Below are 57,671 nucleotides of genomic sequence, written 5' to 3'. Positions count from 1 at the left end.
TTCAAATCCTGGTGCTTCTGCAGTGAATACACCCTTGTCATCGACTGGAGATAACGCTTCTAAGCCATATTGTTTCCCAACATAGAAGTCATCTTCCCCGTGTCCTGGAGCCGTATGAACACAGCCTGTTCCAGCATCGGTTGTAACGTGATTTCCAAGCATTACAATAGAATCTCGGTCATAGAACGGATGCTTCGCTACCACTCTATCGGCTTTTTGACCTTTAAATGATTTAACGACTTCATAATTTTCCCAACCTAGTTCAGCCGCAACAGTTTCTAGGAGTTCATGAGCTACTACGAAGTTATCTTCTCCCACTCTTGCAACATCATAATCTAGATCTGGATGTAAACTAATTCCTAAGTTTGCTGGAATGGTCCATGGGGTTGTTGTCCAGATTACGATTTTATCTCCTTGCTCTAATACACCTTTACCATCTTTTACTTCAAACGCAACATAAATCGATGCAGATCGTTTGTCATAGTATTCGATTTCCGCTTCTGCTAAGGCAGATTCAGAGGTTGGAGACCAATATACAGGCTTTAATCCTTTGTATATATACCCTTTCTTCGCCATTTCTCCAAACACTTGAATTTGAGCTGCTTCGAAATCTTTTGTTAAAGTTATATAAGGATTATTCCAATCCCCTCTTACACCGAGCTGCTTGAATTGTTCACGTTGTCCGTCAACTTGACTTAATGCATACTCTGCACATTTTTGCCTAAATTCTGCAATACTCATTTTCTTACGGTCAATTTTCTTCTTAGCTAAAGCCGTTTCAATCGGTAAACCATGTGTATCCCAACCAGGAACATAAGGAGCATGATAGCCTGCCATAGATTTATGACGGACAATTATATCTTTTAAAATTTTATTTAACGCATGACCAATATGAAGATCACCATTTGCAAATGGAGGCCCATCATGTAAAACAAAAAGTGGTCTTCCTTTTGTGCGTTCTTGTACCTTTTCATAAATATTTTCATTATCCCATTGTTCTTGTCTTATTGGCTCTTTATTTGGCAGATTTCCACGCATTTTAAACTTTGTATCTGGCATTAATAACGTGTCTTTGTAGTCCATACAGCTTCCTCCTTCAATTTCATATACTAAAAAAGCCTCCGCATCCCAAAAGGGACGAGAAGACTTGCTCGCGGTACCACCCTTATAAATTTAAATTAAAATTTAAATTCACTCGAATCCGTAACGGGGATGAACCGTCCACTACTACTTCATTCGTAATGGATACTGGGGAGTGATATTCTAAAAGTTGTACTGACCAGGCTTACACCAGCCCCTGGCTCGCTATACAGTAACTCTCCTTTTATACTGTCTCCGTCAACGTATTTATCCAATGATATTTACCTTTGTGTAAAAAATTATATGTAAATATTTAGTTTTCGTCAAGATTTAGGATTTATTTTCGAGAAGTTCTAGGCCTTCTTCTACATCTTCTTCAAATAAATCGTCCCAATCATCTGTCTTAATCATTTCCAATTGGGCTTCCACTAACATTTTAAGGCGTGTTCGGAATACTTTCGCTTGTTTCTTTAACTCTTCCACTTCAATAGAGATTTGTCTTGATTTGGTTAGTGCTTCATTAATGATACGATCTGCATTCTTCTCTGCTTCTTTTATGATAAGCTTAGATTCCTTAGATGCACTTCCTTTAAGTTCCTCTGCTGTTTCCTGAGCTACTAAGATAGATTTATTAAGTGTATTTTCAATATCCGTAAAATGACCAAGCCTCTCAGTGAGCTGGGTTACTTGTTCCTGCAAGTCCTTTTTATCACGAATTACCATTTCATAATCTTTAATTACTTGGTCTAAAAATTCATTGACCTCATCTTCATCATATCCACGAAAACTTTTTGTAAACTCTTTATTGTGAATATCTAGTGGTGTTAATGGCACACGGGCCACCTCCTTAGGGAATTAATTCTGTTATATATTTTGTTATAATTCGACATGAAATTTATAAATCCTGCCAAATAAAAAAATTACTTAAGTGAAGCTACTACTATTCGCCATTTTTCTTTCTTTGTTTGCCCATTAATCTGTTTTAATTTGCATCGGCCTTTCCCTCTGAGAGAAACCATGTCACCCACTTGAAGGGTATAACTAATATCTTCGACAACCTTGTAATTTACTTTTACAAGCTGTTTCTTAATAAATACAGAAGCATCCCCCCGCGAAATGCGATACATCTCCTTCATTACCGCATCCAATCTCAAGGAAGATACCGTATGTTCTGCTTCTACCCAATTTTCATCTTTTTGTTTTAAGTGAGAAAATGGCTTCTCTTCAAAGAAGACACTTGTTTTTTTTATAGAATTTAGATTCGTTTTGATATAAAGAGCAATATCGTTTGTAGTAACAATTTGTATGATTCCATCCGCCACATAAATATCGCCTAGCTTTTGACGTTTTATGCCTAAGGATAAAAAAGCGCCCATAACATCACGATGTTCTAAAGATATAAATTTATCATGATATGTAGCTTCTAAGAGCGTTAATTGGAACAACTCAATTGGAACCTCTTCATAAAAAGGAGCGATAATGGCTCGTTTTCTTTCTGCTGCTTCATTTCCACCATTCATTACAAGTTTTATATCTTCCTTATTAGTTCCAATAATTAAATCTAATATTTGTTGTTCTCTTGGATCTACGAAATCCGTTAGCTTAGGAACAAAAGACCTCTCCACTTGATCTTTCCATGATAATACCTTATCGATAAAGGGTTGTTCATCTTTTCTAAAGTGTTGATAGATATCCATGATAAACTCCTCTTAGAATAAAAACATGTTAAAGAACTGCAGCAGGCCATTTCTTGCTAAATGTAATACAAAGATTGCAATGATTGGTGAGAAATCAATCATTCCAAGTGGTGGAATGAATTTACGGAACATTTCTAAATATGGTTCAGTAATTTTTCCTAATATCTCCCCGAATGTAGATTCTCTTGCGCCAGGAAACCAAGACATAAAAATATATATAATAATTCCCCAACTGTAAATATTTAAAGCTAAATCAAGCACTTGCCATAATTGAAACATACCTGCTACCATCCTTTGTTAAAATCATCTTCGTTCGTCAAACTGCTTGTTATTGTCCCTGAGACATCAATATTCTCTGGTGTGCATAAAAATGTTTCCGCACCCAACTTCTGGATATCACCACTTAATGCGTATACCGTTCCACTTAGAAAATCAATAATACGCACTGCTTGATGATGATCTACTCGCTGTAAGTTAACAACGACTGCTCGTTTGCTCATAATATTATCAGCTATCTCTTGAGCTTCATTATAGGTTCTAGGTTCACACAGCACTACTTTTGAATTCGGCTGCTGTAAAGAGGTTAAACTTACGACATTTTGTTTGTTTTTCTTCGATTGTTCAGGCTTTATTTCTGGCAATTGTTCTTCCTCTACATATTCATATTCGTATTCTTCATCGACAAAAAAGTTTTTGATTTTTGATTTAATACTCATTGCCTCACCTCATTCTACCTAAAATTAAGTCGCACTATCCTACAAGACTTGTCCCAATACGTATATGAGTAGCACCTTCTTCAATTGCAATCTCAAAGTCATTACTCATTCCCATTGACAAGAAAGTACAGGGTGCGTGTTTGAAATTTTTATCTTTAATTATATCTCTTAGATTCGCCAATTTTCTGAAATATCCTCTAATTTTTTCAGAATCATCAATATGTGGGGCCATTGTCATTAATCCTACTATATGAATATTTTCATATACTCTTAGGTTCTCAATAAATGGAAGCACTTCTTCAGGCTCCATTCCATGCTTTGATTCCTCACCACTTACATTAACCTGCACGAAGCAGTTAACAGGTGCAGTTGCACGCTTGTTGACTTCCTTTGCAAGTGATTCTCTGTCAAGCGAGTGAAGATAGTCAATGTTATCTATAATATCTTTGACTTTTCTGGTTTGGAGGCTACCGATAAAATGCCATGTTGCTTTGTTTGTAAGTTTATTATATTTCTCTAAGAAGCCTTCATTTCTATTTTCGCCAAGATTCGTTATCCCTGCCTCAATTGCTTCTTCGGCTCGTTCTATTGTAACATACTTCGTCACTCCAATAATGGTAATATCCTCTATATTGCGATTACTTTTTTCACATGCTTGTCCTATTTTATCTTTGATCTTTTGTAAGTTCGTTTGTACATCCATTACTAATTCTCCTCTCACAGTTGTTAAGAGTCTATGTAGCCTAGGAAACCCAGCATTCTCCCTGTTCTGCCTTTGTCCCTACGGTGCGAAAAAAATATGTCCTTATCATTGTAGGTGCAATAGTTTGTCACATCTATATTATGACGTAATATACCCGTTTGTAAAAGAATTTCTACGTTTAATTGTTTTAAATTTAGCAAATAGCGATTGTTATCTTTTTCTATAAGCACTTTTCCTCTTAATTTGTAATCAATATGAGAAGCTACTACTTCATCAACTTCATACTGTTCCATAGAGATACAAGGACCAATCGTTACCAGTAAATCAGAAATATTGACTCCTAATGCCTGAAATCTGGCAACCATTTTTTCTGCCATTCGATTAACCGAACCCTTCCACCCTGCATGAGCAATTCCAATGTATGATGTAACTGGATCATAAAAAAATAAGGGGACACAATCCGCAAAAAATGCAGTACAGAGGACCCCTTTTTTATTTGTAATTAGTCCATCTATTCCTTTTAGTGCATCAAGATTGGTTAGGGAACCTTTTCCCCTATCTCTATCATCTATTACCTTTATTTCAGTATGATGGACTTGCTCTCCAGTTACCCAATCCTTAAGTGGAATTTCTAGCTTCTGTGCTAAAATCTTTCTGTTTTCTAGAACATCCGCAGCCAAATCATCTACATGAAATCCAAAATTCAATGAATGGTAAGGAGATTTACTTATACCCCCTTTTCTCGTTGTAAAACCGGCTTTTAAACTGGGATTGATTTTTTGCCACTTTTCTATATGTAAAAAGGATTCATTAGAATATTGAAATGGTTCGTTCAATTAGAAATCCCCCTGACTTTAGTTTGTTGGTCTTATTTTATCATATTTCACCCGATGATTTCATCCATTCTTGTGTCCATTCGTTAATAGTAGTGGGCTTTTTTCATCTCTAACTAGAATAACGTCTGATCCGATCCGTACGATTTGATTCCAGTCAATGACTATTTCATCAGCTTTACTAAAGAAGTTCCCTTTCTTCTCTCTTACCATCAATATAATAGACTCAATTTTTCCTGTTACTGGGTTAATTTCCAGATCTGATATGTTCCCTAACCTTCTGCCATCTTCAATTAATATAACATCCTTTAATTGTAATTCTGATAATGTCACCAAAATTATCACCCCACTTATAGTAATTATATGCAGAAGTGCTTAATAATTCCTTTTATCTATAGATATTCACCAAAATACTTTGTTAGTCGCTTAGATTTCAGCGATGCCCTTTTCTTCTTGGTTGTTTTCAAGATGATATTGTTTGTTAAGCAATATAGATAGACTTCTGATTAGTTTAATTCAGTATAGTGCATAAAAACCGCTCCGGAAATACACTGCGCTTTCCACGGGCGGCTGCTGAGCCTCCTCGAGACTGTCGTCTCTGCGGGGTCTCACCTAGGCCTGTCCTCCCGTAGGAGTCTCCGTGTATTTCCTCCGCTAGATTGTGCTTTTAAACCTCATGGATGGAGAAAGCTCCCCTTAACAGGAAGTGATTGGAGCGGAGGGCAGTCGACTCCTGCGGGAAAAGCAACAGCCGAAGACCCCGCAGGAAGCGGTTTTCTTCCGAGGAGGCTGAGGCGTTGCCCGCGGAAAGCGTACTGCCCGCAGCGGAAATTACGAGCGCATATTTTCAGGTCATTCCCAGAGCGCCATTATGCATTACTTTGAATTCAATTAATCAACATTTTCTATCTACTTCGAAGGATTAAAACAACATATAAAGCTTCGGCTTTACAAATAAAGAAAAGGGAAAAGGCTATCACCCTTTCCCTTTTTCCACTATTAGGTAAATAATGCTATAAATACCATTTTATCCTTCAAACATTTGTCTGTTCATTTGGCTGATTGCTGCTTTTTCTAATCTAGACACCTGTGCTTGAGAAATACCAATTTCATCAGCAACCTCCATTTGTGTCTTACCTTGGAAAAATCGTTTGTTTAAAATCATTTTTTCTCTTTCATTAAGCTTGTACATTCCTTCTTTTAACGAGATTTTATCTACCCAGGATGAATCTTTATCTTTTTCATCACTTATTTGATCTACTACAAAGATTGGATCCCCTCCGTCATTATATATCGGCTCAAATAAAGAAACAGGATCTTGGATGGCATCCATTGCAAAAACAATATCTTGATGGGGTATTCCCATTTCTTCAGCAATTTCAGCAGGAGTTGGTTCCTTAGAAGATTTATTAATAAGCTTTTCTCTTACTTGTAATGCTTTGTAAGCAATATCCCGCAAAGAGCGAGATACTCTAATCGGATTATTATCCCTTAAATATCTTCTTATCTCTCCAATAATCATAGGAACAGCATACGTCGAAAATCTGACATTATGTCCTAAATCAAAATTATCAATTGATTTCATCAATCCGATACAACCTACTTGAAAAAGATCATCAACATATTCCCCACGATTATTAAATCGCTGGATTACACTAAGCACTAATCGTAAATTTCCATTTACTAGTTCTTCACGTGCTGATAAGTCATCTTCCTGTTGCACACGAATGAACAACGCTCTCATTTCTTCATTGGTGAGTACTGGTAGTTTCGATGTATCAACGCCACATATTTCTACTTTATGTCTAGTCATTATGTTTACCCTCCCAGATGTTGATGCTGTTCAAGGACAGTATCTCCTCCTGGAAGGGTTTTTATGCAGTCTCATACTTTTGTAAAAAATGGTACTAAATTCTTTTCCTTATACCATCTTGTTAAATTCCTTTTTTAATCGGCGGATAATTTTCTTTTCCAGACGGGAAATATAGGACTGAGAAATTCCCAACATATCTGCTACATCTTTTTGTGTCTTCTCATCCTCGCCTATCAGACCAAATCTTAATTCCATAATTTGTTTCTCTCGATCATTTAATTTAGATAAAGCATCCTTAAGGAGACTTTTATCAACATCAGATTCAAGGGCTTTTGTAATAATATCATCATCTGTCCCAAGAACGTCTGATAACAGCAATTCATTTCCATCCCAATCTATATTTAACGGTTCATCAAAAGATACTTCCGACTTTAACTTATTATTTCTTCGCAAGTACATAAGTATCTCATTTTCGATACACCTTGATGCATAGGTCGCCAATTTTATCTTTTTCTCCGGATTAAATGTGTTAACAGCTTTAATTAAGCCAATCGTTCCAATACTTATTAAATCCTCAATATTAATACCTGTATTCTCAAACTTCCTTGCAATATAAACTACTAACCGCAGATTACGTTCTATTAGTACTGCTCTGGCTGTTTTATCACCTTTAGGAAGCAATATAAGCAGCTCCTGTTCTTCTTCTTTTGATAAAGGCGGAGGTAGTGCCTCACTTCCTCCTATGTAATAAATTTCATCACGCTTAATTCCTAACTTTCTTAGAAATTTATACCACTTTAATTGAAGACGTAATTTCCACAATTTCACCAATCATCTCTCCTCTTAAGCTGAATGAATAGCAGCTAACTGTATTATTTGTGGATGTAGTAGACAATGGTAGCGATTGTCTTTAACAAGCTCGGCGAACTGAATCCCTATTAATACTTTCTTTGTCATGATTTGTTGCTCCCCATAAGTAACGATAAGTTTCTCTGGTCTAATCGTAAATAAAAACATGTTATTACCCTGAACTCCCTGGTATGGAACAATTTGGATCAGGTGTTGCCATTCATTTGGTATTTCATCTATGTTCAATGTATCATGCGCTAGTTTTACCTTGGACCATTCCTCCTCTGTGAACCAATTACTCAGAAAAGACTGATCACATATGATGACCGGTTTTTTGGTCAGTGGGTCGAGTAACTGATTCCCGCTATCAATATAGCCATTCGTAGAGTAACTATTATCCTTTATTTGAATCGTAACGGAACAAAGCTGGTCATAACGGATTTTTTCGGATACGTGCTTGTCCATACGGGCTTTTGTAAACATCCAAACAATAGGAAATCCTATAATTACAAATAACCAACTGACAGGGTCTCCATATCCACTATTAAAAGTAACCAAACCATTGGTTCTCACCGAAATTGGACTAGAGAATAGAAAATGAAGCGCAATTAATCCACCTCCAGTAGTAAAGGTTACAAAATAAAAAAGAAGTAAAAGCTTAGAAAATCTATATTTTGTTATAAAACCAAAAGAACAAAATATAATAAAAACAGAAAATAGAATTTTACCTATTACACTTGTAAAAACAGAATCAGGGAAATAAATAGTGATAGGGACCATCGTGGAAGCAACAAAAGCCCCAAAAACTACTCTTAATTTTCTAGTACTGTCTCTTGCAAGTATTTGAGTTAACAAGAGGAGCATTAAATCCAGGAAAAAGTTTAACGCCCAAACAGCATCAAGATAGATTGTCAATAGTAAACTTCCTCTCTTCTACCTTTAAGAACTGTTTCTATTCCTTTTTTTTCTTTCATTATCTTATCTTTTTTTAAAAGTATATCTAAAATGACAAGCAAAGTCTGTCAATTCTTGTATGCAAAATTGAGCTTATTTTAACTACTTATTGATAAGAATGTCGGAGGTAAATCAGCTTTCTCTAAGAATAGTTTTCTAGTGGAAGTATGCAACGTGGAGATAAAGTGAAACCTCACTCAGTGGGATTACTTTCTCCTCCACTGAGCGTAGTACCATAAGGAGAGACCCGCAGGCCTTTGAACGAATCGGGCGTTTGACTAGCTGTTAGTTCCCTAATTACAATTCTTGTTTTCTAAATCTCCTTTTCATTAACAGCCAGTTAACCTGCGAAAAAAAATAGCTATGCAGCATAAAACTGCATAGCTATTTACTATGTGACCTGAAAATATCCGGCTAAATGTGAATTCAATAAGAGTATTTTGACGGGCAGGAAAAATAAATACCAAGGTATCGAAAAACTCTTGAACTCACTTTATTATCTTCTATTTCTATTCCGGTTTCTTAAGAATGTTGGAATATCAAGCTCGTCCTCTTCTTGTCTTGGACGTTGGATTTGTTCTCTAGGTGCCTGCTGTTCTCTAGATGATTGCTCTCTTTCTCGTGGAGCTTGCTCTCTTGGTGCCTGTTCTCTTTGTATTGTTTCTTCATTTGTGGCAGCATGCTGTTTATAATTAACCACTGGACGTTGTTGTCTGTGACTGTGTTCAGGTTTCTTCGTAATTTCATCAAAACCTGTTGCGATAACTGTTACAACAATTTCGTCCGATAAGTTCTCATTGATTACAGAACCAAAGATTACATTCACTTCTTTATCAGCAGCAGAAGTTACTAGATCGGCAGCTTCCTGTACTTCATAAAGGCTTAGGTTCGTACCACCAGTAATATTCATTAAAATGCCATGTGCACCATCAATGGACGTTTCAAGTAATGGGGAGGAAATAGCCTTTTTCGCAGCCTCTGTTGCTCTTGTTTCCCCAGTTGCAATCCCAATACCCATTAAAGCAGAGCCTTTATCATGCATAATGGTTTTCACGTCAGCAAAGTCCACATTGATAAGGCCTGGTTTTGCAATCAAATCGGAAATACCTTGAACACCTTGTCTTAATACGTTATCAGCTTCACGGAAAGCCTCTAGCATAGGAGTATTCTTATCTACTATTTCAAGTAATCGATCATTAGGAATAACAATCAATGTATCTACTGCTTCTTTTAAAGAATCGATACCGGAAATTGCCTGCGTAGAGCGTCTTCTTCCTTCAAAAGAGAAAGGTCTTGTTACAACACCTACCGTCAAAGCACCTAAATCTTTGGCTACTTGAGCGATAACCGGAGCAGCACCAGTTCCAGTACCACCACCCATTCCGGCAGTAACAAATACCATATCCGCACCTTGCAGTACTTCTTCAATTTGTTCTTTACTTTCTTCAGCTGCTTTTTTTCCAACTTCAGGATTAGCACCCGCTCCTAATCCACGTGTCAATTTCCCGCCTATTTGAATTTTAATTTCAGCTTTTGAAAGATTCAGTGCTTGTGCATCTGTGTTGACAGCAATAAATTCCACACCTTCAACACCATGTTCTATCATTCGGTTTACAGCATTATTTCCGCCTCCACCAACGCCGATTACTTTTATATTTGCTAGTTCCTCCATATTTGTATCAAACTCTAACATTTTTGGTTCCTCCTAAACTATATGCAAAATCAACCTATTGAAATTTTATTGCTCAATCAAAGAAATATTTAAATAGATTTGCTACTTTTCCAGATTCTTTCTTTTTCTTCTCTTTTGGTTCATGATTTTTTACTTGATTAGAATTTGAATGACGTTTTGGTTTTACTGGTTCATGTGTCTCAGATACCACAGCAGGGAAGAACTCTTTGCCTTGAATTTTTGCATTTTGATAAGCAAATTGCAGTATACCAACCCCCGCGGTAAATTGAGGCTCTCTGACTCCAATATAATCGGGAATAGCTATACGTACGTTAGAATGGAATAAATCTTGTGCCAATTCTAATACACCAGGCATAGCCATTGTACCACCAGTCAATACATATCCACCAGGAAGTTCGTTAAACCCGGCTTTCCTAATTTCTCTTTCGGCAAAGGCATAAATTTCTTCAAGTCTCGCTTCAATCATATCGGCAATTTCCAGCTGATTATAAGTCTGTTTCTGATTACTTCCAATTACAGAGACATCGAAAGTTTCATCTTCCTGTGCATCATCATAAAATGCATGTCCGTAATTCAGCTTTGCATCTTCTGCTTCTTCTGTAGTGGTCCTTAACCCTATCGATAAATCTTTGGTAATATTGTTACCACCTAAACTTAAGACACTTGTAGCTTGCAGCCCATCGCTCTCGAAGACAGATACAGTTGTACAGCCTGCACCAACCTCAATAAGTGCTACTCCCATATTTTTTTCATCAGGAGATAAAGCTATTGTACCTGCAGCAAGGGGCTGTAGACAAATGTCAGCTACTTGCAGATTGGCTCTTTCAACACATTTTAGAATATTATGTAAGACGGTTTTAGAACAAGTAATGATCGTTCCTTCCATTTCTAAACGGACACCAATCATCCCTCTTGGGTCCGTAATCTCATCTAAACCATCTACAATAAATTGTTTAGGAATAACATCAATAATCTCACGCTCAGGAGGGACAGATACCACTTGTGCGCCATCAATCACTCTTTTTATATCTTCATCCCCTATTTCACGGTTCTCGCTTTGTACCGCTACAACACCATGACAAGGTTGAAGACCTATATGACTGCCATTAATTCCAACTACAACACTTTCTATATGCATTCCAACCATTCTTTCTGCTTGCTCAACAGCATTTCGAATGGATTGAACCGTTTGATCTATATCTACGATGGTACCTTTTTTCATGCCTTTTGATTTTGCAGTACCAACACCAATAATATTAAGGGAATCATTTAATACTTCCCCAATAATTACTTTAATTTTAGATGTTCCAATATCAAGACTTACTATTATTTCACTGTTATTCAAAGAAGGCACCTCCAAATTCAGCATACACCTTAGACTTTTGTTAATGTATGCTCAACTACCAATTATTTCTTGAAATAATTACAGCTTTAAAAAGGATTAATACTCTAGTTATTTCAACAAATTAAAGGTATATTCCTTTAATTTTTTTAGAAAACTTGGCATTCGGTCAAGCTCTTGAGCGAATGCCTAGTTACACTAATACCGACAGGAAAGTTTATTCCTTATATCAGCCAATAGAATTCACTTATAAACATTTCGTAATAGATTTCATGAGTATGACCATCAAAAGTAATTATTCTTCCGCTGATTCGTCATCCTCATTAGGAACCTCTTCTGTTTCTGTGCTCTCATTATCAGAGGGAGCGACTTCCTCGAAGGATTCAAAATAGACGCCAACTCCAATATGTATAATCCCTTCCACTTCCGGGTCCAATTGAGACACGATAGATGGATAAACTTCCATCTTTTCCGCAAAGTCACGCATTGTGCCTTCAACAATGTAGCCGTCATTCATGTAAAGGTAAATCCGGTTATTATTGTCCTCTGTAGGACTCCAATGGACCTCAGAAATAAGTTTGGAGATGCTAGATGGCAATTGGTTCAGTTCTGTTGCCATTTTATGTAGATAATCTTCTTCTGTAAAACCTATTAATATAGGTGAACTTCCATTATAAGTGGGATTACCCAACTCTTTTAGAACATGTCCATTCCCTAAAATAGGATAATAATCTCTTTCTACTTTATTGTATCCAACAAGTTCATGCTCCGTTACTTGGATATCTATCGTCCAGGGCAAAGACCTTTTAACCTCAACCTGGTCAATTATAGGGTTCTTCTTAATCGCGCTCTGAATCCCTTCTAAATCCACCATCCACATATTACTATCTGTTGTTATTTTACTCTCATTGATAATAATGTCATCAGCCACATGTATATTTCCAGTTACATTAATCGTTCTTACATGACTTAATGGTGATTGTAAATATACAATAATAGATATTAATAGAAAGAAGATTGATAGATAAAAAACTAATCTGCGGTTTGCTTTTTTCTTACGGGCTTGTTTCAATTTTGGAATTCGATCCTCAATCGAAACAATGTTTTTATTACTCATCCCCATTTCTTCCTTTTTCAAGAATTAAAAGAACAAACGGCAAATGTATGCCGTTTAAATTCAGTTATTTGAATTATATCATAAAACATGATAAAACATATAGTCTCCAATCATTTGTTTAACAAGATTTTTCATAAAAATTCACAACAGTTTTTTCCAATTCATAATCCTACATTTTTGAATAGATACTAATGTTTAATAATATACCCACTGAACAAAGAGTTAAAGTTAATGATGATCCCCCATAACTTAAGAATGGCAAGGTAATGCCTGTAACAGGAATTAATCCAATAACTACACTTATATTGATCATCGCTTGAATAGCAAGCATTGAAACGATGCCTAAGCCAAGTAATCTTCCGAATAAATCAGGTGCTTCCAGCGATATTTTAATTCCTCTCCATAATAATAACAAAAATAAAAATAATACAAGGGAACCTCCAATAAATCCCAATTCTTCCGCTACAATTGCAAAAATAAAGTCATTTTGTGGCTCTGGTAAATAAAAATATTTCTGTAAGCTTTTCCCTAGACCTAGTCCCATTAAACCACCTGGCCCAATTGCGTAAAGAGATTGAATAATTTGGAAGCCATCACCCAGTGGGTCTTCCCAAGGGTTTAAAAAAGCTGTAATTCTATCAATCCGGTACGGGGCAGAAGCAATTAAACCAACTAAGCCAAGAACGCCTAATAAGGCTAGTCCAATAAAATGAGATAATCTGGCTCCACAAACAAATATCATAACCATACAAGATAACACGAGTACCATACCTGTACCTAAATCTGGTTGTAACATAATTAATCCAAACGCCGTAAAAACAAGTAACAAAGAAGGAACAAACCCTTTTCTGAAGGAGGTAATATATTTTTGTTTACTTGATAGAATGCTAGCTAAAAAGATAATAAGCCCTAGTTTCATAAATTCAGAAGGCTGAATACTAAAGGCACCTACTCCAATCCAGCTTTGTGCTCCCCCTCTAACTAAGCCGATACCTGGTATGAGAACAATAATTAGTAATATAAAACAAGTGATTAAGATCAACTTCGAGTATCTTTTCCAAGTACTATAGGGAATAAACATAACAATTAACATAGAGACCACACCAGCACCAGCAAATAATAATTGTCTCTTTAGGAAATAAAAGGCATCATTAAATTTATACTCTGCCCATATATAGGAGGAACTGTATACCATCACTACTCCGATTGTTAATAAGGCGATAATGACGATTAATAACATATAATCAGGTTTACTCTGGTCATTTAAGCGTTTCTTAAACAAAAAAACACCCCTTTATCCAACAAGATAGATAGGGGCAAAATATTTTAAAGATCGTTCAGATATTTCCCAAGCATTTTGAACTATCACATGTTTACAAGCCCCTACTACATTAGTCTATGCACGGCTTGGACAAACATGTCACCTCTTTCTTCGAATGTCCGATACTGATCCCAGCTGGCACAAGCGGGGGACAGTAAGATAACATCTCCTTCATCAGAAACTTGATAAGCCTTTTCTACTGCTTCTTCTACATTTTCTACTATATTAATAGAAGGAATTTCCAATTTTTGGCCTAATGCTTTCAATTTTTCCTTTGTTTCCCCAAACAGTACCATTGCTTTTACATGATTTAAATAGGGTTCAAGTTCATTAAACTCATTTCCCCGATCTAAACCACCAGCCAATAAAATAACTGGTTTTTCAAAAGAGGAAAGTGCCTTCTGTGTAGCAAGAACATTCGTTGCTTTAGAATCATTATAGAATTGACGCCCATTCATATTTGTAACAAATTGAAGCCTATGCTTAACACCAGTAAACGTAGTTAATACTTGCTGAATACTGCTATTATCCACGCCTTGTAATTTTGCAGCAGCAATTGCTGCTAAGACATTCTCTAAATTATGTTCTCCTACTAGAACAATCTTGTCGCGGTCCATTATTTTCTCGCCCTTAAAATAAACCGTGTTTCCTTCCACATAAGCACCGTTCTCTACCTTTTTAGACACAGAGAACGGAACTAAGATAGCTTTTGCATTCTTAACTTCACGCTCTAATATAGGGTCATCCGCATTGTAAACCAAATAATCAGTTTCCTTCTGGTTAGAGAATATATTACATTTAGACATAATGTAATTTTCAAGGGTTTTATGATAATCAAGATGCGCTTCAAATATATTTAGTAACACTGCAATTTTAGGTCTAAAATCGATAATTCCTTGTAACTGGAAAGACGATAATTCTAATACAAGAGTTTCATTTTCCTGTAGATTCTGCGCTATTTCTGTTGCTACAATTCCTATATTACCTGCAACCTTAACTCCTTGCCCATCCTCATTTAAAATGTCTGAAATAAGGGTAGTTGTTGTTGTCTTTCCGTTTGAACCAGTAATACCGACAATTGGGCTTTCTGTTAGACGATAAGCTAACTCAATCTCCGTTATGATTGGAATATTCCTTTTCATTGCTTCTTTAACAATAGGATTATCATAGGGAATACCTGGATTCTTAACCAGGAGATCCATCCCATTTAAAACTTCAAGAGGATGAGAGCCAACAACAGCCTCAGCCCCCATCTTGATAAGCTCCTGAACGACCTCATCTTCTTTATTTGCTTTCATATCATTAACTCGTACATATATTCCGTTTTGTAATAATGCCTTTGCAGCAGCAGATCCGCTTTTAGCTAAGCCTAATACCAGTGCACTATGATACGGAAAATTATTTAGTGTTTTCAAGATAAGCCCACCTCAATATAGATTCCAAGTGCTGCAAATAAAAGTCCAACCAACCAAAATGTAGTCACTACTCTCCATTCTGACCATCCGACTAATTCATAATGATGATGTAACGGACTCATTTTAAACACTCTTTTACCGGTTGTTTTAAAGGATATAACCTGAATAATAACGGATAATGTTTCAATAACAAAAACCCCGCCAATAATAACAAGTAAAATTTCTGTTTTTGTCAGGATAGCAGTGGCAGCAATTGCTCCTCCTAATGCCAATGAACCTGTATCCCCCATAAATACCTTCGCAGGATGTGCATTAAAGACTAGGAATCCAAGAAGCGCACCAACGACTCCTAATGAGAATATTGCAACTTCTGTATGATTTCCAATATAGAGAGAAATAATAGCATAGGCACCAAAAGCAATAGCTGCTGTACCAGCAAGCAAACCATCAAGTCCATCCGTTAAATTTACAGCATTAGAGGAGCCTACTAACATAATTAGAATTAAAATTGCATAGAACCATCCAAAATCAAATTGCAGGTCTGTACCTGGAATTTGAATATATGTAGAAAATCCTTCTGCTCTTAAAATAAAGTAAAAGATAAGTGCAATGACAATTTGCCCTAACATCTTCTGACCTGAAGTTAAGCCTAAATTACGCTTCATTGCTACTTTTATAAAGTCATCTAAGAAGCCTAATAGCCCATAGCCAAGCAAGACAAATATTAGCAGCCAGAACTCATAACCAATATTCTGGCCCAATACTTTAAATCCCATAATTAAGGAAGTAATGACGATGCTTAGAACAATCATAATACCTCCCATCGTTGGGGTACCGGTTTTACTAATATGTGATTTCGGACCTTCTTCTCTGATACTTTGTCCAAATTTCAGCCTTCTTAATAAAGGAATAAAGACTGGAGATATCAGGACAGTTATTAAAAATGAAATTGCAATAGTTATTAGGATAATTGTTGAATTCATTCTTTCCCTCCTCGTACTCTACCGTCATGTATAAAAAATACTATTGTAAGATTTTATTTATGATGGATTCAAATTTTAATCCTCTTGATGCTTTAAATAATAATAAACAATCTTCTCTTAGATACGGTTTAAGTGCATCTACTAACTCTTCCCTGGAATGAAAATGCTTAGCAAGGATAGAGTGATTTGTCTTACTTATTATCTCTGAGATCACGTGGGTATATTCGCCAAGCGTAAACACCGCTGAAACTGGTGCAGTAATTACATCTGCTACAGAGCGATGTAACCGTTCTGCATGTTCACCTAATTCCAGCACATCTCCGAGAATGACAACTCTATCCTTAAACCCGTCCATTTGTTTAACCACTTCAATCGCCGCTTTCATAGATGTTGGAGAGGCATTATAGGCATCATTAATAATAGATACTTGATTCTTCCCTTTTAATAATTCGAATCGCATAGACGTTAATTCCACATTCAAGAGCGCTTTTTTTCTATTTTCAAGATCTACATTTAATTTTCTACCGAGTATTATCGCATATGCCGCATTTTTGGAATGATGCTTCCCGAGAAGTGGGATGGTATACTCTTCGTCGTTTATACGAAACGCGGTTCCTTTTGACGAGATAGAAACGTCCTGGATAATGACGTCATTAAAAGTCCCAAAACCACAAGTTACTACATTTGCTTCATTGTGATGGGTCCTAAGCAGCTCTTCATCTCCATCAATAATTAAAAGCCCACCTTCTTTCAAGCCACTTCTTATTTCAAGTTTTGCTTTAGCAATGCCTTCTCTAGAACCCAAAAATTCTATATGAGATTCCCCAATATTGGTAATGATAGCGTAATCCGGCTTTGCGATTCTTGAAAGTAACTCAATCTCTCCAAAATTACTCATCCCCATCTCCAATACTAATACTTCTGTGTCTCGTTTCATTGCGAGGATAGTCAAGGGTAAACCAATTTGGTTGTTGAAATTTCCGATTGTATGATGTGTTACATACTTTGTTTTAACCATCGATGCAACTAAATCTTTCGTCGTTGTTTTCCCATTTGAGCCCGTAATCCCGATTACAATCGGATTAATAGAATCGCGAAAATGAGAGGCAAGCTGCTGCAGCCCCTCAGTTGTATCATCCACAAAATAAAAAACAGTCTGCTCAGGTACCGATGCCGGTAATTCTCTTGATTTATCCCAGAGTACTGCGACTGCTCCGTTACGTATTGCCTGCTCAGCAAATTGATGTCCGTCAAAATTCTCTCCTACAATAGGGACAAATATAGATTCTTCCACCTTAATTCTGCTGTCTGTATTCACTTCTTCTATTTTAACTTCATTACTAACCGGGCCTTTAAAGTTCGTAAAAAACTTTGATAATTCTTCTGTAGTAAATAGCATATTTATTACTCCCTTGATTTTATTGCTTGCTTTGCAACTTCTCTGTCATCGAAATAATGTTTCGTCAAACCGATTTGCTGATATGTTTCATGTCCCTTACCAGCAATAAGGACGACGTCTCCTTGCTCTGCTTGATGAATTGCTTTATATATTGCCTCTTTTCTATCAAGTATAACTTCATATGCAGTTTGCTTTTTTAATCCATCTACCATTTCCTCAAGAATCCGATAAGGTTCCTCAGTTCGTGGGTTATCTGATGTAAAAAAGGCATAATCTGCATAGCTCACAGCAATATTTGCCATTAGTGGTCGCTTTGTACGGTCACGGTCTCCTCCACAGCCAACTACTACATAAATTTTATTCTCACTAAATTCTTTAATAGTTTGAAGGACATTCTCTAAAGAATCCGGTGTATGTGCGTAATCTACAATCACCGTATAAGGAAGCTCTTCTTCAACTACCTCAAACCTGCCACTTACACCCTCCATACTCTCCAAAGCTAATTTTATATTAGATAAGGATATGTTGGAAGCAATCGCGCACGCTGCAGCAGCTAACATATTATAAACATTAAACATGCCTCTTAATTTGCTGTTTATATCAATATCCCCAATTGGTGTCACTAAAAGAAAAGATGTTCCGCTGGCACCAATATGAATATTCTTTGCTTCCACATCTGCTTTATTCTTACAACCATAGGTTAAAACTGGCTGTGCAGTTACTTTCTTTAATAGGGTTGTTGCTTTATCATCTTGATTTACAATTGCATATCGAGGCTTTCCTTTATTATAGCTATTTCCCAACTGACTGAACAACAGACTTTTTGCCTGCAAATAATCTTCTAATGTAGAATGATAATCTAAATGATCCTGTGATAAATTAGTAAAGACGGCTATGTCATAGTCAGTCCCATAAACTCTTCCCAAATCTAAAGCATGGGACGAGACTTCCATTAAAACATGTTCCACCTTTTCATCAACCATTTTCCTTAAAGACTTTTGTAACTCAAGTGCATTGGGGGTAGTATTCTCAACAGGATAAGTGTCCTCTCCTATCTTCATTTGAATCGTACCAATAACCCCAGTCTTTTTCTTCGCTATCTGAAATATCCTTTCCAGTAAATAAGTAACCGTTGTTTTACCATTTGTTCCCGTTACTCCGATTAGGGTAACTTCGTTGCTTGGATATTGATAAAACTTGGAAGCCAGCATAGCAAGCGCTCTATTCGTATCATTTACAATAATAACTGGTATGTTTGCTGTTACTTTCTTCTGCGAAATAATAGCTGCTGCCCCATTTAATTCGGCGTCTTGTATATAATTATGTCCGTCTGTAGTAAATCCTTCAATGCATACAAATATGTTGCCATCTCTTACTAGACGAGAATCCACTTCAATTCCAGTTACAACTGTATCACTAAGTAGTGCAGTTGTTTGATGGAATGGAATGCTTTTTAATAGTTCTTGTATTTTCATGTTAAACATCCTTTATGCCTTGATGTTTAACATATTATGTAAGTGGCCCATTTTTGGATACTATCCGGCAGTCTTCAAATATAGTTATCTCCAATTACTGACTGGCCAACTTATTAGAAGTACCCTGTATGGAGGTTTCGTCATTATCTGCTGACTTACACTAACAGGGTATGATATTGTACAAATTCGAAAAACATTACCCCAGTAAAAACCTTATAAATTCATCTACTTGGAGTATCACAAGTTGGGAATATTGAACCGGTTTATGCCCCATTCATTATATCAGAAAATCATTCTGTGTCATTACTGATATCATCTCCCAAATAAATTCTTACTGTAGAGCCTTGTTCTAGCTTTGTGCCGGCAGATGGAGCTTGGTCAATAATATATTCTCCTGAACCACTTGTCTCAACGGATAGATTGATTAACATTTCGTTTAACTCACTCGTTGTTTTCCCTATTAAATCAGGAATTTCTACGGCTGGTTGTTCTGGCCATTGGTATTCTTTATCCATTCCGCCCTCTCTTGGCTCGACTTCCATTGCTCTTAAACTATCACCGATAATCGCACCAACTATTGGCGCTGCAACTACTCCACCAAATTGGATGGTATTTTTTGGATTGTCTACAGCAACATAAACAACAATTTCTGGATCATCTGCAGGAGCGAACCCTATAAAGGATACTACATAATTATTTTCAAGATAGCCTCCATGCGGCCCTACTTTTTGGGCTGTTCCTGTTTTTCCGCCAACTCGGTACCCTTCAACATAAGCTGATCTACCTGACCCTTGTGCAACCACGCTTTCTAAAGCATAACGAACTTCCTTAGATGTGGATTCAGAGATGACTCTTTCTTTTAGCTTTGGCTCCCTTTTCTCCACTATCTGTTCTGTTTGTGGATCAAGCCACTCTTCAGCTATATATGGTTCATACAGATATCCACCATTAACTGCTGCTGATACCGCCATTACTTGTTGAATAGGCGTAACAGAAACGCCTTGACCAAAGGCGGTAGTTGCTAATTCAACTGGACCTACATTCTCTGGGCGAAAAAGAATCCCACTTGCTTCTCCCTGAAGGTCAATCCCTGTTTGCTCTCCAAAACCAAATGCATCGATATATGAAAATAATTTTTCAGTTCCAAGCTTCTGACCTAAATTAACAAAACCTGGGTTGCATGAGTTTTGCACGACTTCCAAATAGGTTTGATGCCCATGCCCACCACTTTTCCAGCAATGAATGGTAGCACCCTCTACCTTAATTGAACCACCGTCATGAAATTCATCCTCTCGCAAATCCACCATATCTTCCTCTAGCGCAGCAGCGAGGGTAATGATTTTAAATGTTGAACCCGGTTCATACGTACTCCATATAGGTAAATTACGATTAAAGACAGATTGATCTACTTCTTGATAATTTTCTGGATTAAAATTAGGTCTGGAAGACATCCCCAGGATACCACCGGTTTTGGGGTTGACAGCAATCGCCAAAGCAGAATCGGGATTATATTTTGAGGCAGCCAAATCTAATTCTCTCTCGATAATCGTTTGCACCTTTGAATCAATGGTGGTTTTTAAATGAAGTCCATCTTTTGGGGGATAATAGACATCTGCTAGGGTTTCCAATCTTCTCCCCTTTGCATCCGAATAAAAGGACAAGCTCCCTTTTTCCCCACTTAACATATCGTCATAGAATAGCTCTAGTCCCATCAACCCCTGATTATCTATCCCAGCAAAGCCTAGAACATGGGAAAGGTCATCTCCAAATGGATAATGTCTTCTTGAGTCTTTAGATAGATAAACTCCTTCCATATTTAAAGTCCGGATAGCAGATTCTTGATATGGGGATATTTTAATTCCTTCTGGCCTAATATTCACACTGGATTTACTTTGTGTAATAATTCCCTTCATTTCTTCAACGGACATTTCTAACACTTTTGCTAATTTCTCTGCAGTTTCATCTGGGTTTGTAATTTGTCTTGGAACGACAACAATAGATGGAGCAGTTACATTTTCAGCAAGTGCCTCCCCATTTGCATCCAAAATCAGGCCACGTTCTGGCTCAAAAACAATATCCCTAGTCCATAAATCAGTAGCTTGTCCAACCAATTTATCCCCTAAGAAAAATTGGACATATCCTAATCGTATATCAATAATTACGAAGATAAGGATTGCAAAAAGAAAAACAGTGACGATTCGTTTTCTAACAGTTACAGCTGATACACGCTTCATTTTCATCCCCTTTTCATAGGTAGGCTTGTATCAACTATATGTTGTTAAGAAAAAGAATAGAACACTGCTTCTTATAGAAGGGAAATTGCTCAAGATTCTTGTTCCGTTCCTTCTTCGGTTTCAGTATCTTGATCGTTCGAATTCGGCGGCTGTAGTTCCACCCCTAAATAATCCCCTTCTTGAAGATTCGCACCTTCTTGTACACTTTGTGTAGTGACATATCCATTACCAAACGTTTCAATTTGCAGATTCATTAGATCGGCTAATTGCATGACCTCTCTCATCGACCAACCTAATATATTCGGCATAGAAGGCTTATCAGTAATCAATATAATTCTCTCTTGAGATAGAATTTCTTCACCTGCTTGAATATTAGATGCTGTAATCTTCTCCCCATTTCCTATTAAGGTTACTTTTGCACCATTCTTTATTAACTCTTCCTGAGTAGATATTGCATTCTTACCGATCAATTCAGGTACTTTTAACAAATTGGTTTCCTCTTTAGGCTCTTTATCAGGATTAATATTTAAATAATGCAAGCTATTCTCCATTACATTCTTAAATATAAATGAGACTGGATCCGAACCTACTTGACTACTTTCTAATTCTGGCTGTTTAACTGCTACATACATAATTAGTTGTGGATCTTCAATCGGAGCCATACCCAAAAATGAGAAAACATAATTCTCTCTTCCTGTAAGGTATCCACCCCCATTAGGATTTGGGATTTCAGCTGTACCAGATTTCCCGCCAGCAGTATAATCTTCTAGTTTGAACTTCTTACCAGAACCTACCTCACTATTAACCACTGAATCTAGCAGTTTTAACATATGATCAGCAGTTTCTTTAGATATTGGTTGACCTACTTCTTCTGGTTTATTTTCTTCTATGACTTTCCCAGTAGAAGAATCTACTATCTTATCAATTACATATGGCTTTACCATCTTACCGTCATTTGCTACTGCAGTAGCAGCCTTTACTAACTGAATAGGCGTAAAAGTAGAACCTTGACCAAATGAGGTCGTAATTTTTTCTAAAGGCCAATTGTATAATATCTGTCCTGCTACTTCTCCAGGCAGATCAATACCTGTTTTTTTATCTAAGTCAAATGCTTGTAAATACTCAAGGAATTTCTCTGTTCCTAATTTTTCCCAGACAAGCTTGGCCGACGCAACATTAGAAGATCTAGCAAATCCCTCATCGTAAGAGATGACACCAAAACCGCGTCCGCTATTATAGTCACGAACGGGATTAATAGCTTCGTTTGCTTGGTAAGTTCCGGACTGGTATTTTTCGTTACCATTATATACCCCTTCTTCTATAGCTGCTGCCCAGGTAATCATTTTGACAGTGGAACCTAATTCAAAAGGACTAGAAATGACATCATTATACCAATTCTCTACGTTTTCAGGATTATTCGGGTTATAGCTTGGTCGATTCCCCATCGCTAATACCTCACCTGTTTTGGGGTTCATTACGACTGCAGTCAATCGCTTAGGATTATATTCCTTTTGTACCTGAGTAAGAACATCTTCTACTAGCGTTTGGATCTTTTGATCAATAGTTAAATAAACATCATCCCCGTCCTGTGGCTCTCTTACCACTTCATTGGGATCTAGCAGTCGGTTATTATACTTATCTCGTTGATAGGAAATATAGCCGTTCTGACCTTTAAGAATCTCATTCATTTCTTTTTCAATTCCAGCTATGCCGTTAATTTCCCTGACTATTTCTCCTTCTACCTCTGTTTCTGTCTCTTGAGCAAAGCCAATGATTTGAGAAGCAAACATTGCATTTGGGTAATATCTTAAGGAGTCTTCTTCAAAATTAATTCCTGGAAGATTCAATTCGAGGATTTCATCCCGGGTTTGTTTCGATAGATCTTTTCCCGCATTTCCAAATTCAACTTGGAATCTCCCCTCAGCAATTCCACTTTCAAGTTTATCTTGTATTTCATTCGCTTCCAATCCAAGATACGGGGCTAATGCTTCAGCAGTAGCGTTCGGATCTACTACATGCTTAGGTTCATCAAGTCCTTCAGAATATGCCTCGTCGACTATTGCATAAATACGATAGACGGGCATGTCGTACGCTAAAGTCATTCCATTATTATCGTAGATTTTTCCTCTTTCTGATTCTAAAGAATACGCAGCAGTACGTTTTTGGTCAGCGAATTCCTCTAATGATACTCCTTGCACTTCTCCTGTTGCTTGAATATACATAAATCGGCCTGCAAGAATGACGAAGAGGACAGAGAAAAGAATAATGAGAACACCCGCCATAAAGTGGGTGTTTTTGTTTTTCCTCATAATGACCACTCCTGAACTAGTTGTTAAAAGTTTGTGCTTGTTTCACTTCTGCCTGTTGTATTTTCAGCCCGTTTTGCTTTGCAATTTCGATGATTCGTTCAGGACGACTTAATTCCTTTTTCTCAAAGATAAGACCTTCATTCACTACAACCTGTGTTTTAACATTTTCCTCCAATGATTGCAGTTCTCGGTTTAAAGAGTCATTTAAGGAGGAATATGACACGATAAATATGCCTGCAACGATCATAGCAGCGAATGTGAATGAATAAATTACTTTTTCTCCCTTAGTAATCCATCCAGTTTTTCGCGATTTTTTAACCGCATGCTGCTGTTCCTTTTTTGGAGATTGTTTTGGATTTAATTGCTGCCAGTTGCGAGCATAATCTGCACTCATCATTTATTCCACCCTTCTTGATATATAAATTCTTCATTCCACGGTTTAACCTTTTCTACAATTCGTAATTTAGCTGAACGGGAACGGCGGTTTTCTTCTAGTTCTTCATTCCCTGCAACTATCGGCTTTCTTGTTACCAGATGAAACGGAGCTTCGAACCCTTCAGGAATTATCGGTAGATTCTTTGGTGTTTCTTTATTAGTACTCCATTTTTTAAATGCTTGCTTACAAATTCGATCTTCAAGCGAATGAAACGTGATTACTGCTATTCTTCCATCCACATCAACAACCCTACCTGCCTGATGTAGTGCATCATTGAAAGCTTCTAGTTCATCATTAACGGCTATTCGAATTGCTTGAAAGATGCGCTTTGCGGGGTGTCCCCCTTTTCTTCTAGCAGGGGCAGGAATAGCTTCTTTTATAATTTCTACTAATTCTTGAGTTGTAAGTATTTCCTTCGTCTCTCTGTACTTTTCAATATTCCTTGCAATTTGCTTCGAGAATTTTTCTTCTCCATATTTAAAAAAGATAGAAACCAGTTGATTGTATGACCAGGTATTTACAATTTCAAATGCAGTTAGATCGCTTGTTTGATCCATTCTCATATCCAGCTTTGCCTCTTGATGATAACTAAAACCCCTTTCCCCTCTATCTAACTGCGGGGAAGAGACACCTAGATCAAACACAATCCCATCCACTTTCTTTATATTGTGTTCCGCAAGTTTTTTCTCTAAATTTCTAAAATTAGAATGGATAAAGAGAATCTCCTTGTCATATGAGGACAATCTTTCTTTAGCAGCTTCTAATGCATCTAGATCTTGATCAAACGCAATTAACAAACCGTCGTTACCTAATCTGGAAACAATCTCCTCTGAGTGGCCGCCAGCCCCTAAAGTACAATCTATGTACGTACCATTCGGCTTAATATGAAGTCCTTCAATTGTTTCTTCTTTTAATACACTGTAATGTTCAAACATGATAGACACCCACTTTTATTATTCTAGAGCGAACCATTAGATATCAAAATCCATTAGATTCTCAGCTATTTCAGCAAATGATTCTTCAGATTCATCAACATATGTTTGCCAGCTCTCATTTGCCCAAATTTCAATACGATCGGATACACCAATGACTACACATTCCTTTTCTAAATTAGCATAGGTTCTAAGCGCTTGTGGTATATTTATTCTTCCCTGCTTGTCCACTTCGCATTCTACTGCTCCAGAAAAGAAAAAACGTGTAAATGCTCTAGCATCCTTTTTTGTTAGTGGGAGCTTTTTCATCTTTCCTTCCAATACTTTCCATTCTTCCATTGGATACGCAAACAAGCATTTATCTAATCCACGGGTGACAACAAAAGATTCTCCAAGTTCTTCGCGGAACTTCGATGGAACAATCATTCTGCCCTTCGTATCAATATTGTGATTGAATTCCCCCATGAACATCGATTATGCGCCCCACTTTCATGATTTTATATTACCACATCCCCCCACAATTCACCACCTGAATAACAAAAAAATTTTTCTAATGAGATTAAGTCCATATTTTAAACACAAAAAAAGCCGCCAATCCAACGATTGACAGCTCTCCTACTTCAGGTGGTGGAAAGTGGTGGGAAAAGTTAAACTTCATTCAGTGGGGGGCATTTCTTCCTCCTCACTGAATGAAGTTTAACGAATCGGGCGTTTACTTTCTTTTATTCTTCTCTACTTCTCGAAGGGGCTTACTTCCAGCTAAGGAATATTTTAAATATGAACCACATAGTGATCCTCCATAAATGAACATGGTGCATGTATCGTTTGATGAACAAATGCTACCCCATATTGATTGATGAGTGGAAGAGGATTCCATATTCTCTCCTGTAAACCAGCAGGTCGTAAAGCAAGCTGTATGCCTTTTAGGTCATTTAATTCTTTTGCATATTTTTCTTCAACCGCCTTGTTCATCCTTTTTTCTAGAAATTCCACATCTCGCATTAAATAGGTTAAATTCTTTTCACTCAAATCTCTAATATCCGAACGTATATCACTAGCTACTTTGCGTAGAGGAGCATGAGCTTTCTCAATTGCTTTTTTCAAATCGGCAGCTAAGTCTTCAATTGGTGGATTGCTTTTACTTTTAATCCACTCTTCTTTGAATTCATTCAACCCTTCGTTTATTGCTTCGTCTACTGTTATCTTATATTTTTCCAATCCTTTATTAGTAGTACTATCTAAAAATGTGAAGGATAACCTAGGAACAACAGGAGGCATCTTTACTCCAAGAGTATGAAAAGCAGTTTTCAAGCCAGCCCAATAACTAATCTCACCCGGCCCACCAATAAATGCTAAAGTTGGAAAGATTAATTCTTGCATAAGAGGGCGTGTAACAACATTATTACTTAGTTGTTCTGGGTGATCTTTGGCGATTTGAATGATTTCCTCAGTAGTAAATTTAACCTCTTGTTGTTTTCCGACCCAGTCACCATTCTCATCTCTCATAAGCAGTATTCGTTCCTGCCCCTTATGATAAAACAAATTCGCCGCATTTTCCTCTACATCTAAAGGTACTGTATACGATTTTTCACCCAATCGCTTTAATGTCGATCGTACCTCATTTGTAATTTTTTGCTGATTTTCAATCATCTGCAAAAAGAAGGATGATTCTAAATTCCTTATAAGCGGATGAGCTGAGTCCACTAATACCAGTCCGTATTCATCAAATAATCTAAATATTAAACGAGCAAAAAATTCTGTATATGTATTGGATTGACTCAAACAAGCCTCTGTTACTTCATGTAATTCTTTCGTATATGCTGTTTCTTGAAGTTCGATGAATATCCTGTTTAACCAGTTCTTCACTTCCTCTTTATCCATTTCTATATGGGAAACAGAACTCTTTTGTTCATTTTGCTGTGACACTTTCCATTTTTTCATTTCATTAGAGTTACGCAAATATATATGGTTGATTTCATCAAAATCATGATCCTCACCAGCAATCCAGAAAACAGGTATGACAGGAATATTCAGTTCTTCCTCCTGTTGTTTAGACAACTGAATGATAGATATCACTTTGTTAATGGTATAGAGAGGACCAGTTAACAATCCAGCTTGTTGCCCGCCCACTACAACTACACTATTACTCTCTTTTAGTCGGTTGATGTTTTCCAAGGTTGAAGCAGGAGCACTCCACTCTTTATTTATTTGATACAACACATCGGCTAATTCAGTTCGTTGAAATGATTGCTTATATAAATCATTGACCCTTTCTTCAAAACCATCAAAAGGTAGGTAGTCAAAAAAATCCTTTATATCTTTATTATTACTTCGATAATCACTTATTAACTTACTTTGATTCGTTAACCTTACAGGGTCAATTCGCATCATATTCATGCTCCTTTATCCATTTCTCATTTACCAGTTAGTATTGTACCTAAATTTCTGCTATATTTCATGTTATCTGTTTATGATGGTAGATTGATTATACAATATGCTGTACAACCCCTATCAATAACAGCACAAAGTAAAGAAAAAAATACAGCAGAAAATGCATTCTCCATGCTATTTTTAAGGTTTTTCTTAATTGAACCTCCATCTTCCACTTCCACCCGGCAGTAATAATTAAGGCAGATACAAGCAGAAAGAATAATAACATAAAGCTTAGGAAGCTTTTTCCAAATATAATCATACATTCAATAGCGACCGCTAAGATATACAAGATGGTTGTCCAGTTGACAGCAGAATGAACCGCTCTTCTACTCGTACGATATATTTTCCGCGAAATAATATAGACAGTCATTGTTGCCACAACCGGTACCGTTATAAAAAAAGCGGTAATATAAACAATAAAATCAAACATAACTTCTCTCTTCCCATCATATCATCTTTATGTATTGCGGATTCAAATTTTGAGTGAACAGTGTCTAAACATTTACTTTCAAAATGTATATATTACAGAACCTTTGGAATTCCGTTATATTCACTTTTGTTTAAAAATTTCCATTTTTATATTATAATAGAGTAAGGAAATCGTTTCTATTAATAATATACTGTTTCCTTCTATTTGTGTATAGAGTATTAATTAAACACCAATGGGGAGGTATAACATGATTAAAGTAGAAAGGCTATTAATCAATTATAAGACCTTAGAAATGTTTAAACGCTTTAAAGAATACGGACATCAAGAATTGTCCATGCTGGAAGATTTACAGAATAAGATTGTAGAAAATAACAGTGAGTCTCCTTTTTATGGCATTTATTATGGTAACAATTTAATAGCTAGAATGAGTTTATATGAGATTAATAAAAAATATGATTATTATTTTGAACCGCAACAGGATTATCTTACTCTCTGGAAATTAGAAGTCTTGCCTGATTACCAAGGAAGAGGCTATGGTAAAAGATTAGTTGAGTTTGCAAAGGAATTTCGTTTGCCGATAAAAACCAATCCACGTATTAATTCTCATGGTTTTTGGGAGAAGATGGGATTTCAGAAAGCTCATTATGAAATGGAAAGAGACTTAGGTGAGAATCCATTAATTTGGTTACCAGAGGGAGTACAGGAAAAAGAAATCATAAAATAAAGGGGAACCTCACTGATGGAGAGAGTTCTCCATCCCCTACTAAGTGTTAGTACACAAGGATATGAGTATGCGTCCCTTAAGCGAATCGGGCATTTGACTTGCCTTAGTCCTTCACTTATTAATCTTGTATTTTTTTCACCTCTTACGACTAACAAACCATCCATACGCAATCTTTCCTAGCAAAAATGCTTATTATGATACAGGACAAGTGTTTCCGACAGCCAATTAAAAGAGAAAGCAGAGCTTTATAAAACCTAAAATACTTATACTGAGAAAACACAAAAGACATGAATGCCAAACTATCATTCATGTCTTTCCCTTTCAATCTATTCTAGTAGACTTGACCCATCCCCATAACTTCCCCATTTCTTCCCACGCATGGTCGTAGCGTTTCAATTCTTCCTTAAGTTTCTTATTTTCTTCCTTCAGTACATGGACTATTGCATCGTGCTCTTCCTTTGTCAAACTATTCTCATATTGAAACTTCGCTTTCATTTTTTCTAATAAGACGATTGCAGATTCGATCGTATCCTTTTCTTCATAACCCGTTTTAACAAGTTTCCAAACATCTTTTCTCGAGCCTTGCTTCCTTTCCTCTTTGGCAAGCTGGATAGCTTCCTGGTATTGTTTTCGTATTGTAGCATTCCAGCGGAAACCACAAGCAGCTGGGGTACGTGACAGCTCAACTGCTACTTCTTTAAATGCTTCTAGTTGCGTTTTACCTTCTCTAATATAGCGAAGAACGGTTTCAGCCAAAATAACATCTTCATCTTTAGTCCAAGCATCTTGACGTGTTTCGTTCATAACACCCCTCCTAATATCTTTGCTATCAATGTATGCTTTAAATAGGAGTGCTAGAATAACAGTTTACTTATTTACGCTTTAAAAATTTCCGGACTGCTTGCTTATGACTTGGAGAATCCCATAAAGATGCAGAGTTTTTTACTTCACTTTCATTCTTTCTAATAGCATTTCTAACTGTAATTTATCCATATATTGCTTTTTTAATAGTCGCATTTAATCATAGCTTTTATTTAAATAGGGTTTCAGTATTTCTTGTAACTTCCATTCATCTTCGTAAATCTGGTGAATTTAGCACAGCATATTTAATTTCTTTCTCCATACTACCCCACTTACAATTCTTATATTCTACTTGAATTCTTGTTAAGGAGCTTACAGGTAGTTAACCTACGATAAATGCATCGCAATTAATTAAATATTCATTTATCTATATGTAATAAAAAAACAGACCACATAGATGTGACCTGTTTGTTACACGTTTGATTAGTTGTTGACAACTTCTTTACCATCATAATGTCCGCAAGATTTGCAAACGTGATGTGGTTTAGCTAATTCTCCACAATTTGAGCATTCTACCATGCCAGGTACGTGTAATTTTTTATGAGTACGACGTTGGTTTTTCACTTTTTTAGACGTTCTTCTTTTAGGTACTGCCATGACTTACACCTCCTTCAAATGAAAGCAACAATTAATTGTCTTTCTTCTTTTTATCAAGTAATGATTCCAATTTTTGAAGACGTGGATCCACCTTACTTTTCTCCTCTTCCTCAGAAAGAAATTTCCATCCTTCTCCATCTTCAGGACCTTGCTCTTTTGCTTCCTCAGAAAATACTCGATAAGGCTTTTCTAAAAGAATGTTTTCCTTTATGTATGGAGTTAGATCGATGACTTCACCATCAATCGGATGAATTTCATCTTCCTCTTCTTCATCGAAGTAAGATGATGTGGTAAATACCTCATTCGCTTTTATCTGAAAAGGATAGGGTACATCCACTAATGTACGTGCACAAGGTAGTATCATTTCACCTTTAATCTGGAAAGAAAAGACAATCTGATTTCCTCTAAAAGTACAATGTCCAGAAACCTGAACAGGCTTAATGTCACGTATATCGTTATTCATCGTTTTCAGTTCGGAAACATCCACATAATCATCAAATGTGTATGGTTCATTATTAGCGTGTTTTCTAATTTGGCCCAATGTAAATTTCATTTTTTCACCTCAAGGCAACAAGAGTTATTGTAAAAGAAAAATAGATATTTGTCAATATGTTTTCTTTACACCTAATATTATCCCCTTTCACTTCATTCATAAACGATTCCTAATCATTTTAACATATTTCCTTATTACCTTTCAGCTATGTACAGTTACGTGCTACTATTACTGATTTTTGATACAATAGTTATTAAATTAAATTAGGAGTTGAGCCTATGAATGCATGTGGCTTAATTGTCGAGTATAACCCTTTTCATCTTGGTCATTTATACCATATTAATCAAGCCAGACTCGCTTCCAATGCAGACTGCATGATTGCAGTAATGAGTGGCTCTTTTTTGCAGCGAGGAGAACCAGCTATTATAGATAAATACCATCGCACCAAAGCCGCACTTGCTTCAGGTGTTGATATTGTACTTGAACTCCCCTATATATACTCCGTTCAGAATAGTGATCACTTCGCAAAGGGGGCAGTCTTAACTCTGAATGAAATTGGAGTTTCAAGCATCTGCTTTGGTAGTGAATCCGGAGATATTTCCAGATTCATTAAGGCTCAGAACGAAATTACAAAGCACAGAATTGAATATAATAGAATACTTAAAGTTAAATTAAGCGCTGGATTATCCTTTCCGGAGGCTAGCAAACAAGCTTATAGAGAAATCGGATTAGATGACCTAGCATTAAATTTGAATAAGCCAAATAATATACTAGGATTTAGTTACGTGAAAGCTATCTATGATAATAAGTTATCTATCCAGCCATTAACCATTGAGCGTACAAAGAATAACTTCCACGATATAGCGATTTCGAATCCGATCGCAAGTGCAACAAGTATAAGAAACGAGCTTTTTCATGAGGGAAAAATAACTAATAAAATCGCACAAACTATTCCCGCTGTAACCATTGAACAGTTAGAACAATACTACCATCATGCATCTACTTGGCATCATTGGGAAAGCTACTTCCCTTATTTGCAATATAGAATACTGACTATGTCCGAAGATGAGGTAAAAGCTATACATGGTGTTGTAGAGGGATTAGAATACAGAATTAAGAAGACCGCAAAAGATGCCCATTCTTTTGAAGAATGGGTTCGGTTAATAAAGACAAAGCGCTACACTTGGACAAGGATTCAACGAATGTTTGTCCATCTTTTAACCAACACAAGAAAAGAAGACATAGAAGAATGGCTGGCGAAACCAAATGTACCATATGTACGTGTATTAGGTTTTACGGAAAAGGGACAAGCATACTTAAATCAGGTTAAAAAAAATATAAATGTTCCACTTATCGATAAATTTAATAAAAGCAATTCTCCTGTATTGAAGCTTGAGGAGAAAGCTACTAATGCATATTACAGCATACTCAAGCCAACTAATCGAATAAAGCTATTCAAACAAGAATTGCGTTCACCTATTATATTATAAAAGGAAAAGACATAGAATCAGCTCTTATTAGCGAGTCTATGTCTTTACTTATATTTTAGGAAATTATAAAGTGAACGACCTGTAGATAATTCTTATCATACGAAAAGCCACGTCCGGCTCCAGCGCTAAAGCTAAGCGATCTTTTGGTGGGAGGAGCACGCCCAGTCCCAAACTTCACACTCCTCCACTACGATGACAGTTCGACATAGTCGAACTTCCTATGTCCAGATAAAGGAAGTGCCGACTAAAATCGGCTTCGCCAACGTCGGTATACCCCATAAAGGGGCATGTTTCCTTTATCTCATTGCGGTAGGAGAAGTTCGATTAAGAACGTCACATCACCTGGCAAATCTTTTCGATGGGACTAGTAATCGCAGTCCCAGGCGTTGCGACAGGACGTCGCGTTTTTAGCCTGTAAGGGCGCTTGCGCCTTTGTTCCTATAATTGTTCCAAATAGTTTAATGCGTCCTCAAAAGTATCTACAGGTATGATAACCATATCCGTATTAATTTCTTCAGCTTTCCGCTTGGCTTCCTCGTAATTGGAGTCTTTTCTCCCATTTTCATTTGGAGCAAAGAAAATATCGATGCCTTTTCTATCTGCTGCTACTATTTTTTTATCAATACCTCCAATACGATGGACATTGCCATCATAATCAATTTCACCAGTACCAGCAATTTCAAGTCCATTCGTTAAATCTTTCTCTGTTAATTGATCATAGATTTCCAATGAAAACATTAAGCCTGCACTAGGCCCTCCAATACTTCCGCTGGAAAATTCTATTTCAGGGCTAACTGTAACATGACGGTCCGTAACCAAGCTTATGCCAATCCCTGCTTTATTGATAGAATCGTCAATAAGCTCTAAAGTAATATCTGTTGTATGTGACTCCCCATCCCTAACATAGGTTAATGTAATCGAGTCTCCTTCCTGTTTGTCATCCACATAATTTATTAAGTCATTTGCTTCCTCTATTTCCAACCCATCTATTCCTATAATTCGATCACCAGTTTCCAGTTTTCCTTCAGCAGGTAATCCCTGAACAACGCTGACAACATATACTCCATTGTACTCTATCGTTATATTTGCGTCAGCAGCACTATAAGCTACAACTGTTGCCGCTTCTTGTGAACTTTCCATCACCTGTAGTTGAGCTTCCATATACTCATCCTGTGAAATTCCTTCTGGAAATACCGCTTCTAAAGGGAGAATTTCACTATGAGGAAGGATTTTTGCAAGTGCATATTGGATCGGAGTTGCCTGTAAACCACTTACCGTTACAAGGTGCATGTCCCCTTTACTTTCGAAACCATTTTCCACATTTACAATGGGGTTAAGTTCATCTGCCCCGCCAGGGCGTTGAATATAATAAGGAAGTTGATATGACGCTAAAAAATACGCCAACACGATAACAACGAATAGATAAATGACGTTTCTTTTTGTAAAATTCATCCTGTAATTCTAATCTCCTTCCCGCTCTTCTAGTAAGATAGCAGTTGCTTATTAATACTTTTATCAAAAGTGTATGGCATAAATAAGGTATGTATGAGCGTATATTGATAAAGACTTGTACAATTGAATCTCCTAATCATGGTCGCGGATAGAAATATTCTACTACTAACAAATGCAGATGTACAGAGCAACGGCCATCTTCAATAGGTAAAAAGTGAATTTTCATTCAACAGAGAGAAGGTCATATTAAGAAACGAAGATATTAGGGGTGGCAGTTTTAACTCTCCCTACCCAACCGTTTGTCAGATAAAGAAATCGGGCTTATGATTTAGCGAACGCCCTTTTATGATTCTTGACTTTCCTAGAATTACTTGAGCGGGGTTTACCATGCATATTCGTCTTACTTCTTGGCAAATTGATGCTAATTAACTGCAGGCACTGCACCTTAATACCTTCGTTTCCTGTGGTCGGTCAGTATACCTGCAATAACACACAGATTATCCTTTGGCAGCTATAAGCAGCACACTAACTAGGGGGAAACTACTTGAAACCAATTATTCATACTATTCTATTTTCAAGTGCGACTGTATTTATCACATTCTGCCTAATCAAATTTCCAGATCAAACCTTGGAAGCAAGTATCCGAGGCTTAAATTTGTGGTGGGAAGTAGTATTTCCATCTTTATTACCCTTTTTTATCATTTCCGAGCTACTCATTGCTTTTGGTGTTGTAAAGTTTATAGGAAGATTATTTGAGCCTGTTATGCGACCATTGTTTAACGTTCCTGGAGTAGGAAGTTTTGGTATGATCATGGGAATGGTTAGTGGCTATCCTACAGGAGCTAAGATAGCAGCACGGCTACGAGAAGAGAAACAGTTAACTCAAGTAGAAGCTGAAAGACTTGTTTCATTTACAAACAATTCAAGCCCTTTATTTATCTTTGGGGCAATTTCAGCTGGCTTTTTTCATGATGCTAAATTAGGTATTCTGCTAGCTACTTCTCATTATTTAGGAAATGCAATGGTAGGGATATGCATGCGGTTCCATGGGCGTCAATATGAAACTACTTATAAGAAGCATGCAAGAAGGTTTTCAGTTAAGCAAGCTTTTTGGGAAATGCATGAGGCTAGAATAAAGGCTAATAGGCCAGTAGGAGAGATTTTAGGTGATGCTGTTATAAATTCCATCAAAACACTCGTTATGATTGGTGGATTCATCGTTTTGTTCTCCGTTATCATTAAATTGCTATTTTTAGTTGGTGTGTCGTCTATGATTTCTTCTATATTTGCTTTCATTTTTTCCATTATTTCACTACCTGAGTCATTTGCACTTCCATTCATCTCAGGTCTATTTGAAATCACAATAGGTGCAAATATGATTTCCCAAATCACCTCTAGTCCATTATTGCAACAAGCAATATTTGTAAGCTTTATACTAGGTTTCAATGGATTTTCTGTCCAAGCACAAGTAGCTAGTATATTAGCAAAAACAGATATTCGATTTCTGCCATACTTTATTTCACGATTATTGCATGGGACAATTGCTAGTATATTAACCATTATTCTCTTCCAACCTCTTTATCTAAATAAGCAAACCTTTGAGTTAAAAGATATACCAGTTTATCAGCCAATAGATGTTGAATGGATGGGATTAATGGAGAAACTGCAAGATATCGGGCCGATCATTACCCTCCTCGCATTAATGGTAGCTATTATCATACTACTTCGGAGAAACGTTAAAAATGGCGGAGTCAAATAGACCCCGCCATTTTTAATAAGTGAGCGTTCAAAAAACAATCTGTGCAATTGATATGTAAACGTTTAATACTCTGTTTGTCTTAAGGTAGGAGAAACTTCCTCAGCGACGATTGACTTACAGGAACAGAGAATCTCAATTAGATGTTCTCACTCTTACAAGACTTTAATGAAACCTTTTATAAGTAATTAAATTTTCTTTTTAGTTCCGCCCTAACAGTGTCGGGTACTAGTCCAGAAATATCCCCGTTATATTTTGCAATTTCTTTCACCATGCTTGAACTTAGAAAAGAATATTGATTATTTGTCATCATAAACAATGTTTCAATTTCAGGATTTAGTTTACGATTCATAGATGTAATCTGCATTTCGTATTCAAAGTCACTAATTGCTCTTAATCCACGGACAACCGCATCCGCATTCTGCTCTTTTGCATAATCCATCAATAAATGATCTGAAGAATCCACTGTAATATTAGGCAAGTCACTTGTCGCCTCTTCTAGTAAGCGCATTCTTTCTTCTACCGTAAATAATGGTGACTTTGCTTGATTGTTAAAAACTGCTACAATAACCCGATCGAATATTTTGGATGCCCTAGTTATAATGTCGAGATGCCCATTCGTTATAGGATCAAAACTGCCAGGGCATATTGCTAATTTTCCCATAGACCTAACTCCCTTTTAAAGATTTATTTCTTCTGGTAAATAGTTATTCCAATTGTCTCTCCATATTTCTCTTGTTTCAAAAGGTTTAATTTATCATTGCTCTCTGGCAGATGTTCAGATGGATTGTGTTCACAATAAATCAAACCGTAAGAGCTTATTAAATTTAATTCAAGGATATCTTCTATTAATTTTTTATAATCCACTTTACCATATGGAGGATCAAGCAATATTAAATCAAACCGCAATTCTCTTTTAGCCGCACCTTTTAAAGCACGAAAGGCATCAGCCCTAAACATCTCTGTTCTATTCAATAAATGCAATGTCTTTAGATTTTCAGTAATTGTATGTATTGCTTTCGGATGCTTATCTACAAATACTCCATAATCCATCCCTCTGCTCATTGCCTCTATACCCAGTGAGCCGCTGCCGGCAAACAAATCCAGCACCTTTCCCCCTTCGAAAAAAGGACCAAGCATTTGAAAGATAGACTCTTTAACTTTATCTGTTGTTGGTCTAGTTGTTTTACCTGGGACTGCTTTTAATTGTCGTCCTTTAAAATCTCCTGCTATAACACGCATGATGACACCTCTAATATGAACTATTCGACTTTTATCCTACCATAAATAAGCTTATCTGCAAAATAGAAATTAACTGATTTCATGTATAATAATTTTTTCCAGGTACATAATACATAGTGATACAACTGGTTAACTGGTTGTTTCAAACACGGAGAAGACTTAAACTTCCCCATAAGTTCTTCTTCCGGTTTCTCCTCTCCCTTTGCCTATTTGTTTTTCTTTGAAAAAACAAAGGGACCTGCAGAATTAATTATTCTGCAGGTTTTTTTCTTTTTTTCACCGCTATAGAAGACGGAAAGCCATTAACAATCAAGCGTATTATGAATTAATATTTCACTTTATATTCCCATTTTATAATCATACTGTTTTGCTTTGTCTGGTAAAGCATTCTCAAAGTCTGTTCGTACAAAAGGCTTATAGGAATGTTCTATTTTTAATACAAATGGCAAACGATTTAATTTATTCTCCACTTGATTAACATCTGATTGATTGACATATATTATTGCATATTTTAACTTCTTAGATGCATAAATTAAATTACCGAACCGCTTAATCTGCTTTAAGTTTTTCATATGTTGAAACCAAACAACTAACCCCTGGCGATTTGTTCTCATATTCTTGACCTCACTCATTTTATACCTATTATCTTTAATTATGAAAAGTATTTGCTACCCATCCGAACCAGGGACAATCAATCCCTCCATAGCAATTATAGCTTAGTTCTATGTACAATGCTCTTAAGGTCAACTGACTTTCAGCTAAACACTGAAAGTCAGCTGATTATTATGAAGCACAACCACAAGCTCCACCACTGCCACATCCACAGCCGCTATCTGTAAATGCTGCCCCGTCTTTAGGTGCCTTGACTTGTTCACTGACACTTAATGCGACATATTGACTGATTTCATCTAATAGCTTTTGCAGATTACGTTCCGCTATTTTAAAAGAGGCAACTTTTTCATGCATATCCATTTCACGTTTGGTGTACCTCACCTTTTTCATTATTTCATTATAATCAGGGTGATACCTTCCAAAACGTTGTATGTCCTCATAGTGACTCTTCATATCGTTAAAAGCTTTAATCAGCTTTTTTGCTTCTTCATCTTGGTTCAATGCTATCTTAGACTGAGTATAGGCTTCCATCACATCAGATTCAAGCACCATTTTTCCAAGCTTCTCTGAATGGTCAAGAATCTCAACATATTCAAGTGTGCCTATCATATAAACACCTCCATGTCCATTTTATCATTTATTTATGAACATGAAAATGGAAAGGTGTTAATCTTTCATCACCCCTGCAAATTGCATCACCATATTTAACATTTGAACACTGTTATTAATTCGTTCCACTCTTTGGGAGATTGTCTTCCCATAAAAAACCTTTGCTTCTTTTTCCATTTCTTTTATACTGCTTGGGTCCCTTGTCAAGTACCGATACCACACTGGATTATAACGAATAAAATTTGCTAGACTAGGATTCTTAGCTAAATACTCTTGAACCTGCTTATCCATTCTCTCTCTCCTAATCTAATCTTTAAACCAATTAAATGGATCTCTGGAAGGACCTATATTTTTTGGTTTCTTTGTACTTTGAAATTGTTCAATTAATTCCTGTACCGTGCCAATTGTTTTACTCAAATTTGAAATTTGCCCTTGAACTTTATTCATATCAATATTTTCCGTAACTTTCATGAGCTGACCAAGCAGTTCAAATTGTCTTTTTTCCGAATCCTTATCTGCTGATTCTTTCTTGTCTGAATTACTTGTACTAGGCTGAGCCTTGTACTCATCCCAAAAGGGATCATCTTCTCCTAACAAGCTCCACTTTTCATAATATTCCTGCCACGGTCGCCCTGTTTTCCTTAGTTCTTTTAATAATTCTGGATGGTCATTAACAAATCGTTTAAATTGCACGACAGATGGATGTAAATTCTCCTTTTCCATTTTCTTTCCTCCATCAATAAATAGACTTATTCACTATAAAATATGCGAATGCCACATTAACGTGAGAACGGAAAAAGCTAACCGAACTTCTTCATAGTTAACCCACTATCTGAAAGCAATTTCTCTAATTGTAGTGATTCTTATTAATCAAACGCGTAAGGTTCCTTAGCCTATTTAAATTTCATTAATTACAGATCCACATAACTGCGTATCGCTTTCAATAACTGAATAACAATTTGCAAATGTTCTTTTAAATCTCCTCCATTTCGAACTGTGGATGAAGAATATTGCTGCTTCAATCTACGGGTTACATCAAGTGAGACCATTATATAAGCAAATAACAATATAATTATTTGATTATTTTCGTGAAAATAAGTTTTACTTCTGACAGAATTCCCAAACCAATACTATATAAATTATTAAGAAAATAAGAAATATATTAGTATATTCGTTGCAAATTAAGCGTTTTCGTACTAATATAAATTAATGAGGACAATTATGCGAGGTGAAAAAAATGAGAATCGAAAACACTGGAATCGACAATGTAGTGATAGACTTAAAGCCTCTTGACCATATTACAGGGAAAAACGCCTTTATCCGTGCAGGTCAATGGGATTACGAACGCGTTACCTATGATTACAAGATTGATTCAAACGAGCAAAACATTACATATTATATTCGTATACAAGGGCATGCAATTGAAGGCGATGTAGATAGGGGTAATGCAGTCATTAAGCTTCTAACACCTTTATTAGGAAAGCATTATTATCCACATGGAGTAGAATATGGAGAGGAAGAAAACTTTTCCGAAGAATTGATTGAACGTGCCAATACTCTACTAACTAAAGTGGCAAATGATGTTACCCCATACAAAAAAGCTTAATAGAACCAAAAAGACGAGCTGTAGTATATACGCTCGTCTTTTCTATTTGCTAAAGTCCAAAAATTGCTCTGAAGAGATTGGTAGTTTGTCCAGTATCAAATAAGATATATAGGAATAAATATACCATTACTCCGGTAATCGCAGTAAAGAACCATATAATTGATGTTACTGGGCCAATTTTTCTATGTTTCGTTATGTTACGCTTGAAAGCAAGTGTCAATGTAATAATTCCGAACACAGCACCTGTTGTTGCTAAGATAATATGAAAAACAAGAAAAACAGTATAGTATATCTTTAAATTCTCTGGACCACCGAAACTAGTATTCCCGATAAAAATGGTTCGTGACATGTAAATGGTAAAAAACAGGAGTGCACTAACAGCTGCTGCAATCATTGTTTTTTTATGTGCTTTCACTTTGTTTATGCTAATAAAGTACCAACCTATTGCAACTAGGATAGCACTTAATACTATAAAAAATGTACTTAATGTAGGTAAAAAAGGCAAGTTATTCACCTTTCCTTTCTATGTAATCTTTTCATTCGTTACTCAACGAGACTTAACTGAATTTGCTGGTAACGGGTCTATTTTATTTCCGTCTTCCTTAAACCAATTAAATAATATCGATGCTAATATTGACCCATAGGCGATTTCTTGTATAACTTTCATTATAATACCACCTAATTGCTGATCAATCATCACTGATAACGGTGAGAATGTCTCAGGACCATTAAGCTGTGTAGAGATACTGTTCAGAACATCTCCTGGGACACAAAGACTTAAAGCAGTTAACCATGCTCCGTCTTGGGTATATGCTGCGTATAGCGGGACAGATGAAAAAATAATTAGCACACAAGCAGGAGTAATCAGCACACTATTCACAAAGATATATCCTACTTTCAAGATCGGCTTCAGATGATCAAACTCTTTAATCGGAGCCAATAAAGGAAGCCACATAACAAATGCTGCAATAAGTAATATCACATGAATAGTTGTATGTGCAACGGGCGCAGATTTTGAAAAATTAAATATGACTGGAATATGATAGATGCTAAAGAGACCGTTAAACAGCAGCAACGAAATAATTGGCTTTGTTGCAAATCTCAGAAAAGAACCAACAAATGGGGCCTCTATAATATTTCTCCATATCCAAACAGGCAGCCCCTTAATAATCAAGATTGGTGTGATAATTAAGTAAAGTGCCATTTGTGTCATGTGGGCTGTCAACATAATGTGTGACAGTAAATCAACAGGTGATCCCTTGGCAATATATATAAGCAGTAAACCTAAATAGAAAGAAACTTTCTGGTTTCTATTAGGCTTCTCCTGCCCACCAAAACGCTTTCGATACGGTCCAGTTATTAAATGATAGGCTATTCCAATCCCTAGTAGAAAAACAAAAAAGAAAGGACTCCACATCGCTCGAAAACCAAATATTTGCAACTCCAGCCACATATGTATTCACTCCATCGTAAATAGGTTTTCAGTCTTTCATCTTTTATTTTATATTAAAATGCACACTTATTTTGTGACGATATTCAAACAATTTATCAATGAAGAATAAAGTGAAACTTTACTCAGTAGGTTTTTCTTCCATTCCTTCTGAGTTTAGCACCAAAAGGGTGTGAGTATGGAGCTCTTGTGCGACTCAGATGTTCACTTGCTGTTTCTCCCCCACTCCCATTCCTCGTCTTCTAATAAGGGCTTACAATCCGTTAAAGCTGCGATCTTACTAATCAGCATATAACGAGCAAAAAAGACCGGGTATATATCCCGATCTTCTTTGCTAATAAGATTACCACCAAATAATTGTAGTAAAAGTTAATATAGCAACGGCAGCTACCCAGATACCGCCAAAGATTAATAGAGCGACTAGCTCATGCCCTTTATCTTTCATATGCATAAAATAGTAAAATTGAAAGCCCACTTGTACAATAGCCAAAATAAGAATAAGTGGAATGACAAAAATCTTATCCATATCGACAGCAACTGCATAAAACGCAATTAACGTAAAGATAATCATTAAGGCAAATGTAATAACTTGATGTTTCATTTCTTCCTTGCTCTTATGATTTTGGTATGAATTAAGTTTACTCATGCTTGTATTTTCAGTCATAAATTAACTCACCATCCCCATCAAATATACAACAGTAAAGATAAATACCCAAACTACATCGATAAAGTGCCAATACAAAGAAAACGTATTGAATTTGGATGCATTTTTCAATGTAATACCTCGTCTCGCATTACGCACCATTAATGCGATAAGCCAACTAAGTCCAAACACTACGTGACCACCATGGAATCCAACCAACGTATAGAAAGCTGACCCAAAAGCTGAGGAACGAAATGTAAAACCGTAGTCTGTAATATAATGATAGAATTCATAAATTTCAAACCCTAAGAACGCTAGCCCCAGAAGAGCAGTTATTCCAAACCACAATTGCATCTTCTTAAAATCATAGTTTTTCATATGATAAATAGCATACACACTTGTTAGAGAACTAGTTAACAACAAGATTGTCATAATAAAAACAAGTTCTAATCCAAATAAATCTTGTGATGTAGGTCCACCAGCTGTCGAGTTTTTCAATGCCAAATACGTGGCAAAGAAGCAAGAAAAGAGAACAGTTTCTCCACCCAGGAAGAACCATAATCCTAAGAATTTATGTTTCCCCTCAAGTGTGGACTTTGCAGGATCCTTAGGCAGGTTATTTGGATCTAAAGTATGTTCCTGACTCATCTTAGTCAACCTCCTTCTCAAGGTCTTCTTTATGAATATGATAACCATAATCATCCACTAATGAACGTGCTAGCATACTACCTAAAGCAATAGCCATACCACCAAATAAGGCAATGAGCCATAAATTATTATCCACTTGGTAAATAAACCCAAATGAAGCTATGAAGAATCCTATAGTCATAATAAGTGGAAGAATGGAACCATTTGGCATATGAATATCATTTACTGGCTGAGCTGGTGTCATCTTTTTATTTCCTTCCATTTTTTCAATCCAATATGGATCTAAACCACGAACTAATGGCAATTGCTTAAAGTTATACTCTTTTGGCGGTGATGAAATTGACCATTCAAGTGAACGGCCGTCACCCCATGGATCGTTTCCGGCTTTTTCACCTTTTACAGTTGTATACACGACGTTAATAATGAATACAAGTGAACCAATACCCATTAGAAAAGCGCCAACTGTACTAATCATATTTCCTGTATCTAATCCTTGTCCTTCTAAGAACACCCAATAACGACGAGGCATTCCCATCAGTCCTAAGAAATGTTGGATAAAGAAAGTTAAATGGAAACCAATAAAGAAGAACCAGAAAGCAATTTTACCCATCGCTTCATTTAACACTTTACCAAACAATTTAGGCCACCAGTAATGCAGTCCAGCTAAAATACCAAATACTACCCCACCTACAATAACATAGTGGAAATGCGCTATAACAAAGTAGGTGTCATGATATTGGTAATCAGCAGTTGTAGCACCGAGCATAACCCCTGTCATCCCGCCAATAGTAAAGGATGGAATAAACCCTAAAGACCAAAGCATGGCAGAATTAATGGTAATACTTCCTCCCCACAATGTTGCTAACCAGTTGAAGATTTTAATACCTGTAGGAACGGCAATTGCCATCGTGCCAACTGCGAAGATAGCGTTTGCTGTCGGTCCCAAACCTACGGCAAACATATGGTGCGCCCAAACCATAAATCCTAAAAAGGCAATTAAGAACGTTGCAAATACCATAGATGTATAACCAAATAACCGCTTTCTAGAAAAAACTGGAATGATCTCGCTAAAAATCCCAAACGCAGGCAAGATTAAGATATATACTTCCGGGTGCCCAAAAATCCAGAATAAATGTTGCCATATAACTGAGTTACCACCTAAAGCAACGTCAAAGAATGCGGATCCAAACAAACGGTCAAACATTAGCAAGAAAAGACCAACCGTTAGAGCTGGAAATGCAAATAAGATCAAGATACTTGCTACAAATGTAGTCCAGGTAAATAATGGCATACGCATATAAGTCATACCAGGAGCTCTCATAGTAACGATAGTAACAAGGAAATTAATCCCCCCCATTAACGTACCTGCCCCTGAAAGCTGTAATCCCAAAATATAAAAATCCATACCATGTCCTGGTGACTGAATAGATAACGGTGCATATGCTGTCCAGCCAGCATCCGGTGCTCCGCCTAAAAACCAACTAAGATTTAACATAATCCCACCAAATAGGAATAACCAAAATCCTAATGAGTTTAAGAAAGGAAATGCTACGTCACGTGCACCAATTTGAAGCGGCATGATAGCATTCATAAATCCAATTAAAATAGGCATAGCAGCAAAAAATATCATTGTAGTACCATGCATGGTAATCATTTCATTATACAAGCCAGCACTAATGAAATCATTCTCAGGTTTTGCTAATTGTATACGAATAACTAGTGCTTCAATCCCCCCGAGCACAAAGAAAAATGCTCCAGCAGCAATATACATATTTCCAAGCTTCTTATGGTCAACTGTTGTTAAGTAGTCCCATAAAATGGCCCAGAAGCCTTTCTGTTGAGTAGACGCAATACTCAATATTGAAACCTCCCTTTTGTGTCTTCCATCCCAAATTTATTCTCTCTATTCGTTTCCTGCACTTTCTGGATTTATTTCTGAATGATCCAGCCCTAATAGATATTCAGCAATACTACTTGCCTCATCTTCTGATAGTTCAGGATAATTACCAGTCATTTTATTGCCTGGTTTCAATGCTTCAGGATTCATTAACCAGTCAACTAAATTTTCATATGTTAAGTCTTCTACCCCAGCTAAAGTTGTACGGTTAGCAAAATTAGTTAAGTTTGGTCCAACTGCAGATGGTGACGATCCAATGGCATGGCAGCCAATACAGCTGTTTGCTTCAAAAAGGTCTTTCCCTTCCTGAGCTGAAGCAGTTTCGGGTTCTGCCTCCGGATCCACACTTTTCATATCTTCAACCCATTGATCATATTCTTCCTGACTCACAACAACTATCTTAAAATCCATTAGTGAGTGAGAAGGACCGCATAGTTCAGCGCACTTACCCCAATATACGCCTTCTTCGTATGCTTCAATATACATCGTATTTGTGTTTTCTGGATTTGCATCCATCTTCCCTGAAATAGTTGGTACCCAGAATGAGTGAATAACATCCGCAGAGTCAATATTCAAATAAACTTTTTCATTTACTGGAATATACATGTCCTGACTTGTTTGAATCTCCTCATTCGAATAGTTAAAGTGCCACCAATACTGATTACCTGTAACATCGATTGATATTGATTCACTAGCATCAGCATCATCAGCCAAATCAAAAACAGTAAAAATTGTCGGTACTGCTAGAATAATAACTAAAACAATAGGTATTGCTGTCCAAACAATTTCTAACTTGTGATTCCCCTCAACCTGTTTCGGAATGTAGTTCTCTTGCCCCTTCTTTCTACGGAATCGAATAATTGCTACAGTATACACCAGCATAACGATGACAAATACAGCAATCATAATAATGATTGAAAGAATCATGATATCCATAGAAACTTCTGCCCCGTAACCCTTAGGGTCGAGAGCTGTCAAGTTTTCTTTCCCACAAGCAGCCAATACTAGGGATACAAAACCTAACAGGATTAATGCTTTAATTTTTCCCATCCATCGATTCATGAATTGAACCTCTCTTTCTCCTTTGTTTTTTCTATAACTATATTAAGAATGAAAGCTAACTAAAAACAAATATCTTGTACTCTAGTTAAAAATAGGTAAAGTTACCACAATCATTAACAAGAATACAACTGTGAGATAATTTAGAGAATAAATAAAAATCATGTTTGCCCATTTTAGATCATCTTTCACAAAAAATCCCCGAAAACCGATAATTAACCAACCAATATTCATCATAGTAGCTACAACTACAAATACTGTTCCTAAAGAAGTTAGAAAAAACGGCAAAGGCAGTAAACATGCAATATAAACCACTATCTGACGTTTTGTCATTTCAAACCCATGAACTACTGGCAGCATTGGAACTCCCGCTCTCCTATAATCATCTGTTTTCTTCATAGCTAGCGCAAGAAAATGCGGTGTTTGCCATAAAAACATAATAAAGAATAGAATCAGAGGAATAACATGGAACTCTGGATTAATTGCAGTCCAACCGATTAATGGCGGCATTGCTCCTGATAGACTTCCCACAGCCGTATTTAAAGTAGTCGTGCGCTTTGTCCACATTGTATAGAGAACTACGTAAACAAACCAGCCAATAAAGCCAAATACTGCTGATGTGAAAGTAGCTAATCCTAACAAAATAAAACCAATGATACTTGCTGCAATTCCCATCGTTAATACCGCTTTCATGGAAAAGAACCCTGTGACCGTTGGACGTTTACTTGTTCGGTTCATTTTGGGATCGATATCTACATCATACCAATTATTAAGGATACAGCCTCCCGCTATTACTAATCCACTCCCAAGCATTGTGTACACTAAAGTATCCCAATGAGAGGTAATAGAAGAGCCAGTAAAGTAAATAGCTAACCAGAAACCAGCAAATGTAGTAATTAGATTAGAATGGACAATACCAATTTTAATAAGGGCTTTAAATTCAGAAATAAACGTTTTTATTTTTTGTCCGGTAGATACCGTAGTATCGTTTTGCACTTCTCTATAGGACGTACTCGCTTTTTCCAACTTTTCCCCTCCTTTTATCTAAAATCAACGATGTTTTCCAAGTTAGAAATATTAAAAAACTGTAACATCTACTAATAAATTGTAACATGGAGGCACCATATTATCTAATATGCCATATTGTTTAATAATATCATGGAGTACGCCCTTGGAAAGTGACAACATTTCGAACAAAAAATACATCCAGTGGATGCAGTTGCATTCTGAATAATATGTAATCTTTGTTTAGACCTTAGTTAGCAATTATCCTCTCTATATTATTTCTAGCAAACTCCTATCAATAATGCAAGGAGTTTTTACTTTTTTAAATAGTGTAAATCATAAAAAAAGCATGTTATAGTATAGAAAGCTAGCAATTAACTAGTAATTTTACCGTTAGTCCATTTTTTGTTTTACTTGCCCTCCTATAGAGCAAGTATAAAGTTTACCAGATGATAGTTTGCTAATAAGCTACAGCGGAATAGCTTTTATTGGATTGTTTTGTCAATTAATATTATTATAAATAGAGTAATACATAAAAAGAGAGGCAGAAGAATGATTAAACAATTGAAATACTTATCTGTAATTGCAACAATTTGTATGCTTTTTTTATTGTTAGGCGGAGCACTTGTTACTAAAACCGGTTCAGCAGATGGCTGTGGAAATAGTTGGCCATTATGTGAGGGTGAAGTGCTGCCATCAATAGTTACGATTGAAATGGCAATTGAACTCAGTCACCGTTTAGTTACAGGTGTTGTAGGGATTGTAGTATTATTACTAGCAATTCTTGCATGGAGAAACCTGGGAAATATTCGAGAAGTAAAATTTTTAGCCTTCCTTTCTGTTTTCTTCATTGTCGTTCAAGCTTTAGTAGGTGCTGCTGCGGTTGTTTGGGGACAGAATGATTTTGTTTTGGCCACACACTTTGGAATTTCATTAATCTCATTTGCTTCTGTTTTCTTATTAACGCTACTTATATTCGAGATTGACAAAAAATGGGATACAAAGACACTTTTAATAAAAAAGAAGCACCGAATCGAGATTTATGCCTTAACAATTTATACACTATTGGTTGTTTACACAGGAGCGCTTGTCAGACATACTGAGTCCAATTTGGTATGCGGCAGTTGGCCATTCTGTAATAATAGTGATCCATTCGCATTTTCTGATTACTATCTACAACAGTGGATCCAGATGGGGCATCGACTAAGTGCAGGTATGCTATTCATTTGGACTCTAATTCTGACTATTAGAATGATAAAATACTATAAATCGAGTAAAGTGATGGTTTGGAGTTGGGCAATTACAATCTCCTTAATTTCATTCCAGGTAATACTAGGTGCACTTATCATCTTTACCTTATTAAACCTTGGCATTGCTTTGTTGCACGCTCTTGTTGTCTCTTGTTACTTTGGTATGCTTAGCTACTTTGTACTTCTTTCAAACCGATCATCCAAAGCAGAAAAATTATATCAAGAGGAACTAAATAAGAGAGAATTAATTATCTAAAAACAGGAAACATTTCTCTTTCACAAAGTACCTGTGTCACTGCTGGCCAGGGCTTATAAATAAATGCATAATGCAAGAAAACGAATTTCTATTCTTTATACTATTTACCGTTTTAAACGGTAAAAATGTGAAAAAAGGGAAGCAGCTTCATGTTAGCTGCTTCCCTCTTTCTTATTCAAATTCTATTAATAAATCATCAACCGCTATTGCATCGCCATTACTTACATACAATTCTTTGATTGTACCAGCAAAAGGTGCTTGTACAGTAGTCTCCATTTTCATCGCTTCTGTAGTAAGAAGATGTTGTCCCTTCTCTACTTTATCCCCTTTTGCACAATTTACTTTAAGAACAGTACCTGGCATGGTGGCACCAATTTGCTTATTAATACCCTTATCTACTTTTGGACGTTCCACAATATTCGTTTTAATATTTTCGTCTTTTACGGTAACTTCTCTCGGCTGACCGTTTAATTCGAAATAGATAGTACGAGTTCCGTCCAATCTTGCTTCAGAAATAGATACTAATTTTACAAATAATGTTTTCCCCTTTTCAATCTCAATTTCTATTTCTTCGCCTAGCCTCATTCCGTAGAAGAAGGTTGGCGTATCAAGTACGGATACATCTCCATACTTTTCATAAAATGATTGATAATCAAGGAATACCTTTGGATAAAGTGCATATGAAATACAGTCAAAGCTTGTAACTTGTCTGTTTAATTGATTAAATAATGTATCACGTATCTCTTTAAAATCAATTGGCTCTAACAATTCTCCAGGTCTCACCGTAATGGCTTCTCTATCTTTCAAGATGATCCTTTGCAGTTCTTTCGGAAACCCTTGATACGGCTGACCAATATAGCCTTGTACAAATTCTATAACAGAGTCAGGGAAATCGATGGATTCTCCTTTTTGATAAACATCTTCTTCTGTAAGATTGTTTTGTACCATAAACAATGCCATGTCACCAATTACTTTAGATGAAGGTGTTACCTTAACAACATCACCAAACATATCGTTTACTTTTCGGTACATGGTTTTAACTTCTGACCAGCGTTCTCCAAGTCCAACTGCCTTTGCTTGTTGCTGTAAATTACTATATTGACCACCAGGCATTTCATGGAAGTATATTTCAGAGTGCGGAGCATTCATTCCACTTTCAAACTCTTGGTAATATTTCCGAACACCTTCCCAATAAGTAGATATTTCTTCATAGTTCTCAATATTAACTCTCGGTTGTCTTTCCGTACCTTGTAAAGCATAATACAACGATTGTGCACTAGGCTGTGAAGTATTTCCAGCCATGGATCCTGTTGCTACATCGACTACATCCACACCAGCTTCAATTGCACGTGCATAAGTAAAAATACCATTGCCACTTGTATCATGTGTATGAAGATGAATTGGAATATCAACGGTTTCTTTTAACGTAGAGATTAACTGGTAAGCAGCTTCCGGCTTAAGCAATCCTGCCATATCTTTAATTCCAAGTATGTGTGCACCTGACGCTTCTAGTTCTTTTGCCATTGTTTTGTAATACTGCATATCGTATTTTTGACGGCCCTTGTCCAAGATATCACCAGTGTAGCATAGAGTGGCTTCTGCCACTTTATTATTCGCACGAACTGCTTCAATTGCCGGCTTCATTCCTTCGATCCAGTTTAAACTGTCAAAGATACGGAAGACATCTATTCCAGCGTTTGCACTTTTCTCTACAAACTCATCTATTAAATTATCTGGATAATTTTTATATCCTACTGCATTACTTGCACGCAGAAGCATTTGGAAAAGGATATTTGGCATCTTTTCACGTAATTTTATCAATCGGTGCCATGGATTTTCTTTTAGGAAACGGTATGCTACATCAAACGTAGCTCCTCCCCACATTTCAACAGAAAATAAGTTAGGAAGCATGTTTGCTGTAGGTTCAGCAATTCTTAAAATATCTTTCGTTCTGATTCTAGTCGCCAGCAGTGATTGGTGTGCATCACGGAATGTAGTGTCAGTTAATAAAACTTCTTTTTGGTTTTTCAGCCAATTTGCTAAGCCTTCTGGACCTTGTTCTTCCAGTATTTGCTTTGTACCATTTGGAAAACTCTCTAAAGGATCAATTTTAGGTATTTCTAACGACGGAAACTCCGGCTTCTCTTTTTTCGGTAAACCTTCCACTCCATTTACTGTCGTGTAACCGATATAGCTGAGCATTTTTGTCCCTCTGTCACGTCGTTTTGGAAATACAAATAACTCAGGAGTTTTATCAATAAATGTAGTATCATATTCCCCGGATAAAAAGCTTTCATGAACCATTACATTTTCCAGGAATGGGATATTAGTTTTAATTCCTCTAATTCTAAATTCCTTCAGGTTTCGCACCATTTTATGTGCAGCCTGTTCAAATGTCATCGCATGAGTGGATACCTTTACTAACAGGGAATCATAATGCGGAGAAATAACGGCGCCCTGATATGCATTTCCAGCATCCAGCCGTACCCCAAATCCTCCACCAGAACGATAAGCCATTATCTTTCCAGTATCAGGCATGAAGTTATTTAACGGATCTTCTGTCGTAATCCTTGACTGAATCGCATAACCCATTGTGCTTACATTTTCTTGGGTTGGGATACCAATTGTATCACTATGTAACTCATGTCCTTCTGCCACTTTAATTTGCGTTTGTACAATATCGATTCCAGTAATCATTTCAGTGATTGTATGCTCTACCTGTACTCTAGGGTTTACCTCAATAAAATAGTATTCTTCACCCGTTACTAAAAATTCAACTGTCCCCGCATTTATGTAATCAACGTTCTTCATTAAACGAACTGCAGCGTTACATATTTCCTCGCGAAGCTCTTCAGATAAAGAAAGACTTGGTGCAACTTCAATAAGTTTTTGATGCCTTCTTTGCACAGAACAATCTCTCTCATAGAGGTGCACAATGTTCCCATGTTTGTCACCGATAATCTGAACTTCAATATGCTTCGGATTTTGGATGAATTTCTCTACATAAATCTCATCATTACCAAAAGCCGATTTTGCTTCAGATTTTGCTCTTTCATAGGCTTCTGTAACATCTTGTTCACTCTCCACAATACGCATCCCACGGCCACCGCCACCTAATGAAGCTTTGATTATGATCGGATAACCATATTTTGATCCAAACGCTTGAACATCTTCAATCGTCTGAACAGGACCATCACTGCCAGGAATGACTGGTAATCCAGCTGCTGTTGCTTGTTCCCTTGCTTTTACTTTATCACCAAACATACTCAAATGTTCACTGGTTGGTCCGATAAAAATAATGCCTTCTTCTTCACACCGCTTTGCAAATTCGATATTTTCAGACAAAAAACCGTAACCAGGGTGAATGGCATCAACCTGGACTCTCTTAGCTAATGCAATTATCCCTTCTATATCTAGGTATGCATCAATTGGTTTTTTTCCTTCGCCGATTAAATAAGTTTCATCAGCCTTAAAACGATGGTATGAACCAGTATCCTCACTAGAATAAATTGCGACGGTGCGAATATTCATTTCTGTGCAAGCACGAAAAACACGTATAGCTATCTCCCCACGATTAGCAACTAGCACTTTCTTAATTCGCTTCAATTCTGTCATAAAAGAGACCTCCTCTATTATACTAAGAAATTACTACTCTTTTACGTCATTCTCCCTCTTATTAACATTCATTGCAATATTATTAAGGATTCCCATTGAAATTAACAAAACTAACAGAGATGATCCACCATAGCTAATAAAAGGTAAAGGCACACCTGTAATCGGTAAAATACCACTAATAGCTCCTAGATTTATAAAGGCCTGAATTCCTATCATAGAAGATATGCCTATCGCCAGTAATGCTCCAAAACTATCTTCACACTTTCTGGAAATAAAGATGCCTCGAAGTACGATTACCGAAAATAGACCAATAACTATAACTACCCCAATAAATCCAAGCTCTTCAGCTATAACCGCCATGATGAAGTCCGTATGTGCTTGGGTTAAATATCCTAATTTCTGAACACTTTGCCCTAAACCTTCTCCAGTTAGTCCCCCAACACCGATTGCTAAATAAGATTGAATTAATTGATAACCATCCGAATCGGGAGTTTCAAAAGGCTGATAAGCACCTGTAAATCTTGACAATCTTTCATCTGTAATCATAAATGGAGCTGCTATTATAACTAGAGCCAGTCCAATAAAAATTAATACAGAAAGATGTTTCATTTTAATTCCCGAGCTGAAAATAACTGAACATACGATTAAAAAGATAATTGCTGCTGTACCGATATCTGGCTGCAGCATAATTAATCCGAGAATTATACAAGTCATAATTAATGGCGGCAATACACCTTTCACAAAATCATTTAAGTATGCTTGCTTTTTTGAATAAACAGATGCTAAGTACATAATCAGTGCAAGTTTTGCAAACTCAGATGGTTGCATACTAAATGGACCAATAACAAACCATGATTTCGCATTATTTACCTCATTCCCAAAAATTAACACTCCAACTAAAAGTCCAATAACAATAATTATCAGCAACTTTATTAATTTTTGATAGTACTTATATGGGAATAAGGAGGTAATAATAAATCCAACCATACCAATTGCAAAAAAGATGGATTGCCTAACTAAATAATGCGTGCTATTATTGCCCTCCACCACAGCTGTAACCATACTGGCACTATAAATCATAACAAGACCAAAAGCTGTTAAAAAGATAGGAGTAATGAGTAATGTGTAGTCGTAATCTTTTAATCTCTGAATCATCTTACTTCTCCCTGCTATAAAAAATGGACGAAAGAATAGATGAAAAGATTTTTTATTAGTTTACCATATTTTTAGATAATAGTGGTAATTTTATAAAAAATAAACTTTCTCTATCTTCCTGTTATGTATTAAAACAAAAAAACCTTGCCACAAATATATACAGGCAAAGTTTTTGCGTATCTACATAACGTTGAACTATATTTAATCATAATGAGTTTTGCGTGGCTTCATGAAGGATATTTAACTTTTTCTCTAGATTCTCCAGAAGTGTTTTTCCTTCACTCTCTGTGATTAAGTTCAAACGTACAGCAAAATCAATTTCCCTTGAGAGGCCAAACATCTGTGTATCCAACACGTCTTCATATACGGGACACTGTGGCATCATTAAATTTTCTATTTGAACTTCTATTAGTCGCAAAATTTTATCAGCATCAGCCTTAAGAAGGGCATAGGCTTTTTCACGATGATTGACAGTTGCCTCTTGCATCAATAATATCCCCTCCCGCTAAAAGACTTTCTTTATATTATATTATCGTTAGGGATAGAAAAATGCAAATAAATTATTAGTTAAATATAGGATGTTAATAATTAGACATAAAATACTGTTATCTCTATTTATTTTTGTAATCGCAAGTACAAGAAGACAATAGCACCATGCCAATGACCAATAGATTTTCGTTATAATGTGTAAAAACAATGGCTAAATGAGTGAAATCATTGATTAGTTTTGATATTCTTAAATTATAAATGATTATTAGGGGGATTATAAATGATAGTGCCGATTACTGGAAAGGTTTCCTATTCCATTACTTTAGATCCTACAGTATGGATTTTCGATGACAGAAAAATACTGCTAGAAGATGCATTTATAGAAAATGAGAGAAAGAATGAATCAAACGAATGGGCAAAATTAGGTCAACGTTGGGATAAAGAAGTCGGAGAAGAAAAACCAAGAACAGATTCCAACCATAATATTTCTAAACGAGAGGGAGAGAAAATCCTAAAAAATTCCTATGTTATACCTATAAAAGAGTTTGTCAATAAAGCGGAGATTCATGAAGATGCAAAAACTGCTGTACTTCTTACAGAGAATAATAAAGAAGTTGAACTAGCAATAGACGAATTAACTAACGGATACGTACAATTTGCCTTAAAAGGGAAGCCACTAAAAGAGGACGGACCAATCTATTTTCTTTATAGAGACGGTTCAAATAAAGAGAATCCGATTAAGCATGTTAAAAAAATAGTTATCAGGTAAAGCGTAATCTTTATGAATATGTATATTTTATTCCATTCAATCCAAAATAAGTGCAATAGCACTTTAGGAGGAATGGAATATGTCATTTCGTGTTGGTGTATTATTTGTTATCACTTTAATTCTAATTGGTTGTGCACAACAAGAGAATTCGATGGAAAGTGAACAAGCTGAAAATCCATACATTCAAGTTAAAAATTCTGACCCAAACGAGCTACAGGAATTAACAAATAGTCAGATTGCTACTCATTTAGCAAATCTTGCAGCCGATGTTCCTGAGGTTAATAATGCAACAGCTGTGGTAGCAGGTCCATATGCAGTAGTAGGTATTGATGTAGATAAAGACCTGGATCGCAACAGAGTTGGGACAATTAAATATACTGTCTTAGAAGCACTATACCATGACCCCTATGGAAAAACAGCTGTTGTTGTAGCAGATGCTGATGCAACAGAAAGAATAAGGGGCATGGCAGAAGAAATCAGGCAAGGCCACCCTGTTGAAGGTTTTGTTGACGAGTTATCTGCTATAGTCGGCAGATATATGCCTGACTTTCCAATAAGAGAGAATGTTCCAGAACAGCCCGACCAAAATAAAGAGGTTCTGCCTAAAGACAAAGAAAGAGAACTAGAAAATATACAAGAAGAGCAATCTAATCAACGCTTAGATAATAATCAACAATAGAATCAAACTTGTTCAGTAAGGGTTTTCTCTCATTCCCAATTACTAACCTTGCACATTAACTGTCAGTAAACCTGCTGTAAAATGAAAGTGACTGCCATAATTTGGCAGTCACTTTTTCCATTTAATTCTTCAATTCGTTGTAATACTGAACACCAAATTGCGAACCTTCAGAGACCATTTTTGCATTTTCCATTTGTCCTATATCGTTTCCATCTACATTTTGATCAGGTTGTCCAGCATTCTCAATCGTAGAAGTATCATGTTTATTTTTTTGAGTTAATAAATAACTAAAGAAACTAACCGCTGCAATACCAACTGCTCCTGCAACAAGCATTGAATTTCGATTACTATTCATGAGCAATACCACCCTTTCTTTTATAGTGTATATTCCCAGCCTATTTATCATTAAAACATCTATTGTTTATTAAATGTTTATCAAAAGACTTAAAATAGTTATTCTAATCTGCAATTAATGAGAATAAAATCACTGCAATTTATGTTATAATATATGGATAAGCTATTGATCTAGAGGTGATAACATGCAAGTAAAATGCACTATTTGTGATAGTATTGATACGTTAAATGACGATTCTTTACAAGCAAAAAGACTTAGAAATCGCAGGATTTATATGTACCTTTGCAGAGATTGTTATAATCGCATTAAAGAAAAAACTTACCAAAGAATAGAAACTGGTAATTTCCGTTTATATAAAGAGAAAAAGAAAGTAGATGACTTTATATAATAAAGCCAAGGGTATGAGTAATAAAAAAACTTTGAACAATTCAGGCGTTTGGCTGGCTAATTGTCCCCTATTATTCTCTCAACTTCTTTTCGTTTAGGGTCGTACAGCTAGTTAACCAACTTTAAAAAGAACCAATCAACTCGTTAGTATAAAAACCCGAACTAATTCAAATAAAGAATTAGCTCGGGTTTTTCATAATGAGAATACTGATGTTCCAAGTCTATTTATTTAGGCATTTTGATTTTTTGCTTTACGCTGGAAATGCAGTCTCGTACGATATATTCCTAAAACAAGATTTATTACAATTAGGCTTTCGACTGTAGGCATTCTCATGACAGTACTGAAGATGGTTAAAATAAATACACCTATTAAAAGTAGTATGTATACAATTATCTTTTTTATTATCGGCAATTTTTTGGCAAAGCCTAGCTCATAAGCAATAATAGCTAAAATTAGATTCATTACATAAAATATCCCAAAAATATTATCTGTTCCGTTCAGCTCCAAAACCGTATCAAACACTAACCTAAAATTGTCCATACGTCTCCCCCATTATGTTTGTGCTAACCCTTATCATACTAAATTTTTTATATTCTTGCTAGATAAAAACAAAAATGAATCCGCATTATAGTTTTGAAAATCACACTATTTTGATATATACTACAAGTACGAAAGAGGTGTAGGGAACCATGAGAAACTTAGATTGGCAGATGTTAGGTTTAGCGATATTAGTCATCGTGATGTTTATGGCGGTTGGGTTATCCATCGCATTGCGTAGTATTTTTTTAATTTCACTATTTACCCTTCTAGGTTTTGGGTTAATGGGCTTTGGATTATCATTAAAAAAGCGAAAAAGCGGTGCTTAATGCATCACTTTTTCGCTTTTTTTAGATAATCTAAGATATCATCTTGAATGTTCATATTACAAGTAAGTATAGAATTCTTTTCTAACATATTAAGTTGTAGTCCGTTTATATCTGTTGTTCCACCACCAACTTCTCCCACAATTACAATTCCAGCAGCTACATCCCAAGGAGATAGACTCATACTTAAATATCCGTCTATAATCCCCTCTGCTAAAAAGGCAAATTCCAATGCTGCTGAGCCATAAGTTCTTGTGCCGCGAATTCTTTTAACAAATTTCTGCATAATTCTCTCATCTACTAATCGGTTCTCACATAACCAGAAATGATTCATTCCGATGATCGCTTCTTCTATGTTTGACTTTTTGGTTAGCGCGAGAAGTCTTACATCATTTTTATATGCTCCATTCTTATATTTCGCATGATACATATTGTCAGCCATAACATCATAGATAATTCCGATTTCTCCTATTCCATCATGATAGATACCTATGGATATGGCGAAATTCCTTTTCTGGTGAACGAAATTCATGGTGCCATCTATTGGATCGATAATCCAGACGGTTCCTTTCATCGAAGTTAACTTATCACCATAGCCTTCTTCCCCAACTATAGAATGGGTAGGGTATTTCTCTTTAATTCTTGAAACGAAGAATGATTCAGTTTCTTTATCCATTGTCGTAACTAAGTCATTTGGATTTGACTTTGTATCAACAACTAAAGGGTCATTAATCTTATTACGTATATTAACACCAGCCTCTCTCACCCATGCCAAGGCTGTTTCATATATTTCTTCGCGTATATCTCTATCCATTTGAACCCTCCAATATACAAATATTAATGCTATTGTATCAAATTGAGGTTATCAAGTCATTGGAAAGCTCAGATATTAAAAAACACTCACTTAACTTTATTCGGTAGGTTAGAGTCAATTGAGCATTCGAATACCTACTTGTTTCTTCTTCCTTGTAAGTCACCTTGTATTATCATGATATAATAACAGACAATTAAAATGCCCTTAATTGATAAACAAGATAACTTATTGAAAAAATATTCCCAATACGTACTTGGCTAATAGAATGCGCAAATACCTATTGGGACCCTTCAATTAGAAAATACTCTCTATTTCAATTAGCTGTTTTCTTAAGGCTTCCAGTCGTTCTTTAGATTTGATTACCTGTACATTGTCTTTTGCTTTCAAAGCATCAGAAAGTGTCAGCAACTCATAATCAATTTCCATTTTAATTACTGGTAATTTTTCAATTGCATCTTTCCGATTTAACGTTTCCATCAAGAATTTCAAACGAGCCACTCCTTTCAAGCATAGCACCTGAACTAGGTACCAATTTCACTTCTTTTTTTATAGTTTATGGCTTAATAAACTTTTGGTTCAACCTAATTTAAACTAATTTAATATTTGATAAATACATACCCATTTAAAGTACCTTTAAAACTTACCTGCCCAAGGTATTGCTTGACGTGCGACATCCCATGCTTAATAATAATGATTATAATCTGATAGAAAGGATGTCGAATGTGACAGT

60 protein-coding genes and 1 other annotated feature (2 of these 61 running past the window's edge) are annotated in these 57,671 nt (G+C 36.2%); of the genes, 10 read left to right on the top strand and 50 right to left on the bottom strand.

The window, feature by feature from the left end; genetic code table 11:
• The 26 genes from ileS to D8M04_RS10225 all read right to left on the bottom strand — a co-directional run.
• Positions 1-1,083, bottom strand: partial view of an isoleucine--tRNA ligase gene (gene ileS / locus D8M04_RS10350; RefSeq protein WP_121522838.1) — the start only. It extends 1,665 nt beyond the left edge of the window; 1,083 of the gene's 2,748 nt are visible here — the first part of the coding sequence; the start codon lies at positions 1,081-1,083; its stop codon lies beyond the left edge, outside the window.
• Positions 1,084-1,130: 47 nt separating this feature from the next.
• Positions 1,131-1,351 (bottom strand) — a binding site (T-box leader).
• Positions 1,352-1,410: 59 nt separating this feature from the next.
• On the bottom strand, positions 1,411-1,914 hold the full coding sequence (locus D8M04_RS10345; RefSeq protein ID WP_121522837.1) for a DivIVA domain-containing protein: 504 nt from the start codon (positions 1,912-1,914) through the stop codon (positions 1,411-1,413).
• An 86-nt stretch (positions 1,915-2,000) separates the two neighbouring features.
• Entirely contained in the window at positions 2,001-2,777 is a 777-nt protein-coding gene (locus D8M04_RS10340; protein WP_121522836.1) for a YlmH family RNA-binding protein, read from the bottom strand.
• 12 nt (positions 2,778-2,789) lie between these two features.
• The gene (locus D8M04_RS10335; protein WP_121522835.1) at positions 2,790-3,056 is read right to left on the bottom strand and encodes a YggT family protein; all 267 of its coding nucleotides are present in this window, start codon (positions 3,054-3,056) and stop codon (positions 2,790-2,792) included.
• Positions 3,057-3,061: 5 nt separating this feature from the next.
• Positions 3,062-3,493, bottom strand: coding sequence for a cell division protein SepF (locus D8M04_RS10330; protein WP_121522834.1), 432 nt, complete (start codon positions 3,491-3,493; stop codon positions 3,062-3,064).
• A gap of 34 nt (positions 3,494-3,527) precedes the next feature.
• On the bottom strand, positions 3,528-4,196 hold the full coding sequence (locus tag D8M04_RS10325; protein WP_121522833.1) for a YggS family pyridoxal phosphate-dependent enzyme: 669 nt from the start codon (positions 4,194-4,196) through the stop codon (positions 3,528-3,530).
• 23 nt (positions 4,197-4,219) lie between these two features.
• Positions 4,220-5,032 (bottom strand): peptidoglycan editing factor PgeF, encoded by an 813-nt coding sequence (gene pgeF, locus D8M04_RS10320; protein WP_121522832.1) that lies wholly within the window; start codon positions 5,030-5,032, stop codon positions 4,220-4,222.
• Between the two features lie 60 nt (positions 5,033-5,092).
• Complete coding sequence (locus D8M04_RS10315; protein WP_342772646.1) at positions 5,093-5,362, bottom strand: YlmC/YmxH family sporulation protein; 270 nt, start codon at positions 5,360-5,362, stop codon at positions 5,093-5,095.
• Positions 5,363-6,056: 694 nt separating this feature from the next.
• Positions 6,057-6,842 (bottom strand): RNA polymerase sporulation sigma factor SigG, encoded by a 786-nt coding sequence (gene sigG, locus D8M04_RS10310; protein WP_121522830.1) that lies wholly within the window; start codon positions 6,840-6,842, stop codon positions 6,057-6,059.
• 108 nt (positions 6,843-6,950) lie between these two features.
• Entirely contained in the window at positions 6,951-7,670 is a 720-nt protein-coding gene (sigE, locus tag D8M04_RS10305; RefSeq protein WP_121522829.1) for an RNA polymerase sporulation sigma factor SigE, read from the bottom strand.
• A gap of 15 nt (positions 7,671-7,685) precedes the next feature.
• Positions 7,686-8,606 (bottom strand): sigma-E processing peptidase SpoIIGA, encoded by a 921-nt coding sequence (gene spoIIGA / locus D8M04_RS10300; RefSeq protein ID WP_121522828.1) that lies wholly within the window; start codon positions 8,604-8,606, stop codon positions 7,686-7,688.
• A 535-nt stretch (positions 8,607-9,141) separates the two neighbouring features.
• On the bottom strand, positions 9,142-10,338 hold the full coding sequence (gene ftsZ, locus D8M04_RS10295; RefSeq protein ID WP_121522827.1) for a cell division protein FtsZ: 1,197 nt from the start codon (positions 10,336-10,338) through the stop codon (positions 9,142-9,144).
• A 52-nt stretch (positions 10,339-10,390) separates the two neighbouring features.
• Positions 10,391-11,683: a cell division protein FtsA gene (gene ftsA, locus D8M04_RS10290; RefSeq protein ID WP_121522826.1), complete on the bottom strand. Its 1,293-nt coding sequence runs from the start codon at positions 11,681-11,683 to the stop codon at positions 10,391-10,393.
• A 292-nt stretch (positions 11,684-11,975) separates the two neighbouring features.
• Positions 11,976-12,797: a cell division protein FtsQ/DivIB gene (locus D8M04_RS10285; RefSeq protein ID WP_121522825.1), complete on the bottom strand. Its 822-nt coding sequence runs from the start codon at positions 12,795-12,797 to the stop codon at positions 11,976-11,978.
• A gap of 169 nt (positions 12,798-12,966) precedes the next feature.
• Positions 12,967-14,037, bottom strand: a complete 1,071-nt coding sequence (spoVE, locus tag D8M04_RS10280) for a stage V sporulation protein E (protein WP_121523141.1) — start codon at positions 14,035-14,037, stop codon at positions 12,967-12,969.
• A 146-nt stretch (positions 14,038-14,183) separates the two neighbouring features.
• The gene (gene murD / locus D8M04_RS10275; protein ID WP_121522824.1) at positions 14,184-15,533 is read right to left on the bottom strand and encodes a UDP-N-acetylmuramoyl-L-alanine--D-glutamate ligase; all 1,350 of its coding nucleotides are present in this window, start codon (positions 15,531-15,533) and stop codon (positions 14,184-14,186) included.
• Positions 15,530-16,516, bottom strand: coding sequence for a phospho-N-acetylmuramoyl-pentapeptide-transferase (mraY, locus tag D8M04_RS10270; RefSeq protein ID WP_121522823.1), 987 nt, complete (start codon positions 16,514-16,516; stop codon positions 15,530-15,532). Before mraY ends, murD begins: the two co-directional genes overlap by 4 nt.
• Positions 16,517-16,556: 40 nt before the next feature.
• On the bottom strand, positions 16,557-17,915 hold the full coding sequence (locus tag D8M04_RS10265; RefSeq protein WP_121522822.1) for a UDP-N-acetylmuramoyl-tripeptide--D-alanyl-D-alanine ligase: 1,359 nt from the start codon (positions 17,913-17,915) through the stop codon (positions 16,557-16,559).
• A gap of 5 nt (positions 17,916-17,920) precedes the next feature.
• Positions 17,921-19,390 carry a UDP-N-acetylmuramoyl-L-alanyl-D-glutamate--2,6-diaminopimelate ligase gene (locus tag D8M04_RS10260; protein WP_121522821.1) on the bottom strand — a complete coding sequence of 490 codons (1,470 nt, stop codon included), beginning with the start codon at positions 19,388-19,390 and terminating at the stop codon, positions 17,921-17,923.
• 290 nt (positions 19,391-19,680) lie between these two features.
• Positions 19,681-21,624 carry a stage V sporulation protein D gene (locus D8M04_RS10255; RefSeq protein ID WP_121522820.1) on the bottom strand — a complete coding sequence of 648 codons (1,944 nt, stop codon included), beginning with the start codon at positions 21,622-21,624 and terminating at the stop codon, positions 19,681-19,683.
• An 89-nt stretch (positions 21,625-21,713) separates the two neighbouring features.
• A complete protein-coding gene (locus tag D8M04_RS10250; protein WP_121522819.1) occupies positions 21,714-23,933 on the bottom strand; it encodes a penicillin-binding protein in 2,220 nt (739 codons plus the stop codon).
• Between the two features lie 16 nt (positions 23,934-23,949).
• A complete protein-coding gene (ftsL, locus tag D8M04_RS10245) occupies positions 23,950-24,327 on the bottom strand; it encodes a cell division protein FtsL (protein WP_121522818.1) in 378 nt (125 codons plus the stop codon).
• Positions 24,327-25,304, bottom strand: a complete 978-nt coding sequence (rsmH, locus tag D8M04_RS10240) for a 16S rRNA (cytosine(1402)-N(4))-methyltransferase RsmH (RefSeq protein ID WP_187695436.1) — start codon at positions 25,302-25,304, stop codon at positions 24,327-24,329. The genes ftsL and rsmH overlap by 1 nt, the downstream gene beginning before the upstream one ends.
• A gap of 36 nt (positions 25,305-25,340) precedes the next feature.
• Complete coding sequence (gene mraZ, locus D8M04_RS10235; protein ID WP_121522816.1) at positions 25,341-25,772, bottom strand: division/cell wall cluster transcriptional repressor MraZ; 432 nt, start codon at positions 25,770-25,772, stop codon at positions 25,341-25,343.
• A 300-nt stretch (positions 25,773-26,072) separates the two neighbouring features.
• Positions 26,073-27,692 carry a bacillithiol biosynthesis cysteine-adding enzyme BshC gene (bshC, locus tag D8M04_RS10230; RefSeq protein WP_246001176.1) on the bottom strand — a complete coding sequence of 540 codons (1,620 nt, stop codon included), beginning with the start codon at positions 27,690-27,692 and terminating at the stop codon, positions 26,073-26,075.
• A gap of 94 nt (positions 27,693-27,786) precedes the next feature.
• The gene (locus D8M04_RS10225; RefSeq protein ID WP_121522815.1) at positions 27,787-28,164 is read right to left on the bottom strand and encodes a DUF3397 domain-containing protein; all 378 of its coding nucleotides are present in this window, start codon (positions 28,162-28,164) and stop codon (positions 27,787-27,789) included.
• 247 nt (positions 28,165-28,411) lie between these two features.
• On the opposite strand from D8M04_RS10225, the gene D8M04_RS10220 reads away from it, so the two are divergent.
• Positions 28,412-28,888 carry an N-acetyltransferase gene (locus D8M04_RS10220; RefSeq protein WP_121522814.1) on the top strand — a complete coding sequence of 159 codons (477 nt, stop codon included), beginning with the start codon at positions 28,412-28,414 and terminating at the stop codon, positions 28,886-28,888.
• 321 nt (positions 28,889-29,209) lie between these two features.
• Here D8M04_RS10220 and D8M04_RS10215 read toward each other — a convergent pair whose 3' ends face one another.
• The 3 genes from D8M04_RS10215 to D8M04_RS10205 form a co-directional block, all read right to left on the bottom strand.
• Positions 29,210-29,692, bottom strand: a complete 483-nt coding sequence (locus tag D8M04_RS10215; protein ID WP_121522813.1) for an RsfA family transcriptional regulator — start codon at positions 29,690-29,692, stop codon at positions 29,210-29,212.
• A gap of 480 nt (positions 29,693-30,172) precedes the next feature.
• The gene (gene rpmF, locus D8M04_RS10210; protein WP_085992486.1) at positions 30,173-30,346 is read right to left on the bottom strand and encodes a 50S ribosomal protein L32; all 174 of its coding nucleotides are present in this window, start codon (positions 30,344-30,346) and stop codon (positions 30,173-30,175) included.
• 31 nt (positions 30,347-30,377) lie between these two features.
• Entirely contained in the window at positions 30,378-30,899 is a 522-nt protein-coding gene (locus tag D8M04_RS10205) for a YceD family protein (protein ID WP_121522812.1), read from the bottom strand.
• A 218-nt stretch (positions 30,900-31,117) separates the two neighbouring features.
• Here D8M04_RS10205 and D8M04_RS10200 point away from each other — a divergent pair, with 218 nt between their 5' ends.
• Complete coding sequence (locus D8M04_RS10200) at positions 31,118-32,329, top strand: nucleotidyltransferase (RefSeq protein WP_121522811.1); 1,212 nt, start codon at positions 31,118-31,120, stop codon at positions 32,327-32,329.
• 438 nt (positions 32,330-32,767) lie between these two features.
• Here D8M04_RS10200 and D8M04_RS10195 read toward each other — a convergent pair whose 3' ends face one another.
• On the bottom strand, positions 32,768-33,781 hold the full coding sequence (locus D8M04_RS10195; protein WP_121522810.1) for a SepM family pheromone-processing serine protease: 1,014 nt from the start codon (positions 33,779-33,781) through the stop codon (positions 32,768-32,770).
• Positions 33,782-34,325: 544 nt separating this feature from the next.
• Between D8M04_RS10195 and ylbJ the strand changes: the two genes are divergently transcribed.
• Positions 34,326-35,540 (top strand): sporulation integral membrane protein YlbJ, encoded by a 1,215-nt coding sequence (ylbJ, locus tag D8M04_RS10190; RefSeq protein WP_121522809.1) that lies wholly within the window; start codon positions 34,326-34,328, stop codon positions 35,538-35,540.
• Between the two features lie 175 nt (positions 35,541-35,715).
• On the opposite strand, the gene coaD is transcribed toward ylbJ, so the two are convergent.
• The 6 genes from coaD to ylbD form a co-directional block, all read right to left on the bottom strand.
• Positions 35,716-36,201 (bottom strand): pantetheine-phosphate adenylyltransferase, encoded by a 486-nt coding sequence (gene coaD, locus D8M04_RS10185; protein ID WP_121522808.1) that lies wholly within the window; start codon positions 36,199-36,201, stop codon positions 35,716-35,718.
• A gap of 23 nt (positions 36,202-36,224) precedes the next feature.
• Positions 36,225-36,779, bottom strand: coding sequence for a 16S rRNA (guanine(966)-N(2))-methyltransferase RsmD (rsmD, locus tag D8M04_RS10180; RefSeq protein ID WP_121522807.1), 555 nt, complete (start codon positions 36,777-36,779; stop codon positions 36,225-36,227).
• A 338-nt stretch (positions 36,780-37,117) separates the two neighbouring features.
• The gene (locus D8M04_RS10175) at positions 37,118-37,393 is read right to left on the bottom strand and encodes a YlbG family protein (protein WP_121522806.1); all 276 of its coding nucleotides are present in this window, start codon (positions 37,391-37,393) and stop codon (positions 37,118-37,120) included.
• A gap of 169 nt (positions 37,394-37,562) precedes the next feature.
• A complete protein-coding gene (locus tag D8M04_RS10170; protein ID WP_121522805.1) occupies positions 37,563-38,000 on the bottom strand; it encodes a YlbF/YmcA family competence regulator in 438 nt (145 codons plus the stop codon).
• A 57-nt stretch (positions 38,001-38,057) separates the two neighbouring features.
• Entirely contained in the window at positions 38,058-38,291 is a 234-nt protein-coding gene (locus D8M04_RS10165; RefSeq protein WP_121522804.1) for a YlbE-like family protein, read from the bottom strand.
• A gap of 15 nt (positions 38,292-38,306) precedes the next feature.
• On the bottom strand, positions 38,307-38,723 hold the full coding sequence (gene ylbD, locus D8M04_RS10160) for a YlbD family protein (RefSeq protein ID WP_121522803.1): 417 nt from the start codon (positions 38,721-38,723) through the stop codon (positions 38,307-38,309).
• 514 nt (positions 38,724-39,237) lie between these two features.
• Between ylbD and D8M04_RS10155 the strand changes: the two genes are divergently transcribed.
• The gene (locus D8M04_RS10155) at positions 39,238-39,606 is read left to right on the top strand and encodes a YugN family protein (protein ID WP_121522802.1); all 369 of its coding nucleotides are present in this window, start codon (positions 39,238-39,240) and stop codon (positions 39,604-39,606) included.
• A gap of 49 nt (positions 39,607-39,655) precedes the next feature.
• Here the strand turns inward: D8M04_RS10155 and D8M04_RS10150 are convergent, their stop codons facing one another.
• The 7 genes from D8M04_RS10150 to cyoE all read right to left on the bottom strand — a co-directional run bounded on the left by D8M04_RS10150 (position 39,656) and on the right by cyoE (position 46,329).
• Positions 39,656-40,111, bottom strand: coding sequence for a DUF420 domain-containing protein (locus tag D8M04_RS10150; RefSeq protein WP_121522801.1), 456 nt, complete (start codon positions 40,109-40,111; stop codon positions 39,656-39,658).
• 42 nt (positions 40,112-40,153) lie between these two features.
• Complete coding sequence (ctaG, locus tag D8M04_RS10145) at positions 40,154-41,059, bottom strand: cytochrome c oxidase assembly factor CtaG (RefSeq protein ID WP_121522800.1); 906 nt, start codon at positions 41,057-41,059, stop codon at positions 40,154-40,156.
• A gap of 340 nt (positions 41,060-41,399) precedes the next feature.
• Positions 41,400-41,720, bottom strand: a complete 321-nt coding sequence (gene ctaF / locus D8M04_RS10140) for a cytochrome c oxidase subunit IVB (protein WP_121522799.1) — start codon at positions 41,718-41,720, stop codon at positions 41,400-41,402.
• A gap of 3 nt (positions 41,721-41,723) precedes the next feature.
• Positions 41,724-42,347 carry a cytochrome (ubi)quinol oxidase subunit III gene (locus tag D8M04_RS10135; RefSeq protein ID WP_121522798.1) on the bottom strand — a complete coding sequence of 208 codons (624 nt, stop codon included), beginning with the start codon at positions 42,345-42,347 and terminating at the stop codon, positions 41,724-41,726.
• 1 nt (position 42,348) lies between these two features.
• Complete coding sequence (ctaD, locus tag D8M04_RS10130; protein ID WP_121522797.1) at positions 42,349-44,205, bottom strand: cytochrome c oxidase subunit I; 1,857 nt, start codon at positions 44,203-44,205, stop codon at positions 42,349-42,351.
• 45 nt (positions 44,206-44,250) lie between these two features.
• Complete coding sequence (gene coxB / locus D8M04_RS10125) at positions 44,251-45,306, bottom strand: cytochrome c oxidase subunit II (protein ID WP_121522796.1); 1,056 nt, start codon at positions 45,304-45,306, stop codon at positions 44,251-44,253.
• A gap of 81 nt (positions 45,307-45,387) precedes the next feature.
• On the bottom strand, positions 45,388-46,329 hold the full coding sequence (gene cyoE, locus D8M04_RS10120) for a heme o synthase (protein WP_121522795.1): 942 nt from the start codon (positions 46,327-46,329) through the stop codon (positions 45,388-45,390).
• A 531-nt stretch (positions 46,330-46,860) separates the two neighbouring features.
• On the opposite strand from cyoE, the gene D8M04_RS10115 reads away from it, so the two are divergent.
• On the top strand, positions 46,861-47,814 hold the full coding sequence (locus D8M04_RS10115; protein WP_121522794.1) for a COX15/CtaA family protein: 954 nt from the start codon (positions 46,861-46,863) through the stop codon (positions 47,812-47,814).
• A gap of 171 nt (positions 47,815-47,985) precedes the next feature.
• Here the strand turns inward: D8M04_RS10115 and pyc are convergent, their stop codons facing one another.
• The 3 genes from pyc to D8M04_RS10100 form a co-directional block, all read right to left on the bottom strand.
• Positions 47,986-51,429: a pyruvate carboxylase gene (pyc, locus tag D8M04_RS10110; protein WP_121522793.1), complete on the bottom strand. Its 3,444-nt coding sequence runs from the start codon at positions 51,427-51,429 to the stop codon at positions 47,986-47,988.
• 33 nt (positions 51,430-51,462) lie between these two features.
• Entirely contained in the window at positions 51,463-52,584 is a 1,122-nt protein-coding gene (gene ftsW / locus D8M04_RS10105; RefSeq protein WP_121522792.1) for a putative lipid II flippase FtsW, read from the bottom strand.
• Between the two features lie 205 nt (positions 52,585-52,789).
• Positions 52,790-53,071, bottom strand: coding sequence for an Fpa/YlaN family protein (locus tag D8M04_RS10100; protein WP_121522791.1), 282 nt, complete (start codon positions 53,069-53,071; stop codon positions 52,790-52,792).
• A 282-nt stretch (positions 53,072-53,353) separates the two neighbouring features.
• Here D8M04_RS10100 and D8M04_RS10095 point away from each other — a divergent pair, with 282 nt between their 5' ends.
• Both D8M04_RS10095 and D8M04_RS10090 read left to right on the top strand, forming a co-directional pair.
• Positions 53,354-53,842 carry a hypothetical protein gene (locus tag D8M04_RS10095; protein ID WP_121522790.1) on the top strand — a complete coding sequence of 163 codons (489 nt, stop codon included), beginning with the start codon at positions 53,354-53,356 and terminating at the stop codon, positions 53,840-53,842.
• A 79-nt stretch (positions 53,843-53,921) separates the two neighbouring features.
• The gene (locus D8M04_RS10090) at positions 53,922-54,521 is read left to right on the top strand and encodes a YhcN/YlaJ family sporulation lipoprotein (protein WP_121522789.1); all 600 of its coding nucleotides are present in this window, start codon (positions 53,922-53,924) and stop codon (positions 54,519-54,521) included.
• Between the two features lie 121 nt (positions 54,522-54,642).
• Here the strand turns inward: D8M04_RS10090 and D8M04_RS10085 are convergent, their stop codons facing one another.
• Entirely contained in the window at positions 54,643-54,876 is a 234-nt protein-coding gene (locus D8M04_RS10085) for a hypothetical protein (RefSeq protein ID WP_121522788.1), read from the bottom strand.
• Between the two features lie 184 nt (positions 54,877-55,060).
• Between D8M04_RS10085 and D8M04_RS10080 the strand changes: the two genes are divergently transcribed.
• Positions 55,061-55,264 carry a YlaI family protein gene (locus tag D8M04_RS10080; RefSeq protein ID WP_121522787.1) on the top strand — a complete coding sequence of 68 codons (204 nt, stop codon included), beginning with the start codon at positions 55,061-55,063 and terminating at the stop codon, positions 55,262-55,264.
• Positions 55,265-55,492: 228 nt separating this feature from the next.
• Here the strand turns inward: D8M04_RS10080 and D8M04_RS10075 are convergent, their stop codons facing one another.
• A complete protein-coding gene (locus D8M04_RS10075; RefSeq protein WP_121522786.1) occupies positions 55,493-55,804 on the bottom strand; it encodes a YlaH-like family protein in 312 nt (103 codons plus the stop codon).
• A 149-nt stretch (positions 55,805-55,953) separates the two neighbouring features.
• Between D8M04_RS10075 and D8M04_RS20010 the strand changes: the two genes are divergently transcribed.
• The gene (locus tag D8M04_RS20010; protein WP_158595110.1) at positions 55,954-56,130 is read left to right on the top strand and encodes a DUF5325 family protein; all 177 of its coding nucleotides are present in this window, start codon (positions 55,954-55,956) and stop codon (positions 56,128-56,130) included.
• A 4-nt stretch (positions 56,131-56,134) separates the two neighbouring features.
• Here D8M04_RS20010 and D8M04_RS10070 read toward each other — a convergent pair whose 3' ends face one another.
• Together D8M04_RS10070 and D8M04_RS10065 are read right to left on the bottom strand one after the other, a co-directional pair.
• The gene (locus tag D8M04_RS10070; protein WP_121522785.1) at positions 56,135-56,941 is read right to left on the bottom strand and encodes an inositol monophosphatase family protein; all 807 of its coding nucleotides are present in this window, start codon (positions 56,939-56,941) and stop codon (positions 56,135-56,137) included.
• Between the two features lie 294 nt (positions 56,942-57,235).
• Positions 57,236-57,439 carry a hypothetical protein gene (locus tag D8M04_RS10065; RefSeq protein ID WP_342772645.1) on the bottom strand — a complete coding sequence of 68 codons (204 nt, stop codon included), beginning with the start codon at positions 57,437-57,439 and terminating at the stop codon, positions 57,236-57,238.
• 224 nt (positions 57,440-57,663) lie between these two features.
• Here D8M04_RS10065 and D8M04_RS10060 point away from each other — a divergent pair, with 224 nt between their 5' ends.
• Positions 57,664-57,671, top strand: partial view of a YktB family protein gene (locus D8M04_RS10060; protein WP_121522783.1) — the 5' end (the start) only. 610 nt of this gene lie beyond the right edge of the window; only the first 8 of its 618 coding nucleotides appear in the window; its start codon is at positions 57,664-57,666; the stop codon falls past the right edge of the window.

This window comes from Oceanobacillus piezotolerans (assembly GCF_003665065.1).
Classification (GTDB): domain Bacteria; phylum Bacillota; class Bacilli; order Bacillales; family Amphibacillaceae; genus Oceanobacillus; species Oceanobacillus piezotolerans.
This window is presented reverse-complemented; position numbering and strand designations above follow the sequence as displayed.

Bases quoted from the DNA above. Each gene is read 5' to 3' on its own strand.
- D8M04_RS10335 (WP_121522835.1), bottom strand. From the start codon at position 3,056: ATGTTTCAATTATGGCAAGTGCTTGATTTAGCTTTAAATATTTACAGT.
- D8M04_RS20010 (WP_158595110.1), top strand. From the start codon at position 55,954: ATGAGAAACTTAGATTGGCAGATGTTAGGTTTAGCGATATTAGTCATC.
- bshC (WP_246001176.1), bottom strand. From the start codon at position 27,692: ATGATGCGAATTGACCCTGTAAGGTTAACGAATCAAAGTAAGTTAATA.
- D8M04_RS10080 (WP_121522787.1), top strand. From the start codon at position 55,061: ATGCAAGTAAAATGCACTATTTGTGATAGTATTGATACGTTAAATGAC.
- D8M04_RS10135 (WP_121522798.1), bottom strand. From the start codon at position 42,347: ATGAGTCAGGAACATACTTTAGATCCAAATAACCTGCCTAAGGATCCT.
- pyc (WP_121522793.1), bottom strand. From the start codon at position 51,429: ATGACAGAATTGAAGCGAATTAAGAAAGTGCTAGTTGCTAATCGTGGG.
- rsmH (WP_187695436.1), bottom strand. From the start codon at position 25,304: ATGTTTGAACATTACAGTGTATTAAAAGAAGAAACAATTGAAGGACTT.
- D8M04_RS10330 (WP_121522834.1), bottom strand. From the start codon at position 3,493: ATGAGTATTAAATCAAAAATCAAAAACTTTTTTGTCGATGAAGAATAC.
- D8M04_RS10340 (WP_121522836.1), bottom strand. From the start codon at position 2,777: ATGGATATCTATCAACACTTTAGAAAAGATGAACAACCCTTTATCGAT.
- D8M04_RS10220 (WP_121522814.1), top strand. From the start codon at position 28,412: ATGATTAAAGTAGAAAGGCTATTAATCAATTATAAGACCTTAGAAATG.
- D8M04_RS10155 (WP_121522802.1), top strand. From the start codon at position 39,238: ATGAGAATCGAAAACACTGGAATCGACAATGTAGTGATAGACTTAAAG.
- D8M04_RS10285 (WP_121522825.1), bottom strand. From the start codon at position 12,797: ATGAGTAATAAAAACATTGTTTCGATTGAGGATCGAATTCCAAAATTG.
- mraY (WP_121522823.1), bottom strand. From the start codon at position 16,516: ATGAATTCAACAATTATCCTAATAACTATTGCAATTTCATTTTTAATA.
- mraZ (WP_121522816.1), bottom strand. From the start codon at position 25,772: ATGTTCATGGGGGAATTCAATCACAATATTGATACGAAGGGCAGAATG.
- D8M04_RS10075 (WP_121522786.1), bottom strand. From the start codon at position 55,804: ATGGACAATTTTAGGTTAGTGTTTGATACGGTTTTGGAGCTGAACGGA.
- D8M04_RS10255 (WP_121522820.1), bottom strand. From the start codon at position 21,624: ATGAAGCGTGTATCAGCTGTAACTGTTAGAAAACGAATCGTCACTGTT.
- D8M04_RS10070 (WP_121522785.1), bottom strand. From the start codon at position 56,941: ATGGATAGAGATATACGCGAAGAAATATATGAAACAGCCTTGGCATGG.
- D8M04_RS10115 (WP_121522794.1), top strand. From the start codon at position 46,861: ATGATTAAACAATTGAAATACTTATCTGTAATTGCAACAATTTGTATG.
- D8M04_RS10200 (WP_121522811.1), top strand. From the start codon at position 31,118: ATGAATGCATGTGGCTTAATTGTCGAGTATAACCCTTTTCATCTTGGT.
- ctaG (WP_121522800.1), bottom strand. From the start codon at position 41,059: ATGTGGCTGGAGTTGCAAATATTTGGTTTTCGAGCGATGTGGAGTCCT.
- coxB (WP_121522796.1), bottom strand. From the start codon at position 45,306: ATGAATCGATGGATGGGAAAAATTAAAGCATTAATCCTGTTAGGTTTT.
- D8M04_RS10090 (WP_121522789.1), top strand. From the start codon at position 53,922: ATGTCATTTCGTGTTGGTGTATTATTTGTTATCACTTTAATTCTAATT.
- D8M04_RS10085 (WP_121522788.1), bottom strand. From the start codon at position 54,876: ATGAATAGTAATCGAAATTCAATGCTTGTTGCAGGAGCAGTTGGTATT.
- rpmF (WP_085992486.1), bottom strand. From the start codon at position 30,346: ATGGCAGTACCTAAAAGAAGAACGTCTAAAAAAGTGAAAAACCAACGT.
- coaD (WP_121522808.1), bottom strand. From the start codon at position 36,201: ATGGGAAAATTAGCAATATGCCCTGGCAGTTTTGATCCTATAACGAAT.
- ftsL (WP_121522818.1), bottom strand. From the start codon at position 24,327: ATGAGTGCAGATTATGCTCGCAACTGGCAGCAATTAAATCCAAAACAA.
- D8M04_RS10095 (WP_121522790.1), top strand. From the start codon at position 53,354: ATGATAGTGCCGATTACTGGAAAGGTTTCCTATTCCATTACTTTAGAT.
- D8M04_RS10325 (WP_121522833.1), bottom strand. From the start codon at position 4,196: ATGGATGTACAAACGAACTTACAAAAGATCAAAGATAAAATAGGACAA.
- D8M04_RS10170 (WP_121522805.1), bottom strand. From the start codon at position 38,000: ATGATAGGCACACTTGAATATGTTGAGATTCTTGACCATTCAGAGAAG.
- ctaF (WP_121522799.1), bottom strand. From the start codon at position 41,720: ATGACTGAAAATACAAGCATGAGTAAACTTAATTCATACCAAAATCAT.
- D8M04_RS10195 (WP_121522810.1), bottom strand. From the start codon at position 33,781: ATGAATTTTACAAAAAGAAACGTCATTTATCTATTCGTTGTTATCGTG.
- D8M04_RS10225 (WP_121522815.1), bottom strand. From the start codon at position 28,164: ATGTTTGATTTTATTGTTTATATTACCGCTTTTTTTATAACGGTACCG.
- ftsW (WP_121522792.1), bottom strand. From the start codon at position 52,584: ATGATTCAGAGATTAAAAGATTACGACTACACATTACTCATTACTCCT.
- D8M04_RS10205 (WP_121522812.1), bottom strand. From the start codon at position 30,899: ATGAAATTTACATTGGGCCAAATTAGAAAACACGCTAATAATGAACCA.
- D8M04_RS10215 (WP_121522813.1), bottom strand. From the start codon at position 29,692: ATGAACGAAACACGTCAAGATGCTTGGACTAAAGATGAAGATGTTATT.
- sigG (WP_121522830.1), bottom strand. From the start codon at position 6,842: ATGACTAGACATAAAGTAGAAATATGTGGCGTTGATACATCGAAACTA.
- D8M04_RS10260 (WP_121522821.1), bottom strand. From the start codon at position 19,390: ATGAAAATACAAGAACTATTAAAAAGCATTCCATTCCATCAAACAACT.
- ftsZ (WP_121522827.1), bottom strand. From the start codon at position 10,338: ATGTTAGAGTTTGATACAAATATGGAGGAACTAGCAAATATAAAAGTA.
- D8M04_RS10100 (WP_121522791.1), bottom strand. From the start codon at position 53,071: ATGCAAGAGGCAACTGTCAATCATCGTGAAAAAGCCTATGCCCTTCTT.
- rsmD (WP_121522807.1), bottom strand. From the start codon at position 36,779: ATGCGTGTTATAGCAGGAGATTTTAAAGGACGACAATTAAAAGCAGTC.
- D8M04_RS10265 (WP_121522822.1), bottom strand. From the start codon at position 17,915: ATGCTATTTACTACAGAAGAATTATCAAAGTTTTTTACGAACTTTAAA.
- D8M04_RS10250 (WP_121522819.1), bottom strand. From the start codon at position 23,933: ATGAGGAAAAACAAAAACACCCACTTTATGGCGGGTGTTCTCATTATT.
- D8M04_RS10165 (WP_121522804.1), bottom strand. From the start codon at position 38,291: ATGGATAAGCAGGTTCAAGAGTATTTAGCTAAGAATCCTAGTCTAGCA.
- D8M04_RS10175 (WP_121522806.1), bottom strand. From the start codon at position 37,393: ATGAGAACAAATCGCCAGGGGTTAGTTGTTTGGTTTCAACATATGAAA.
- spoVE (WP_121523141.1), bottom strand. From the start codon at position 14,037: ATGTTATTAATCGTCATTATCGCCTTATTAACAATCGGAGTAGTGATG.
- ylbD (WP_121522803.1), bottom strand. From the start codon at position 38,723: ATGGAAAAGGAGAATTTACATCCATCTGTCGTGCAATTTAAACGATTT.